58 protein-coding genes (1 of these 58 running past the window's edge) are annotated in these 55,220 nt (G+C 59.9%); 22 read left to right on the top strand and 36 right to left on the bottom strand.

What is annotated here, in order from left to right:
• Positions 1–26: 26 nt before the first annotated feature.
• Positions 27–1,418 carry an L-cystine transporter gene (locus AC06G5_RS28730; protein ID WP_480458644.1) on the bottom strand — a complete coding sequence of 464 codons (1,392 nt, stop codon included), beginning with the start codon at positions 1,416–1,418 and terminating at the stop codon, positions 27–29.
• Between the two features lie 242 nt (positions 1,419–1,660).
• Here AC06G5_RS28730 and AC06G5_RS28725 point away from each other — a divergent pair, with 242 nt between their 5' ends.
• The 4 genes from AC06G5_RS28725 (at position 1,661) to AC06G5_RS28710 (ending at position 5,918) form a co-directional block, all read left to right on the top strand.
• Positions 1,661–2,716, top strand: a complete 1,056-nt coding sequence (locus AC06G5_RS28725) for an HAD family hydrolase (protein WP_413421835.1) — start codon at positions 1,661–1,663, stop codon at positions 2,714–2,716.
• 553 nt (positions 2,717–3,269) lie between these two features.
• Complete coding sequence (locus AC06G5_RS28720) at positions 3,270–3,518, top strand: DUF6124 family protein (RefSeq protein ID WP_102670603.1); 249 nt, start codon at positions 3,270–3,272, stop codon at positions 3,516–3,518.
• A 310-nt stretch (positions 3,519–3,828) separates the two neighbouring features.
• Positions 3,829–5,304, top strand: a complete 1,476-nt coding sequence (locus AC06G5_RS28715; RefSeq protein WP_413421833.1) for a PAAR domain-containing protein — start codon at positions 3,829–3,831, stop codon at positions 5,302–5,304.
• Positions 5,301–5,918: a hypothetical protein gene (locus tag AC06G5_RS28710; protein ID WP_413421831.1), complete on the top strand. Its 618-nt coding sequence runs from the start codon at positions 5,301–5,303 to the stop codon at positions 5,916–5,918. The genes AC06G5_RS28715 and AC06G5_RS28710 overlap by 4 nt, the downstream gene beginning before the upstream one ends.
• Positions 5,919–6,507: 589 nt before the next feature.
• On the opposite strand, the gene ilvD is transcribed toward AC06G5_RS28710, so the two are convergent.
• The 4 genes from ilvD to AC06G5_RS28690 form a co-directional block, all read right to left on the bottom strand.
• Positions 6,508–8,349 (bottom strand): dihydroxy-acid dehydratase, encoded by a 1,842-nt coding sequence (ilvD, locus tag AC06G5_RS28705; protein WP_102670604.1) that lies wholly within the window; start codon positions 8,347–8,349, stop codon positions 6,508–6,510.
• A gap of 339 nt (positions 8,350–8,688) precedes the next feature.
• Positions 8,689–9,147: an REP-associated tyrosine transposase gene (locus AC06G5_RS28700; RefSeq protein WP_413421827.1), complete on the bottom strand. Its 459-nt coding sequence runs from the start codon at positions 9,145–9,147 to the stop codon at positions 8,689–8,691.
• A 205-nt stretch (positions 9,148–9,352) separates the two neighbouring features.
• On the bottom strand, positions 9,353–10,549 hold the full coding sequence (locus tag AC06G5_RS28695; RefSeq protein WP_480458643.1) for an MFS transporter: 1,197 nt from the start codon (positions 10,547–10,549) through the stop codon (positions 9,353–9,355).
• Between the two features lie 252 nt (positions 10,550–10,801).
• Positions 10,802–11,998 carry a class I SAM-dependent rRNA methyltransferase gene (locus tag AC06G5_RS28690; protein WP_480458642.1) on the bottom strand — a complete coding sequence of 399 codons (1,197 nt, stop codon included), beginning with the start codon at positions 11,996–11,998 and terminating at the stop codon, positions 10,802–10,804.
• Between the two features lie 176 nt (positions 11,999–12,174).
• Between AC06G5_RS28690 and AC06G5_RS28685 the strand changes: the two genes are divergently transcribed.
• Both AC06G5_RS28685 and mutM read left to right on the top strand, forming a co-directional pair.
• A complete protein-coding gene (locus tag AC06G5_RS28685) occupies positions 12,175–13,044 on the top strand; it encodes an HDOD domain-containing protein (protein ID WP_413421822.1) in 870 nt (289 codons plus the stop codon).
• Between the two features lie 42 nt (positions 13,045–13,086).
• A complete protein-coding gene (mutM, locus tag AC06G5_RS28680) occupies positions 13,087–13,899 on the top strand; it encodes a bifunctional DNA-formamidopyrimidine glycosylase/DNA-(apurinic or apyrimidinic site) lyase (RefSeq protein ID WP_413703856.1) in 813 nt (270 codons plus the stop codon).
• A gap of 126 nt (positions 13,900–14,025) precedes the next feature.
• Here the strand turns inward: mutM and AC06G5_RS28675 are convergent, their stop codons facing one another.
• From AC06G5_RS28675 to AC06G5_RS28655, 5 genes are all read right to left on the bottom strand, one after another.
• Entirely contained in the window at positions 14,026–14,277 is a 252-nt protein-coding gene (locus AC06G5_RS28675) for a YfhL family 4Fe-4S dicluster ferredoxin (protein ID WP_003195146.1), read from the bottom strand.
• Between the two features lie 180 nt (positions 14,278–14,457).
• Positions 14,458–14,937, bottom strand: a complete 480-nt coding sequence (coaD, locus tag AC06G5_RS28670; RefSeq protein ID WP_223455913.1) for a pantetheine-phosphate adenylyltransferase — start codon at positions 14,935–14,937, stop codon at positions 14,458–14,460.
• A 115-nt stretch (positions 14,938–15,052) separates the two neighbouring features.
• Entirely contained in the window at positions 15,053–16,648 is a 1,596-nt protein-coding gene (locus AC06G5_RS28665; RefSeq protein WP_413421818.1) for a GMC family oxidoreductase, read from the bottom strand.
• Between the two features lie 94 nt (positions 16,649–16,742).
• Positions 16,743–17,288 (bottom strand): twin-arginine translocation pathway signal protein, encoded by a 546-nt coding sequence (locus AC06G5_RS28660; RefSeq protein ID WP_413421816.1) that lies wholly within the window; start codon positions 17,286–17,288, stop codon positions 16,743–16,745.
• A 28-nt stretch (positions 17,289–17,316) separates the two neighbouring features.
• On the bottom strand, positions 17,317–18,747 hold the full coding sequence (locus AC06G5_RS28655; RefSeq protein WP_480458641.1) for a coniferyl aldehyde dehydrogenase: 1,431 nt from the start codon (positions 18,745–18,747) through the stop codon (positions 17,317–17,319).
• A 145-nt stretch (positions 18,748–18,892) separates the two neighbouring features.
• Between AC06G5_RS28655 and AC06G5_RS28650 the strand changes: the two genes are divergently transcribed.
• The gene (locus tag AC06G5_RS28650) at positions 18,893–19,564 is read left to right on the top strand and encodes a TetR/AcrR family transcriptional regulator (protein WP_480458640.1); all 672 of its coding nucleotides are present in this window, start codon (positions 18,893–18,895) and stop codon (positions 19,562–19,564) included.
• A 34-nt stretch (positions 19,565–19,598) separates the two neighbouring features.
• Positions 19,599–20,453 carry a sulfurtransferase gene (locus AC06G5_RS28645; protein ID WP_413421810.1) on the top strand — a complete coding sequence of 285 codons (855 nt, stop codon included), beginning with the start codon at positions 19,599–19,601 and terminating at the stop codon, positions 20,451–20,453.
• A gap of 121 nt (positions 20,454–20,574) precedes the next feature.
• Here AC06G5_RS28645 and AC06G5_RS28640 read toward each other — a convergent pair whose 3' ends face one another.
• Genes AC06G5_RS28640 through AC06G5_RS28620 form a run of 5 tightly spaced genes read right to left on the bottom strand, consistent with a single transcriptional unit; the run spans position 20,575 to position 25,919 of the window.
• On the bottom strand, positions 20,575–21,414 hold the full coding sequence (locus AC06G5_RS28640) for an AraC family transcriptional regulator (protein WP_413421808.1): 840 nt from the start codon (positions 21,412–21,414) through the stop codon (positions 20,575–20,577).
• 3 nt (positions 21,415–21,417) lie between these two features.
• Positions 21,418–22,416 (bottom strand): hydrolase, encoded by a 999-nt coding sequence (locus AC06G5_RS28635; RefSeq protein ID WP_480458639.1) that lies wholly within the window; start codon positions 22,414–22,416, stop codon positions 21,418–21,420.
• Between the two features lie 56 nt (positions 22,417–22,472).
• Positions 22,473–23,081: a 16S rRNA (guanine(966)-N(2))-methyltransferase RsmD gene (gene rsmD, locus AC06G5_RS28630; RefSeq protein WP_008019983.1), complete on the bottom strand. Its 609-nt coding sequence runs from the start codon at positions 23,079–23,081 to the stop codon at positions 22,473–22,475.
• The gene (locus AC06G5_RS28625) at positions 23,081–24,571 is read right to left on the bottom strand and encodes a M16 family metallopeptidase (RefSeq protein WP_480458638.1); all 1,491 of its coding nucleotides are present in this window, start codon (positions 24,569–24,571) and stop codon (positions 23,081–23,083) included. Before AC06G5_RS28625 ends, rsmD begins: the two co-directional genes overlap by 1 nt.
• Complete coding sequence (locus AC06G5_RS28620) at positions 24,564–25,919, bottom strand: M16 family metallopeptidase (RefSeq protein ID WP_480458637.1); 1,356 nt, start codon at positions 25,917–25,919, stop codon at positions 24,564–24,566. Before AC06G5_RS28620 ends, AC06G5_RS28625 begins: the two co-directional genes overlap by 8 nt.
• Positions 25,920–26,262: 343 nt before the next feature.
• Here AC06G5_RS28620 and ftsY point away from each other — a divergent pair, with 343 nt between their 5' ends.
• The 4 genes from ftsY to rpoH all read left to right on the top strand — a co-directional run bounded on the left by ftsY (position 26,263) and on the right by rpoH (position 30,391).
• Positions 26,263–27,729: a signal recognition particle-docking protein FtsY gene (gene ftsY / locus AC06G5_RS28615; protein WP_413421794.1), complete on the top strand. Its 1,467-nt coding sequence runs from the start codon at positions 26,263–26,265 to the stop codon at positions 27,727–27,729.
• A complete protein-coding gene (gene ftsE / locus AC06G5_RS28610; protein WP_007975383.1) occupies positions 27,726–28,397 on the top strand; it encodes a cell division ATP-binding protein FtsE in 672 nt (223 codons plus the stop codon). Before ftsY ends, ftsE begins: the two co-directional genes overlap by 4 nt.
• On the top strand, positions 28,394–29,416 hold the full coding sequence (gene ftsX, locus AC06G5_RS28605; protein ID WP_413421792.1) for a permease-like cell division protein FtsX: 1,023 nt from the start codon (positions 28,394–28,396) through the stop codon (positions 29,414–29,416). Before ftsE ends, ftsX begins: the two co-directional genes overlap by 4 nt.
• 120 nt (positions 29,417–29,536) lie before the next feature.
• Positions 29,537–30,391, top strand: a complete 855-nt coding sequence (gene rpoH, locus AC06G5_RS28600) for an RNA polymerase sigma factor RpoH (RefSeq protein ID WP_007975386.1) — start codon at positions 29,537–29,539, stop codon at positions 30,389–30,391.
• A 199-nt stretch (positions 30,392–30,590) separates the two neighbouring features.
• On the opposite strand, the gene mtgA is transcribed toward rpoH, so the two are convergent.
• Positions 30,591–31,313: a monofunctional biosynthetic peptidoglycan transglycosylase gene (gene mtgA / locus AC06G5_RS28595; RefSeq protein ID WP_413421790.1), complete on the bottom strand. Its 723-nt coding sequence runs from the start codon at positions 31,311–31,313 to the stop codon at positions 30,591–30,593.
• A gap of 74 nt (positions 31,314–31,387) precedes the next feature.
• Here mtgA and AC06G5_RS28590 point away from each other — a divergent pair, with 74 nt between their 5' ends.
• From AC06G5_RS28590 to trmB, 4 genes are all read left to right on the top strand, one after another.
• Positions 31,388–31,759: a DUF423 domain-containing protein gene (locus AC06G5_RS28590; protein ID WP_413421788.1), complete on the top strand. Its 372-nt coding sequence runs from the start codon at positions 31,388–31,390 to the stop codon at positions 31,757–31,759.
• 188 nt (positions 31,760–31,947) lie between these two features.
• Positions 31,948–32,148: a sulfur carrier protein ThiS gene (thiS, locus tag AC06G5_RS28585; RefSeq protein WP_007953386.1), complete on the top strand. Its 201-nt coding sequence runs from the start codon at positions 31,948–31,950 to the stop codon at positions 32,146–32,148.
• A 60-nt stretch (positions 32,149–32,208) separates the two neighbouring features.
• Positions 32,209–33,003 (top strand): thiazole synthase, encoded by a 795-nt coding sequence (locus tag AC06G5_RS28580; protein WP_008019974.1) that lies wholly within the window; start codon positions 32,209–32,211, stop codon positions 33,001–33,003.
• A 9-nt stretch (positions 33,004–33,012) separates the two neighbouring features.
• Positions 33,013–33,738, top strand: a complete 726-nt coding sequence (gene trmB / locus AC06G5_RS28575; RefSeq protein WP_008019972.1) for a tRNA (guanosine(46)-N7)-methyltransferase TrmB — start codon at positions 33,013–33,015, stop codon at positions 33,736–33,738.
• Positions 33,739–33,879: 141 nt separating this feature from the next.
• On the opposite strand, the gene AC06G5_RS28570 is transcribed toward trmB, so the two are convergent.
• The 10 genes from AC06G5_RS28570 to AC06G5_RS28525 form a co-directional block, all read right to left on the bottom strand.
• Positions 33,880–34,203: a DUF3392 domain-containing protein gene (locus AC06G5_RS28570; protein WP_008019970.1), complete on the bottom strand. Its 324-nt coding sequence runs from the start codon at positions 34,201–34,203 to the stop codon at positions 33,880–33,882.
• 9 nt (positions 34,204–34,212) lie between these two features.
• A complete protein-coding gene (hemW, locus tag AC06G5_RS28565) occupies positions 34,213–35,415 on the bottom strand; it encodes a radical SAM family heme chaperone HemW (protein WP_480458636.1) in 1,203 nt (400 codons plus the stop codon).
• Entirely contained in the window at positions 35,412–36,008 is a 597-nt protein-coding gene (gene rdgB, locus AC06G5_RS28560) for an RdgB/HAM1 family non-canonical purine NTP pyrophosphatase (protein ID WP_413421783.1), read from the bottom strand. The genes hemW and rdgB overlap by 4 nt, the downstream gene beginning before the upstream one ends.
• Positions 36,005–36,439 (bottom strand): DUF4426 domain-containing protein, encoded by a 435-nt coding sequence (locus AC06G5_RS28555; RefSeq protein WP_102670626.1) that lies wholly within the window; start codon positions 36,437–36,439, stop codon positions 36,005–36,007. Before AC06G5_RS28555 ends, rdgB begins: the two co-directional genes overlap by 4 nt.
• A gap of 26 nt (positions 36,440–36,465) precedes the next feature.
• Positions 36,466–37,086 carry a methionine biosynthesis protein MetW gene (gene metW, locus AC06G5_RS28550; protein ID WP_057398144.1) on the bottom strand — a complete coding sequence of 207 codons (621 nt, stop codon included), beginning with the start codon at positions 37,084–37,086 and terminating at the stop codon, positions 36,466–36,468.
• 7 nt (positions 37,087–37,093) lie between these two features.
• Complete coding sequence (gene metX, locus AC06G5_RS28545) at positions 37,094–38,233, bottom strand: homoserine O-succinyltransferase MetX (RefSeq protein WP_085716370.1); 1,140 nt, start codon at positions 38,231–38,233, stop codon at positions 37,094–37,096.
• Positions 38,234–38,417: 184 nt separating this feature from the next.
• Positions 38,418–38,711 carry a DUF167 domain-containing protein gene (locus AC06G5_RS28540; RefSeq protein ID WP_413703869.1) on the bottom strand — a complete coding sequence of 98 codons (294 nt, stop codon included), beginning with the start codon at positions 38,709–38,711 and terminating at the stop codon, positions 38,418–38,420.
• Positions 38,712–38,715: 4 nt separating this feature from the next.
• Entirely contained in the window at positions 38,716–39,306 is a 591-nt protein-coding gene (locus AC06G5_RS28535; RefSeq protein WP_413421776.1) for a YggT family protein, read from the bottom strand.
• A 10-nt stretch (positions 39,307–39,316) separates the two neighbouring features.
• A complete protein-coding gene (proC, locus tag AC06G5_RS28530; protein ID WP_413421774.1) occupies positions 39,317–40,135 on the bottom strand; it encodes a pyrroline-5-carboxylate reductase in 819 nt (272 codons plus the stop codon).
• Positions 40,136–40,170: 35 nt separating this feature from the next.
• Positions 40,171–40,869, bottom strand: a complete 699-nt coding sequence (locus AC06G5_RS28525; RefSeq protein WP_413421772.1) for a YggS family pyridoxal phosphate-dependent enzyme — start codon at positions 40,867–40,869, stop codon at positions 40,171–40,173.
• 56 nt (positions 40,870–40,925) lie between these two features.
• Between AC06G5_RS28525 and AC06G5_RS28520 the strand changes: the two genes are divergently transcribed.
• Positions 40,926–41,960, top strand: coding sequence for a type IV pilus twitching motility protein PilT (locus AC06G5_RS28520; RefSeq protein ID WP_413421770.1), 1,035 nt, complete (start codon positions 40,926–40,928; stop codon positions 41,958–41,960).
• Between the two features lie 158 nt (positions 41,961–42,118).
• Here AC06G5_RS28520 and AC06G5_RS28515 read toward each other — a convergent pair whose 3' ends face one another.
• Positions 42,119–42,739, bottom strand: a complete 621-nt coding sequence (locus AC06G5_RS28515; RefSeq protein ID WP_413421768.1) for a C40 family peptidase — start codon at positions 42,737–42,739, stop codon at positions 42,119–42,121.
• A 251-nt stretch (positions 42,740–42,990) separates the two neighbouring features.
• On the opposite strand from AC06G5_RS28515, the gene AC06G5_RS28510 reads away from it, so the two are divergent.
• Positions 42,991–43,410, top strand: a complete 420-nt coding sequence (locus tag AC06G5_RS28510; RefSeq protein ID WP_413421766.1) for an NINE protein — start codon at positions 42,991–42,993, stop codon at positions 43,408–43,410.
• Positions 43,411–43,504: 94 nt separating this feature from the next.
• Here AC06G5_RS28510 and AC06G5_RS28505 read toward each other — a convergent pair whose 3' ends face one another.
• The 9 genes from AC06G5_RS28505 to gshB form a co-directional block, all read right to left on the bottom strand.
• Complete coding sequence (locus AC06G5_RS28505) at positions 43,505–43,909, bottom strand: hypothetical protein (protein WP_480458635.1); 405 nt, start codon at positions 43,907–43,909, stop codon at positions 43,505–43,507.
• Between the two features lie 50 nt (positions 43,910–43,959).
• On the bottom strand, positions 43,960–44,949 hold the full coding sequence (locus tag AC06G5_RS28500; protein WP_480458634.1) for a lipid II-degrading bacteriocin: 990 nt from the start codon (positions 44,947–44,949) through the stop codon (positions 43,960–43,962).
• 445 nt (positions 44,950–45,394) lie between these two features.
• Positions 45,395–46,666, bottom strand: coding sequence for a dihydroorotase (locus tag AC06G5_RS28495; protein ID WP_480458633.1), 1,272 nt, complete (start codon positions 46,664–46,666; stop codon positions 45,395–45,397).
• Positions 46,663–47,667 carry an aspartate carbamoyltransferase catalytic subunit gene (locus AC06G5_RS28490; RefSeq protein ID WP_008019954.1) on the bottom strand — a complete coding sequence of 335 codons (1,005 nt, stop codon included), beginning with the start codon at positions 47,665–47,667 and terminating at the stop codon, positions 46,663–46,665. The genes AC06G5_RS28495 and AC06G5_RS28490 overlap by 4 nt, the downstream gene beginning before the upstream one ends.
• Before the next feature lie 27 nt (positions 47,668–47,694).
• Positions 47,695–48,198: a bifunctional pyr operon transcriptional regulator/uracil phosphoribosyltransferase PyrR gene (gene pyrR, locus AC06G5_RS28485; RefSeq protein WP_480458631.1), complete on the bottom strand. Its 504-nt coding sequence runs from the start codon at positions 48,196–48,198 to the stop codon at positions 47,695–47,697.
• Between the two features lie 78 nt (positions 48,199–48,276).
• On the bottom strand, positions 48,277–48,714 hold the full coding sequence (ruvX, locus tag AC06G5_RS28480) for a Holliday junction resolvase RuvX (RefSeq protein ID WP_057398155.1): 438 nt from the start codon (positions 48,712–48,714) through the stop codon (positions 48,277–48,279).
• The gene (locus AC06G5_RS28475; RefSeq protein WP_413421757.1) at positions 48,714–49,286 is read right to left on the bottom strand and encodes a YqgE/AlgH family protein; all 573 of its coding nucleotides are present in this window, start codon (positions 49,284–49,286) and stop codon (positions 48,714–48,716) included. The genes ruvX and AC06G5_RS28475 overlap by 1 nt, the downstream gene beginning before the upstream one ends.
• Before the next feature lie 181 nt (positions 49,287–49,467).
• Entirely contained in the window at positions 49,468–50,367 is a 900-nt protein-coding gene (locus tag AC06G5_RS28470) for an energy transducer TonB (RefSeq protein WP_413703876.1), read from the bottom strand.
• Positions 50,368–50,431: 64 nt separating this feature from the next.
• A complete protein-coding gene (gshB, locus tag AC06G5_RS28465) occupies positions 50,432–51,385 on the bottom strand; it encodes a glutathione synthase (protein WP_085716383.1) in 954 nt (317 codons plus the stop codon).
• Positions 51,386–51,732: 347 nt separating this feature from the next.
• Here gshB and pilG point away from each other — a divergent pair, with 347 nt between their 5' ends.
• From pilG to AC06G5_RS28445, 4 genes are all read left to right on the top strand, one after another.
• On the top strand, positions 51,733–52,137 hold the full coding sequence (gene pilG, locus AC06G5_RS28460; RefSeq protein WP_413703877.1) for a twitching motility response regulator PilG: 405 nt from the start codon (positions 51,733–51,735) through the stop codon (positions 52,135–52,137).
• Between the two features lie 57 nt (positions 52,138–52,194).
• Positions 52,195–52,560 carry a twitching motility response regulator PilH gene (gene pilH / locus AC06G5_RS28455; protein WP_007897961.1) on the top strand — a complete coding sequence of 122 codons (366 nt, stop codon included), beginning with the start codon at positions 52,195–52,197 and terminating at the stop codon, positions 52,558–52,560.
• A 10-nt stretch (positions 52,561–52,570) separates the two neighbouring features.
• On the top strand, positions 52,571–53,110 hold the full coding sequence (locus AC06G5_RS28450; RefSeq protein WP_413703878.1) for a chemotaxis protein CheW: 540 nt from the start codon (positions 52,571–52,573) through the stop codon (positions 53,108–53,110).
• A 153-nt stretch (positions 53,111–53,263) separates the two neighbouring features.
• Positions 53,264–55,220: the 5' portion of a methyl-accepting chemotaxis protein gene (locus AC06G5_RS28445; protein ID WP_413703879.1), read on the top strand. The gene runs 104 nt beyond the window's last position; the window shows 1,957 of its 2,061 coding nt (coding positions 1–1,957); its start codon is at positions 53,264–53,266; its stop codon lies beyond the right edge, outside the window.

The raw sequence follows: 55,220 nt of genomic DNA, 5'->3' as shown, positions 1-55,220 counted from the left end.
AGAGGCCCGCTCAGTCGCTAAAGTACTTAAGCCTGCGCCAACGCCGAATGCTCATCCGCATCCAGCAGCGCCTTATCGGTCTGCTGCATCACCTGGCTGGTAATCGCACCGGCTGTCATCGACCCACTGACGTTCAACGCCGTACGCCCCATATCAATCAACGGCTCGACCGAAATCAGCAACGCCACCAGTGACACCGGCAAGCCCATCGCCGGCAGCACGATCAATGCGGCAAAGGTCGCGCCGCCACCCACTCCGGCCACACCGGCCGAGCTCAGCGTGACAATCGCCACCAGCGTCGCGATCCACAATGGGTCCAGTGGGTTGATGCCCACGGTTGGCGCTACCATCACCACCAACATCGCCGGGTACAGACCGGCACAGCCGTTCTGGCCGATGGTCGCGCCGAACGAAGCGGCGAAACTGGCGATGGACTGCGGGATGCCCAGGCGACTGGTTTGCGCTTCGATGCTCAATGGAATCGTTGCTGCACTGGAGCGGCTGGTGAACGCGAACGTCAGCACCGGCCAGATCTTGCGGAAGAAGCGCAGCGGATTGATCCCGGCCACCGACACCAACACGCCATGCACCACGAACATCAGGCCCAGGCCGATATAGGACACCACCACGAAACTGCCGAGCTTGATGATGTCTTGCAGGTTGGAACCGGCGACCACCTTGGTCATCAGCGCCAGTACGCCGTACGGGGTCAGCTTCATCACCAGGCGCACCAGGCGCATCACCCAGGCTTGCAGGGTGTCGATGGCGTTGATCACTTTCTGACCTTTCTCGGCATCATCCTTGAGCAGTTGCAGCGCGGCGACACCCAGGAATGCAGCAAAAATCACCACGCTAATGATCGACGTCGGCTTGGCCCGCGCCAGATCGGCGAACGGGTTTTGCGGAATGAACGACAGCAACAGTTGCGGCACATTCAGGTCGGCGACCTTGCCGGCGTAGTCGGTCTGGATGGTTTGCAGGCGCGCCATTTCCTGGGTGCCGGCCACCAGGCCTTCGGCGGTCAGGCCGAACAGGTTGGTCAGGCCGATGCCGATCAGCGCCGCTATGGCCGTGGTGAACAGCAGCGTGCCGATGGTCAGGAAGCTGATCTTGCCCAGCGACGAAGCGTTGTGCAGACGGGCCACGGCGCTGAGGATCGAGGCGAACACCAGCGGGATCACGATCATTTGCAGCAATTGCACATAACCGTTGCCCACCAGATCGAACCAGCCGATCGAGGCTTTCAGTACCGGGTTGCCGGCACCGTAGACCGTGTGCAACGCCACACCGAACGCCACGCCCAGCACCAGCGCGAGCAGGACTTTTTTCGCCAGGCTCCAGGTGGTGTGGCGGGTTTGCGCCAGGCCGAAGAGCAAAGCGAGGAACACCAGCAGATTGAGAATCAGCGGCAGATTCATTGGGACTCCCATGAGACTTGTGCCAGCTACCATCCGGGGCAGCTGCGAACCGGCAAGCCTAACAGCTTGAAAACTAATGAATTAATATCAAAAACGTATGGTATCCGTCGTTTTTGGAATAAGCGGATGTCGCTGTCAGAAATGCAACTGACGCGAAAGGGACGCGGACGGTCGCTGACAGACGAGGACTGTCACACTTATTTGTTAGCGTCGATGTCTTTCACATTCAGGGAGAAACGCCGATGAAGTTCGCACCGAAATTACTGGCTGCAGCACTTTGCCTGGGCCTTGCCGGCCAGGTTTTCGCAACGGATCTGAAACACTGGCCAGCCGATCAGGCCAAGGCACTGGACGCGATGATCGCGGCCAACGCCAACAAGGGTAACTACGCGGTGTTCGACATGGACAACACCAGTTACCGCTATGACCTGGAAGAGTCGTTGCTGCCGTTCATGGAGAACAAAGGCCTGATCACCCGTGACAAGCTCGACCCCTCCCTGAAACTGATGCCGTTCAAGGACACCGCCGACCACAAGGAAAGCCTGTTCAGCTACTACTACCGCCTCTGTGAAGTCGACGACATGGTTTGCTATCCATGGGTCGCCCAGGTGTTCTCCGGCTTTACGCTCAAGGAACTCAAGGGCTACGTCGACGAGATGATGGCGTCCGGCAAACCGGTGCCGGCCACTTATTACGAAGGCGATGTGGTCAAGAAGCTCGACGTCAACCCGCCGAAAATCTTCACCGGCCAGCAAGAGCTGTACAACAAACTGATGGAGAACGGCATCGAGGTCTACGTGATGACCGCCGCCTCCGAAGAGCTGGTGCGCATGGTCGCGGCCGATCCGAAGTATGGCTACAACGTAAAGCCGCAGAACGTGATCGGCGTGTCGTTGCTGCTCAAGGACCCGAAGACGGGTGAACTGACCACCGCGCGCAAGCAGATCACCGCCGGCAAATATGACGAGAAGGCCAACCTTGGCCTTGAAGTGACCCCGTACCTGTGGACCCCGGCGACCTGGATGGCCGGCAAGCACGCGGCAATCCTGACCTACATCGACGAGTGGAAAAAACCGGTGCTGGTCGGCGGCGACACCCCGAGCAGCGACGGTTACATGCTGTTCCACAGTGTTGACGTGGCCAAGGGCGGCATCCACCTGTGGGTCAATCGCAAAGACAAATACATGACCCAGATCCAAGGCATGATGGCCAAGCACGCTGCGGCCCAGGCCAAGGAAGGCTTGACGGTGACTGCCGACAAGAACTGGGTGGTCGTCAAGCCTGAAGAAATCCAGTAAGGATTTTGATCCACTGTAGGAGCGAGCCTGCTCGCGATGGTCGTTAACGATGACGCGTACTGTCTGATTTGACGCGGCGTCCTTGCGACCATCGCGAGCAAGCTCGCTTCTACAGTTTGATTGTTGTTGTTCACACATCCAGTGTTCACATCAAACACCCTGTGGGAGCGGGCTTGCTCGCGAAGAGGCCAGCCAGTGCAATGAAAGCCTCTGTTTGATCGACATCCTCTGACAGTCGCAACCTACGCATTCTTGCGTAAGGGACTACGACTACGCCAGAATCCGCCGGCTTGTGCGCCTTACTCCCGGACTCTACCGTCTCCCTGTCACTGAACATCAGTGATCGGGTTTGGTAGCCCGGCTGTGTAGGGTGCAAAGCATCATGATTTGCAGACGTTCTTGCGTCTCTGCTTTTTATGGTGGTCATGCACAGGGCGCTTTCGGGCGCGCCGGTTTCCTTACACCCCGGTCTACCAACCTGCGCATGGCCGCCACCCTTCGTTTGGTAGCGAGGGTGATGGCTCCTTGTCTTATGGTGTAAGGAGTTTTATCTATGCTCAAAATTACCCCCGATCCTCCGCGCAAACCCAGCCGAACATTCCTGATCGCGCCCGGCCTCGACACCGAAACCCTGTTGGCCCACGCCTGCGAATCCCTCGCCTCGGCCAATGTCATGGCCAGCGATTTCGCCGGCCTGCTGGAAGGCTCCCAACGCAGCACGATGCTGGGGATTGCGCAGGTCATCATGTTGGGCGAGCTGGCGGTGAACCAGGCTCTCGATAATCTCGATCCACAGGAATAGTTCTGCCCTTGTAGGAGCGAGTCTGCTCGCGATGGTCGTCAACGATAACGCTGGAAGCCTGACACCCAGCGGCGTTCTCCAGTCCATCGCGAGCAGGCTCGCTCCTACAGGTGAAAGGTGACCGGCAGAAACAAAAATGCCCCGCACTTGGCGGGGCATTTTTATGTTCGACGGTTAACGCGAGCACTCCGACGTCTATATCCAGTCTCATTTCAGAATTGACCTACATCAATCAAAGAAGCGTCTGATTTTTCCACCACTTCGCCTCTTCTAGCGTGCGTCCTTTCGATCTGACAGGGACACATTTCGCATGAAGCGCTATTACATCACGGTCGGGGCCAAAACCACCGTCGGCGGCACTGTCGTCAGTGGTTTTCCTCATGGCCGCATCAATGGCCAGGCCATGGCCCGTGAGGGCGATGAAGTCAAATGCCCGGAATGCGACAGTACCGGGACCATCATTTGCGTCAGCCCACGTCTTTCGGAGGAGTGGGATGGACGTAAGCCCGCACTGGACGGCGACCTGTGCAAGTGCAAGTGCGATCCACTGCCCAAGTTGATTGCCAATCAGACCAACAGGAGCCAACAGATCGACGTTGGCAACGTCGCGCCGCCTGCCCGAGCCGCCGCTCAACCCGCGACACCGACGGACGCGCGCCAACCGATAGTCGAACCGCGCCCCTCCGGTTTTGCACCTGCCGCGAGCCCCGCGACGCCGTCTTTCAGCGAGTTACCGGGGGTAATCTGCCAGAACCTGTGGCGTGGATACCAGCAGAGAGCCGAGGCCGTCGTGGCGCCGGGCGGCGTTCTGATCGCAGACCCAAAGGCGCGTAATCGAGCGATCAATGCGGCGTACGCTCGATTGTGGTTGGAAGATCAGCGTTTCCAATGGGCAGGCCTCGCGGCGTTCGCCTCCAAGCAGGTGGGTTGTGGGTTGTTGCATGCGGCTGATTCGATCGAAAAGATCGATGCCCAGCAGGAGGCAAAACGGCGTCGGGTCGAGGCACTCAGGAAGCAGCCTGCTGGCTTGTTCGGATGGGCTAGCAAGAGTAAGCAGCAAGCGAGAGCGCGGGAGCTTGAGCAGGCTGAACGGGATTACGAAGAGGCCCGTCGCAACAATCCGACATGGTGGCTCGACGTGCGGAGCCCGAACGAATCGTTATCACTCATACAGGAGCAACTCCAGTACGTGCACGACATGCTGGCGCTGGGCAATACCACGCTGTTTCTGGATGTGTTTCCACTACATGCTTTTTACAAAGAGCGAGGGTTGTCGGCGCTCAAGACTTGCCTCGCTTCACGGAAAGACATATTTGGGCATGTACAACAACCTGTGTTGTGGCCGATCGACCAGGAAAAACTGGAGTTTGGCACTTACCATGAGGAAATACTGCAGGCCTTTGCGGCCATTGAGGCTGGCAACATTGCCGAAAGTGTTGTGCATCTGGCTTGGCACGAACAGCAGAACATCCTGCAATCGGCAATGTACAGCGACGAGCAATTGGTATTTCTGCTACGCAGTAATCACGTCGCCTATGTCACAGGCATCCCTTCCGGCGCTGCTACAGCCGTCGAGCTGACGCTGGCCAGTCAGTGCCGCCCCAGCGAAGACGGTCGCACCGTTGACTTCAGCAGCGATTACTCTGCCAACCTGGCCGATATCCATCAACGCATGACCTTTGTGCTCAAGGCCGCGAAGCAATTTGATGAGCTCCTGCGGCGCTCTGATCGCCATCTCATCGAACAGGCAATTCTCGACATAGCCGCAGGCCGGGGCGTGCGATGAGTCTGCTGCGACGCATGGGGTGGCGGCGCAGGATTTTGTCACTTGCGGTTGCGGCTCTGCTGGTAGTGGCAGCAATCCGAGCGCTTTCGGATGAACCGGAGATTGCACTGGTGATTGGCGAGCCTTGGGAAACCATGCGCGAGCGCTCCAGCGCGGCCATTGACCCTGCCATTCCTGGGCAGTTTTGGGGGCGATTACCCAAGTCGGATGCTCGTCTTCGCTTCCTGGATCCTCAGTTCGGATTCGGGACCCCGCTGGCTCGCTTTTTCACGGTCAGTTTCGATCGTGATGGGTTAGTCAGAAGTCTGCGCATGTCCCCGCAAATCGAGCCGCTGTTACTCGACGATACCCTCAAAGTCGTGCTGGATTTGCAGGCGCAATGGCGCCACGGTGGCTGGATACCCATTCGGGTCGGTGACGACCCACCTTTTGCTGACACTCCCGAATGGCGGGCCCGATTACGAGACGTGAACAAAGGCGGCACGTCTACCTGGCAAGCGGGTAATCAGTATCAAGTGATGTTGGTGGTCAATCGCTTTAGAGACGACAAGCGTCCGACAGAGGAGCGTTATCTCATCAAGCTACAAGTTGCCAGGCCGTGGGTAAATCCTTGACTCGCGCATCGAGGAACTCAGGAAGGCGGAAACCTATCAGGTCGAGACTTTATTCAGCCCGATGATTATTTAATGGAGTAAATATACGTGGTGTTACGTATCCTTTGGCCAGTTATGTATCTAATCGGAGGTGTCTTGCCTGCTTTTGGATTGGCCCTGCTAAGCTCGTACTTAATGATGTTTGGTGAAACCCTCGGTATAATAATAGGCATACTTGCCTGGTCGGGAACTACAGGGCTTGCTCTAGCTGCGCTGAATAGACCTAGTACTACGGTGTATTACCGCAGACGCATTATATCGCTAATGCTAATAATGGGGCTGATAGCTATCTCCATCCCGCTAATAGGTTCACTGACCCATCCCGGCAGTAATATCTGGTTTAACGTGGCATTGATTAGCCCCACATTGCTGGCGCTCCTCTATCTGGGAGAGATGTTGCGGACTTCTAACTCTTGCAATTGACGAATCTGGCTTTTGACTCGGTTCTGAATATGCCTTCGGGAATACACTGGTAAATTAAGCACTAAATAGACGCTGCAAAAAAATGCCCCGCACTTGGCGGGGCATTTTCATGTTCGACGGTTAACGCTTACAGCCCGTCCAACATCGCTTTGTTACGCACAGCACCCTTGTCGGCGCTGGTCGCCAGCAGGGCGTAGGCTTTCAACGCAGTGGTCACTTTACGTGGACGCACTTCCACCGGTTTCCAGCCTTTCTTGTCCTGCTCGACCCGGCGTGCCGCCAGTTCTTCGTCGCTGACCAACAGGTTGATCGAGCGGTTCGGAATGTCGATCAGCACTTTGTCGCCGTCCTGTACCAGGCCGATTGCGCCGCCAGCAGCGGCTTCAGGCGAAGCGTGGCCGATGGACAGGCCCGAGGTACCGCCAGAGAAACGGCCGTCGGTGAGCAGGGCGCAAGCTTTGCCCAGGCCTTTGGATTTCAGGTACGACGTCGGGTAGAGCATTTCCTGCATGCCCGGGCCGCCTTTCGGGCCTTCGTAGCGAATGATGACGATGTCGCCTTCTTTCACTTCGTCCGCGAGGATGCCGCGTACGGCGCTGTCCTGGCTTTCGAAGATCTTGGCGTTGCCTTCGAACACGTGGATCGACTCGTCGACGCCGGCGGTTTTCACCACGCAGCCGTCCAGGGCGATGTTGCCGTACAGCACGGCCAGGCCGCCTTCTTGCGAGTAGGCGTGCTCGACACTGCGGATGCAGCCGTTTTCACGGTCGTCGTCCAGGGTTTCCCAACGGGTCGACTGGCTGAACGCGGTTTGCGTCGGGATGCCCGCTGGGCCGGCCTTGAAGAAGTGATGCACCGCTTCGTCGGTGGTCTGGGTGATGTCCCACTTGGCGATGGCTTCTTCCATGCTGCGGCTGTGCACGGTCGGCAGCTGGGTGTGCAGCAAACCACCACGGGCCAGCGAGCCGAGGATGCTGAAGATGCCGCCAGCGCGGTGCACGTCTTCCATGTGGTACTTCTGGATGTTCGGCGCGACTTTGCACAGTTGCGGTACGTTGCGCGAAAGGCGGTCGATGTCGCGCAGGTCGAAATCGATCTCGGCTTCCTGGGCGGCAGCCAGCAAGTGCAGGATGGTGTTGGTGGAACCGCCCATGGCGATGTCCAGGGTCATGGCGTTTTCGAACGCCTGGAAGTTGGCGATGTTGCGCGGCAACACCGACTGATCGTTCTCGCCGTAGTAACGCTTGCACAGCTCGACGATGGTGCGGCCGGCCTGCAGGAACAGCTGCTCGCGGTCGCTGTGGGTAGCCAGGGTCGAACCGTTGCCCGGCAAGGCCAGGCCCAGGGCTTCAACCAGGCAGTTCATCGAGTTGGCGGTGAACATGCCGGAGCACGATCCGCAAGTCGGGCAAGCGCTGCGCTCGTACTCAGCGACTTTCTCGTCAGAAGCGCTGGAGTCGGCGGCGATCACCATGGCGTCGACCAGGTCGAGGCCGTGGCTGGCCAGTTTGGTCTTGCCGGCCTCCATCGGGCCGCCGGAGACGAAGATCACCGGGATGTTCAGGCGCAGGGACGCCATCAGCATGCCAGGGGTGATCTTGTCGCAGTTGGAGATGCAGACGATGGCGTCGGCGCAGTGGGCGTTGACCATGTACTCGACGGAGTCGGCGATGATCTCGCGGCTCGGCAGCGAATACAGCATGCCGTCGTGGCCCATGGCGATGCCGTCATCGACAGCGATGGTGTTGAATTCTTTAGCCACACCGCCAGCGCGTTCGATTTCACGAGCGACCAGTTGGCCCAGGTCCTTGAGGTGGACGTGGCCCGGTACGAACTGGGTGAAGGAGTTGGCAATGGCGATGATCGGCTTCTTGAAGTCGTCATCTTTCATCCCCGTGGCGCGCCACAGTGCGCGGGCGCCGGCCATGTTGCGGCCGTGGGTGGATGTTTTCGAGCGGTAATCAGGCATGAAGCACTCCGGGCGGCTAATCAGGTATCAAAAGGGAAGTGAGCTTCTATTGACGTCTGGAACACCCGGAAATGGCCGTGTGTCCGGAAGTTGCCGATAACTTTGCGGGATCGCCGCGCGCTTCAGCTTGAGCTCATAAACCCGCCGGGGGATGACTGGCGATGAATGTTCGCGATTCTACACGGCTGGCGGCTGGAGGGAATGGCTCCACGCATTCACAAGACGTTCGGCGACCGCCCCTGTAGGCGCGAGCTCGCTCGCGATGAACCCGAGAACGCCGCGGGGCATCAGGTTCCCCGCGTTATCGTTGACCACCATCGCGAGCTCGCTCCTACAGTATTAAAGCCACATGGCATCCCACAGCGGGTAGTCTCCAACCCGAGTCACTAGTCCGGCCCGCAAAGGGTTGGCGATGATGTATCGGGCGGCTGCTTTCAGGTCTTCCTCGCGGCGCAGGGCTCGGTCGAAGTAGCCCTTTTGCCATAGCGTTTCGTGGCGACCTCTTTGCTGGTTGATGGCGCGAGCACTTCTGGATTTGGCCGCCTGCATCAGTTTCGGCAAATCACCGTTGTGCAATTCAACCAGCCAATGAAAGTGATCCGGCATGAGCACCCAGGCTATCGAGGTGGCATTGCCGGCTTCATGAGCTCTTCTGAATTCGTTCACTACCAAACGTCCAACGTACAAATCATTGAAGATCGGTTGCCGTTCATGGGTGACTGCGGTCAGGAGATAGATGCGCCCGGGTTCCGAGCGGCGGCCAGTACGTAAACGGTTAGCTTGTGGGGTGTTGGACATTCCGTTGTCCTCTTCTGTGGTTAGAAGAGAAACGGTAGGCGCGGAATGGGAGGTTGCCGCTTCGACTGTGGGTCAGGATGTGTCGTGCACTGTAGGCGCGAGCTAGCTCGCGATGAACCCGAGAACGCCGCGGGGCATCAGGTTCCCCGCGTTATCATTGACGACCATCACAAGCAACCAAGCGTCGACAGGCTGCCCCCTGCAGTCAGTGCCCTATCCTGGCATTCGTCAGCAACCCCCAAAGGCTGAATGCGATGAAGCTTCCCGCAATGGTCATCAGCAAATTGTCCCCGGTTTGTGCGAGCGCAGCGCTGCTGACCGCGGCGGTGATGAACATAATGCTATTGCCCGCAGAGGCTGCCGTTCCAGCGCTGCTTGAGAACAGCAACATTGCTGCGGAAATAGCGGCAGGTCGCACCAGGGTGACTGCCAGAGCACTGATCAGCATCGGTATGAGCAGGGTGATGGTTGTCATCGCTTCATAACTGACGATCAATGCTAACAACACACCAGCGACACCCAGCAATCCAAGCCCGATGTTGATTTGCAGCGTGAGGGAGATATGTTTCTGCACGGCGCTGGCAACTACTCCGCCAAGGAAATAGGCCAACCCATACACCATAAGCACCAGCGCGTACTGGTATTCGGATAACTTGAACTCATCCATGAAAATCAACGGCGTCACGCTGATCAATGCGAAATAACAAGCAAACACTAACGCGGCAATCCACCAGTAGCGAATGAAGTCTCGACTTCCAGCAATGGATTTCAGTGTGCGTAGAACGGAAACGGATGTTCTTTGATGGCTGACTGCTTTGGAGGGCAGTATTACTTGGGCATGGATGAACATGCCGAGCGCCATGAGCGCAAAGCCATAAAAACTTCCCTGCCAATCGAACGTGGTTTGCAACCATGATCCCAATAGCGGCGACAGTGCAACAAAGGAGCCGCTCAGTGTCATGTAATAAATTCGCACTCGAGCCCGATCCTGTTCTTCGAACAAGTCTTCTACCAGTGCATGGCCCAGCACAAAGAAACCACACCCGATTGCCTGGATGGCGCGAAATAACAGGAAGCCCGGATAGTCCGTTGCCAACACGCACCCTATCGAGCCGAGCGTAGAAACAACGATGCAACCAAGAAGAACTTCCTTACGCCCCAACTTATCTGAGAGCGGGCCGGTTATTAATTGAGAAATCGCAAAAACCAGCGTGAACAGGCTGGTGGATAGGGCGATTTCTGCGGTTGAAGTGTTGAATTCCTCAGCCAAGGCAGGAAAAGAAGGCAGGAGGATATTCAGCGGGAAAAAGCTGATTAACGAAATATTGGTAATGAGGATAAAGCGGGAGGCTCGTTGGCGTTTCAGGTCGCCACTTAGAGCAGGGTAAGAGGACTCAGACATTGTTTTTGTTTTCCGGAGTGATCAAGCGGTCATGCTTGAAACCAGAAACCGATACTAGTCTGGGACGTAGGGAATACAATCAAAAGCGCTGTAGGGAGTTTCCCGTTTTGATGCGGGATTATCCCGAAGGAAATAACCCTGTAGGAGCGAGCTTGCTCGCGATAAACCCAAAGACTCCGCTGGGTGTCAGGCTTCCAGCGTTATCGTTGACGATCTTCGCGAGCAAGCTCGCTCCTACAGTGGTCTGGGTTGTTAGCTGTTTGGCAACAACCGGCAAGTAATGCTCTTGATGTAGCGGGTTTCCGGGATGGCCGGATGCACCGGATGATCCGGGCCCTGACCACCACGTTCCAGCATCTGGATGTTGCGGTCCAGGTGACGGGCGCTGGTCAGCAGGATGTTCTGCAGGTCGTCTTCCGGCAGGTGCATCGAGCAGGATGCGCTGAACAGGATGCCGTCCTTGGTCAGCAGGCGCATGGCTTGCTCGTTCAGGCGGCGGTAGGCGCCTTCGCCGTTCTTCATGTCTTTCTTGCGTTTGATGAACGCCGGCGGGTCGGCCACGATCACGTCGAAGCGTTCTTCGCTGGCTTTGAGCTCTTTGAGGGCTTCGAACACGTCGCCTTCGATGCAGGTCATTTTTTCGGCGAAGCCGTTCAGCGCGGCGTTGCGCTCGACGCCGTCGAGGGCGAAGGCCGAGGCGTCGACGCAGAACACTTCACTGGCGCCGAACGCGGCAGCCTGCACGCCCCAGCCACCGATGTAGCTGTAGAGGTCCAGTACGCGCTTGCCCTTGGCGTAAGGCGCCAGGCGTGCGCGGTTCATGCGGTGGTCGTAGAACCAGCCGGTTTTCTGGCCCTGGATGACCGGGGCTTCGAACTTCACGCCGTTCTCTTCGAGGGCAACCCACTCCGGCACCAGGCCGAACACGGTTTCGACGTAGCGGTTGAGGCCTTCGGCGTCACGGGCGGCGGAGTCGTTCTTGAACAGAATGCCGCTTGGCTTGAGCACTTGGGTCAGCGCCGCGATCACGTCGTCTTTATGGGCTTCCATGGTCGCCGAAGCGATCTGCACCACCAGGATGTCGTCGAAACGGTCAACCACCAGGCCTGGCAACAGGTCGGAGTCGCCGTAGACCAGGCGATAGAACGGCTTGTCGAACAGACGATCGCGCAGGGACAGCGCCACGTTCAGGCGGTGCACCAGCAGCGATTTGTCCAGCGGCAGCTTGATGTCGCGCGACAGCAAACGGGCGCAGATCAGGTTGTTCGGGCTCATGGCAACGATGCCCAGCGGCTTGCCGCCGGCGGCTTCGAGGATCGCCTGGTCGCCGGCCTTGAAACCGTGCAAAGGCGTAGCGGCTACATCGATTTCGTTGCTGTAGACCCACAAGTGGCCGTTGCGCAGACGGCGGTCGGCGTTGGCTTTGAGGCGCAGGCTAGGCAGGGACATGACGTCGCTCCGGAAAAAAGAGCGGGAGTATAGCGTGTTGCGCAAGGCCACGGCATGGTGGATGGACATGCGGTGGGCAGGGCCGGCCAGGATGAAACTTCAGGCGATGGGCCGTACAAGGTTTCGGATCCAACTGTTAGAAGCTAGAATCTGCGCCTGACCCAGAGTGTGTACTTATGTCCCAAGAGCTGACTTCCGAACAGATCCAACACGCCCTGCAGGGCATCAGCGTACCGGCCCAGCCGCAAATCATGGTGGATTTGCAGATGGAGCAGTACATGCCCGACCCGGATCTGGAAGTCATCGCCAAACTGATCTCCCAGGACCCGGGCCTTTCCGGTTCCCTGCTGAAGATCGTCAATTCGCCGTATTACGGGCTGAGCAACAAGATCGCCTCGATCCAGCGCGCGGTGAATCTGCTGGGCAGCCGCTCGGTCATCAACCTGATCAACGCGCAGTCGATCAAGGGCGAGATGAACGACGACACCATTGTCACCCTCAACCGTTTCTGGGACACCGCCCAGGACGTGGCAATGACCTGCCTGACCCTGGCCAAGCGCATCGGCGTTGAAAACGGCGATGAAGCTTATGCGCTCGGTTTGTTCCACGATTGTGGCGTACCCTTGATGCTCCAGCGTTTTCCCGAGTACATGGGCGTTCTGGAACAGGCCTATGCCAACGCCAGTGCCGAATGCCGGGTGGTGGACACGGAGAATCAGGTGTTCAATACCAATCATTCGGTGGTCGGGTATTACACGGCCAAGTCCTGGCGCCTGCCGGAGCACGTGAGTGCGGCGATCGCCAATCACCACAATGCCCTGGCGATCTTCAGCGATGAATCTTCGCGCAACAGTTCCTTGAAGAACCTGCTGGCGATCCTGAAGATGGCCGAGCACATTTGCGCGTCGTACCGGGTGCTGGGCAATCAGACCGAAGATCACGAGTGGAACAGCATCGCGCCGCTGGTGCTCGATTATGTCGGCCTCTCGGACTACGACTTCGAGACCCTCAAGCAGACGATCCGCGACCTCGGCACTCATCGCTGAGTGTCGGAACTTTAAGGGCCCTGAGCCTGATCCGAGAGCACCATGCCTGAATTGCCAGAAGTCGAAACCACCCGTCGCGGCATCGCGCCGTACCTGGAAGGCCAGCGTGTCAGCCGGGTGATCGTGCGTGACCGTCGCTTGCGTTGGCCAATCCCCGAAGACCTCGATGTGCGGTTGTCCGGGCAGCGCATCGTACTTGTGGAGCGGCGCGCCAAATACCTGCTGATCAATGCCGAAGTCGGCACCTTGATCAGCCATTTGGGCATGTCAGGCAATTTGCGTCTGGTAGAGGCCGGGTTGCCGGCGGCCAAGCATGAGCATGTGGACATCGAACTGGAGTCGGGCCTGGCCCTGCGTTACACCGACCCGAGGCGCTTCGGTGCAATGCTCTGGAGCCTCGATCCGCTCAATCATGAATTGCTGATCCGCCTGGGGCCGGAACCACTGACCGACCTGTTCGACGGCGAGCGCCTGTTCCAGCTGTCCCGTGGACGCTCGATGGCGGTCAAGCCGTTCATCATGGATAACGCGGTGGTGGTGGGCGTCGGCAATATCTATGCGACCGAAGCGTTGTTCGCCGCTGGAATCGACCCGCGCCGCGAAGCCAAGAGTATTTCCCGTGCGCGCTATTTGAAACTGGCAATCGAGATCAAGCGCATCCTGGCGGCCGCCATCGAGCGCGGCGGTACCACGCTGCGGGACTTTATCGGTGGTGACGGTCAGCCTGGTTATTTCCAGCAGGAACTGTTCGTGTACGGTCGCGGCGGCGAGCACTGCAAAGTCTGTGGCACGGGCCTGCGGGAAGTGAAGCTCGGGCAACGCGCCAGCGTTTTTTGCCCGCGCTGTCAGAGCTGACAGTCAGTTACAGCTTCAGTGAGGCTGATGACGCCTTCGCGAGCAAGCCCGCTCCCACAGGGGGAACGCATTCCAGATGTGGGAGCGGGCTTGCTCGCGAAGGCGGCCTGACAGGCGCCGAATGACTTAAGCCTTACCGGTAATCTTGCGGTACTTCTCCATCAACTGTTCTTCAGTCTCCGGATGGGCTTCGTCCAGTGGAATGCAATCCACCGGGCAGACCTGCTGGCACTGCGGTTCGTCGTAGTGGCCGACACACTGGGTGCACAGGTTCGGGTCGATCACGTAGATCTCTTCGCCTTGGGAAATGGCGGCGTTCGGGCACTCGGGTTCGCAGACGTCGCAGTTGATGCAATCGTCGGTGATGATCAGGGACATGCTAACTCCAGCCGGGGCGGCAGGCCCGGGCGCAATAAACCAATGCGCTTAATTGTGCCGCATTGGCGCTGTAGGAGCGAGCCTGCTCGCGAAAAACCTGAGAACGCGGAGGGGTGTCAGGTTTCCCGCGTTATCGTTGACGTCCATCGCGAGCAGGCTCGCTCCTACAGTTTGCGGGGATTATTTCTTGAAACGTTCGGTCAGGGCGTCCGCCACCACGGGGTGCACGAACTTGGTGATATCGCCGCCCAGGGCAGCAATTTCACGGACCAGCGTCGAAGAGATGAACGAGTAACGTTCGGACGGGGTCAGGAACAGGCTTTCCACATCCGGCGCCAGCTGGCGGTTCATGTTGGCCAGCTGGAACTCGTATTCGAAGTCCGACACCGCGCGCAAACCACGCAGGAACACGTTGGCATTCTGCTCTTTGGCGAAGTGCGCCAGCAGCGTCGAGAAGCCGACGACTTCAACGTTCGGCAAATGTTTAGTGACCTCGCGCGCCAGTTCTACCCGTTGTTCCATAGGAAACAGCGGGTTTTTCTTCGGGCTCGCGGCGACGGCGATGATCACGTGATCGAACAGGCGCGAGGCGCGTTCGACCAGATCGCCATGGCCCTTGGTAATAGGGTCGAAGGTACCTGGGTACAACACTCGGTTCATCGCGTCGTCCTGGCGGGAATCCGTTGGGGAGTCGGATGGTATCGCAGCCTTCCCGGTCGGCCAAGTCGCCTGTTGGGTAAGAAAGCACTATAGACGATGGGAATTATCGTCATTTTCATGGGTTTTTTAAACGATCGGCCAAGGATGTCGCCAGTTGCGCCGTCAGTCCGTAGACTGACAGCTGCGGGTTGGCGCCAATGCTGGTGGGGAACAGCGAGCCGTCGTGGATCGACAGGTTGCCCAGTTGATGATGCCGGCCAAGGCTGTCAGTCACCGCAGTTTCCGGGCTTTCGCCCATGGCACAACCGCCCATTACATGGGCGCTGCCCAGGCGCGTGCGATACAACTCCAGGCTCAGGCCGTCGATCAGCGAGCGGGCTTCGGCGAGGGTCTTCACGTAACGGGCATCGGCGTGCATCGGCATGACGGCCTTGGCACCACCGGCAAACTGGATCTCGGCCATGGTATGGAACGCCCGGCGCAATCCATCCCAGGCGTAAGGCGAGAGCTGATAATCCAGCACCGGCGTGTCGTCGCTGCGCAATTCGACGCTGCCTCCGGGGCTGTCCGGGTGAAAACCGTCCCGCAGCAGCGCCAGCATGGCGTGGGTATGGGGCAGGTTGGCCATGTGCTGCGAGTTTTCCTGGCCGAAACCACCGAGCAGTGTCGTGGCCAGCGCCGGGTGCAGGGGCGGGACTTCCAGTTTGTAGGACATCTTGCCGGTGGTGCCGTCCTGCCATTGGAAATGGTCGGAATAGATCGACTGCGGCGCGCCGTAGAACGGGTTGACCACTTCGTCGAACAGCGCGGCAGACATGTTCACCGGGTGCAGGAACGTACGTTTGCCAAGGCGCTTGTGCGGGTCGGGTGCCCCGGAGCGCATCAGCAAGGCCGGGCTGTTGATGCCGCCACCGGCCAGCACGAAATGCCGCGCCTTGACCGTGATGGTGCGTCCGGTCGGTGCGACGCAGCGCTCATCCATCGCCGAACATTGCAGGCCGGTAACCTTGTCGCCGCTGATCATGAGTTTTTCGGCGCGGGCCAGGTAAAGCAGCTCGCCGCCCTTTTCCAGGGTGGCTGGAATGGTGGTGACCATCATCGATTGCTTGGCGTTGGTCGGGCAGCCCATGCCGCAGTATCCGAGGTTCCAGCAGCCGCGAACGTTGCGCGGGATGACGTGCCAGCTGTAGCCCAGCGCCTGGCAGCCCTTGCGGATCACATCATTGTTGGCGTTGGGTGGCACCATCCACGGCGCGACGCCCAGGCGTTGTTCCATTTGTTCGAACCACGGCGCCATTTCCGCCGGGCTGTGGCCCTTGACGTTGTGCTCTTTGGCCCAGTGCTCCAGGGTTGGCTCCGGGGTGCGGAAACTGGAGGTCCAGTTGATCAACGTGGTGCCGCCCACCGCCCGGCCCTGGAGGATGGTGATCGCCCCGTCCTTGCTCATGCGACCAATGCCTTCCTGATAAAGGCTGGTGTAGGCCTGGTCTTCGAGCAGCTTGAAGTCGCTGCTGGTCTTGAGCGGGCCTTCCTCGATCAACAACACCTTGTAGCCGGCCGCGCTGAGGATTTCAGCCGTGGTACCGCCGCCGGCACCGCTGCCGATGATCGCCACGTCCGCTTCGAGTGTCAGGTCCTGGGTCAGTTGCGAGCCGTCGTAGGTTTTCCAGCCTCGGGCCATGCCTTCGCGGAACGGGTCGGGTACGGGCATCTTCGGGTTCTCTTGTTGTTATGGGTTGGATGCAGTGGAAGGGGGACGCGGTCAATGTGGGAGCGGGCTTGCTCGCGAAGGGGTCGACTCAGTTTCAAACAGTTGGCGGCCCGGGATACCCACAATGCGCCCACGATTCCTTGCGCCCGTACCAGGCCATCATCACCAGTTGCAGCAAGGAACTGTGACCCATGCGCAGCAGGCTCAGCGAGCTGTTTTCCCAGCGCTCGAGAAAATGCCGGATATCGTCGGCGCTGGCGTTTTCCCAGCTGCCCCAGATTCCGGTCAGCGGCCCGCGGGTCACGGCCATGCCCAGCACATCGAACAGTTGTTGGGTCAGCTTGAGCATTTCCGGCGACAGGTGGGCGAGGCTGTAATCCAGGCTTTTCAGTGTGCCTTCGACAGACTCTGGCATCCTTTCGGAGGCCACGGCGCCCTCGAGCATGACCGGAATCAACGCCCGCAAAAACAGCAGGTCGCCGCTGCGTAACGTGGTGAAACCACTGGCCGGGACGCTCGAGGAACAGCCGCTGAGGCTGGCTCCGAGCCCGGCGGTGGCAAGGAAAGCTGTAGCGCCGAGGCTGAATTTAAGCAACCCGCGCCGTGACAGCGCGGGTGAATCGGACAGGCTTGGGTTCATTGTTGTTATTACCCGACGGTGACGATCGTTAGCGGATGAACAGCTTCTGGATCAGCTTCTGGATGGATTTGCCGTATGGCGGGTAGATCAGCTTCGCCGCGTTGAACCGCTGTTTGATCAACACTCCCTTGGCCTTACTGAACGTCAGGAAGCCTTCATGGCCGTGGTAATGGCCCATGCCCGAGGCGCCGATGCCGCCGAACGGCATGTCGTCCTGGGCGACGTGCAGCAGCGTGTCGTTCAGGCACACGCCGCCGGAATGGGTTTCGTGCAGCACGCGCTGTTGTTCGCGCTTGTCGTAGCCGAAGTAATACAGCGCCAGTGGGCGAGGGCGCTGGTTGATGTAGGCAAATGCCTGGTCCAGATCCTTGTACGGCACGATCGGCAGCAGCGGCCCGAAGATTTCGTCCTGCATCACCGTCATGTCGTCAGTGACATTGAGTAGCAGGCTATGGCTCATGCGGCGGCCCTGGCCCTGGTCGAACAGCGGCATCAGCAGCGCACCCTTGCTGGTGGCGTCGCTGACGTAACCGTTGAGGCGCGTCAGTTGTCGTTCATTGATGATCGCGGTGTAGTCCGGGTTGTCCGCCAGCGTCGGATAAAACCCGCGGACGGCGCAGCGATAGGCTTCGACGAAACCTCCGACGCGGTCCTCCGGCACCAGCACATAGTCCGGGGCTACGCAGGTCTGGCCGGCGTTCAGGGTCTTGCCGAAGGCGATGCGTTCGGCGGCGTCCTTGAGCGGTACGTCGCGAGAAACGATGGCCGGGGATTTGCCGCCCAGTTCCAGGGTCACCGGGGTCAGGTTTTCCGCGGCGGCGCGCATCACGTGCTTGCCGATGCTGGTAGCACCGGTGAACAGCAGGTGATCGAACGGCAGGCGTGAAAACGCCACGCCCATATCAGCCTCGCCCAGGACCACGCAAACCAGGTCTTCGGGGAAAAATCGCGCCAGCAACTGCTTCATCAGCAGGCCGGTCGCGGGCGTTGATTCACTGAGCTTGAGCATCACCCGATTGCCTGCCGACAGTGCGCCGACCAACGGACCGATGGCCAGGTACAGCGGGTAGTTCCACGGCACGATGATCCCGACCACGCCCAGCGGCTGGTAAACCACTTTCGCCGAAGCCGGCTGGAAGGCAACACCGACCTTGCGTCGTGAAGCGCGCATCCAGCCCTTGAGGTGACGGCTGGCGTAATGGATGCCGTGCAGGCTGGGCATCAGTTCGGCGAGCAGGGTTTCATCGGCGCTGCGATGGCTGAAGTCCTGGCTGATCGCATCGATCAGGGCCTGGCGTTCATTGCTCAATAAATCCTTAAGCGCCTTGAGCCATTGCTGACGCTGCGCAGCGGGCGGCATCGGATTGGCGGCGTACGCGGCACGCTGGGCGACAAACAGGGCCTGAAGCTCTTCCAGCGGCTGCTGAAGGTTCTGCATGTAGGAAATGTCAGCAGTCATGGTCGGCTCCGGATTTATTGTAATGAAGCACTTTTTAGAGTCTATGCTCTAAAAAGTCAAATGACATCCTGGAACAGCTTTGTTTTATCCGCTCGCGGATAGCTCTAAGATGCCCGTCAACGCACTCTGAATTAAAGCTCAAGCCATGGCCCCACGGATCAAAACCAGCGAGCGCATCGTGCAGAACAGCCTGGAGCTGTTCAATCAACAGGGCGAGCGCAGCATCAGCACCAACCACATTGCTGCCCACATGGAAATTTCCCCGGGCAACCTGTACTACCACTTCCCGAACAAGCAGGCGATCATCGCCGTGCTGTTCAGCGAGTACGAAAACCTGGTGGACAGCTTCCTGCGCCCGCCCCAGGGCCGTGCCGCCACGGTGGAAGACAAGCGCTTCTACCTCAAGGAGCTGCTGTCGGCGATGTGGCGCTACCGGTTTCTGCATCGCGATCTCGAACATTTGCTCGACAGCGATCCGGACCTGGCCGACCGCTATCGACGCTTCTCCCAACGCTGCCTGATCCAGGGTGCGGCGATCTACGAAGGTTTTGTCGCTGCCGGCATCCTGAAGATGGACAAGGTGCAGATCGAATCCCTGACGCTCAATGCCTGGATCATCCTCACGTCCTGGGTACGGTTTCTGTGCACCACGCGGGAGAATTCCAGCCATTTGAGCGAACAAGCCATTAAACGCGGTGTGTATCAGGTGCTGGTGCTGGAAGCCGGGTTTGTCACGGATCTGGCCCGCGATGCGGTCAACGCCTTGTTCGAAGAGTTTTACGTCCCCCTGGCCCAGGCGCTTGAGGAAGTGTCGTAGGATCGAAAGCCGATAAACATCACAGGAGCCCGCTATGCCCATTGCGCAACTGATCACCCCGCAAGCACTGGACTTGAAAAAGGACCAGCCGGGGCTGGTGATTCTGGATTGTCGTTTTGCTCTCGAAGACCCGGTTTATGGCCAGCGTAGCTATGCCGAAGGGCACATCGCCGGTTCGAGTTATGCCGACCTTGAGCGTGATCTGAGTGGTGCTGTGGTCAAGGGCGTGACCGGGCGTCATCCGTTGCCCGAGCCAGCGCAATTGATCGAGCGCCTGCAAGCCTGGGGCATCAATGCCGATAGCGAAGTGGTTCTGTATGACGACGGTCCGGGTGCCTATGCGGCGCGGGCCTGGTGGTTGCTGGCATGGTTGGGCAAGCGCGACGGTGTATTCATCCTCGATGGCGGTCTCAAGGCCTGGCATGCGGCCGGTTTGCCACTGAGCCTGGATGCGCCGGCGATCGCCCGTGGCGCCTTCACCGGCAGTCCTGACATGGCGTTGCTGATCAGTGCCGGGCAGTTGCAAAAGCGCCTCGCCCGGCCGGAACTGACCTTGCTCGATGCCCGTGCACTGCCGCGTTTCAAGGGCGAAGTGGAGCCGATCGACCCGGTAGCCGGGCACATTCCCGGTGCCCAGTGCGCGGCATTTACCGACAACCTGGGCAGTGACGGGCGTTTCCTGCCGGCCGATCAGCTCAAGCAGCGCTTCGCCGCCAAACTGGGTGATCGCTCGCCGAATGATCTGGTGGCGTACTGCGGTTCCGGCGTGACGGCGTGCCACAACCTGTTTGCCTTGTGTCTGGCCGGTTATCCGTTGGCTTCGTTGTATGCCGGGTCGTGGAGCGAGTGGATCAACGAGCCTGCGCGGGGCATCGCCACAGGCGAATAAACACCACATAACCCTGTGGGAGCGGGCTTGCTCGCGAAAGCGGTGTAACAGTCAAAGAAGATGTCGACTGATCCATCGCTTTCGCGAGCAAGCCCGCTCCCACATTGGTTTTCCGTCGCTATCAAGATCCGGGTAATTGCCGGGCTGTGCGATACGCCCCCGGTCCAACCCCATATACCTGCTTGAACTGCCGACTCAGATGGCTCTGGTCGGCAAACCCCAGTTGCGTTGCGACTTCCAGCGGTAAACAACCACTTTGCAATAACCCGCGCGCCCGGGCGATGCGCTGCTGCATCAGCCAGGTGTGCGGCGGCATGCCGGTGGCCCGGCGGAACACCCGGGCGAAATGGAAGGGCGAAAGGTTGACCGCCGCCGCCAGTGTCTCCAATGAGGGCGGTGCTGCCAGTTGCGCGTGCAGCAATTCCTTGGCCAGGCTCACGGCCCGATGTTCCTTGCCAGGCTTAGCGGCATCGGGGACCGCCGCATGGCGTTGTAACAGCGACAGCATCAGCTCGCGCCAGGCGGTTTGCTGTTGCAGCGCGGTGGCGGGGCTTTCCAGCAAGCGGTGCAATTGACAGAAACCGCTCACCAGATCCTGGTCGCGATACAGCGTGGCGCCGAAGGCTGGCGGGTTGTGGGTTGGCAGTTCGAGTTCGGCCAACAGCGAGAGTATCTGTTCGCTGTCCGGATAAAACGCCCGGTATAGCCAGCCATCCTCCGTACCCTTGTGGCCGGTGTGCAATTCATCGGGGTTGATCAGCACCAGCGTGCCGCTGCCCGCCAGGTGTTCGGCGCCGCGATAGCGATAACGCTGGGCGCCGGCCATGATCATGCCGATCACATAGCCGTCATGCACATGGGGAGCGAAGCGATGATCGATGTAGCGGGCGGACAACAACTCGACCCCGGCCAGTGGCGGGGTTTGCCAGAAATGGATCGACTCGCCTTGGTCCGCTTCCATGATTCAAGCGCGCCCTACGGCGGCCAGCCACTCGGGGATGCGCCGTTCCAGGTAGTAACCCGGCTGCCTGAGCGTGCCGTCGACGAAACCGACATGCCCACCCTTGGCTTGCAGTTCGAATTGCGTGCAAGCGGACAGCTCATCGACGTGCGGCAGGCTGTGGGGAAACACGAAGGGGTCGTCGGCAGCCTGGATCATCAAGGTCGGCGTACGGATTTCGCCGAGGAAATAGCGGCTGGAGGCCCGGCGATAGTAATCCTCGGCATCGGCGAAACCGTTCAGCGGCGCGGTAACCCGGCCATCGAAATCCCAGAACGTGCGCATGTTTTCCAGTGATCCGAGGGCCGCCAGGGCTGCCAGGCCCTCCTCGCGTCCGTCGTGCTGGAACTGCCGCTGCTTGTTCTTGATGTAGGCGACCATCTCGCGCATGAAGTGCGCCTGGTAAACCTTGGAGAAGCCTTGGCCGATACGGTCGGCGCACTGGTCCAGGCGAAACGGTACCGACACCGCCACGGCCCCCGTCACGCCGCTGTCGCTGCCGGTTTCGCCCAAGTGCTTGAGCAGGACATTGCCGCCCAGCGAGTAACCCACCGCATACAGTGGCGCGAGAGGCCGTTTGGCCCGCAAGTGCCTGATGGTTTCGGCCAGGTCTTCACTGGCGCCGGAATGGTAGCTGCGCGGCAGCAGATTGGGTTCGCCGGAGCAACCGCGCCAATTCAGCGCGACGCTGGCCCAGCCCCGGTCGCCCAGGGCTTTCTGCATCCCGGCCACGTAAGGCGAGTTCGACGAACCGGTGAGCCCGTGCAACACCAGCACCAAAGGCGCGTCTGCGCTGTGTGGGCCGTGCCAGTCCAGATCGAGAAAGTCGCCATCTTCAAGCCACAGGCGTTCGCGTTCGCGGCCGATGTGCACGGTTTTACGCCACAGCGGTCCCCACAAGGTTTGCAAGTGCGGGTTGCCGAGGCCGAAGGCGGGGGTGAAGCGTTCTGGCGGATGAGACACGATCATTCTCGATGCAGCGGTGCGTAGCGCCTACGCACCTTTTTCAGGCCGGTCGGTTAACCGGCGATCTCTGCCATACGTTGCCACAACGAGTAGTAGACGCGCCCGGATTTTTGCTCCCGGTGCAGGCGCCAGTTCTGCGGCAGGCCCAGGGTCGACGGCGCGGACTCGCTTTCGGTGTACACCCATGCATCTTCGGCCAGCCATTGGCGCTCTTCGAGCAACTTGCAAACGGCGGGCAACAGATTCTGGTTGAACGGCGGGTCGAGGAACACCAGGTCGTAGGCTGTTGCGGTCTGGGTTTCCAGATAGCGCAGGGCATCGGCGGTCTGGACCTGGCCGTTGGTGCAACGCAGTGTGCCCAGGTGTTCCTTCAGGCTCGATACCGCAAGGCTGCTGGCGTCCAGCGCCTGACCCATGGCCGCACCACGGGACAAGGCTTCGAGGAACAGCGCGCCACTACCGGTGAACGGGTCGAGCACCTTGGCGCCCGGCACGTACGGTGCGAGCCAGTTGAACAGGGTTTCACGCACGCGGTCCGGCGTCGGGCGCAGGCCCGGGGCGTCGGGGAAGCTCAGCTTCCGGCTGCGCCATTCGCCGCCGATGATGCGCAGCTGGTTTACGCCGTTGTGGACGTTTTTGGCGGGTTTTTTTGGATGGGCCATTAGTGCTCCGGAACCCCGAGCGGCTGCTCGGAAGGTTTATCAGTAGGGGCCGGTAACGGCTGTTGCGACACGGTCGGGCCAGCGCTGACGATGACCATTTTGTCCGTGCTCAGGTGTTTGTTCATGGCGGCTTTGACCTGCTCGACGGTCAAGGCCTGGGACTGTTGCATGAAGTCTTCCAGGTGACTCAACGGCAGGTTGTAGAAACCGATGGCGCCCAGCTGGCCGACGATGTCGGCGTTGCTGGCGGTAGACAGCGGGAAGCTGCCGGCCAGTTCGCGCTTGGCGTCGTCGAGCTCTTTTTCGGTCGGGCCGGTTTTAAGGTAATCGGCCAGCACATCTTGTACCAGCTTCAGGGTGCCTTCGCTCATCTCGGCGCGGGTTTGCAGATTGATCATGAACGGGCCACGCGCCTGCATCGGCGTGAAGCCCGAATACACGCCGTAAGTCAGGCCACGCTTCTCGCGCACTTCGCTCATCAGCCGGGTGCCGAAGCCGCCGCCACCGAGAATCTGGTTACCCATGGACAATGCCGCGTAGTCCGGGTCGTCACGGTCGATACCCAATTGCGCGAGCAACAGGTTGGTCTGCTTGGACGGGAACTCGATATGGTTGACGCCAGCCTTGGGCTCGACTGGTTGCGCGATTTTCGGCAAGGCCGGACCTTTGGGCAGCGCGCTGGAAACCTGTGCGGCAATCGTCTCGGCTTCCGCGCGGGACAGGTCACCGACCAGCGCGATCACCACGTTACCCGCTGCGTAGGCTTTCTCGTGGAACGTACGCAGTTGTGCCGCGGTAATCGCCGGTACGGTTTTCGCCGTGCCGTCGCTGGAATGCGCGTACGGGTGATCACCGTACAAGCGGTTCATCAGTTCCAGGCTGGCCAGTTTGCCGGGGTTCTGTTTCTGGTATTCGAAACCGGCGAGCATCTGGTTCTTGATGCGGGCCAGCGAATCGGCAGGGAAAGTCGGCTTGCCGATGACTTCGGCAAAAAGTTTCAGGGCCGGCTCGCGCTTGTCCTTGGCGCTCAGGCTGCGCAGTGAAGCGATTGCCATGTCCTTATAGGCACCGTTGCCAAAGTCGGCACCCAAGCCTTCGAAGCCCTGGGCAATGGCACCGACGTCTTTGCCGGCCACGCCTTCGTTGAGCATGGCGTTGGTCAACACCGCCAGGCCCGGTGTATTGCCGTCCTGGCTACTGCCGGCAGCGAAGATCAGGCGCATGTCGAACATCGGCAGCTCATGGGCTTCGACGAACAGTACCTTGGTGCCTTCAGCGGTGTTCCAGGTCTGCACGTCGAGCTTGCGGTGGTCCGGTGCCTTGCCGTTGAGTTCGGTCAGCGATTGCAGTTTCTGGCTGGCCTTGGCCTTGTCCAGGGCTTCGCTGGCACTGGTTTCGCCAGGGCGTGACAAATAGAACGCAGCGGAACCGATAACGGCAACGGCGACCAGGCCGATCAGGGCCAGGCGGGAGGGTTTACGCTCACTCATGAGTCGTCTCCAGAGGCAGTACATGGGCGACGCTGAGACGTTCGCGGGTGAAATACAGCTTGGCGGCTTTCTGGATATCTTGCGGTGTCACGCTTTCCAGGTCGGCCAGTTCGGTGTCCATCAGCTTCCATGACAGGCCGACGGTTTCCAGTTGGCCGATGGCAGTAGCCTGGCTGGTGATCGAGTCGCGCTCGTAAACCAGGCCGGCAATGACTTGTGCGCGTACGCGCTCCAGTTCTTCGGCGGTCGGCGCGGTGGTTTTCAGTTGTTCGAGCAGCTTCCACAAACCGGCTTGCGCCTGGGCGATGGTTTTGTGCTTCTGTGAGTTTGGCGATGCCGACAGGGTGAAGAGACTGTCGCCACGGGTATAGGCGTCGTAACTCGACGAGCCGCCGGACACCAGTTCTTCACCGCGCTCCAGTTGCGTCGGGATGCGCCCGCTGTAGCCGCCATCGAGCAGCGCCGAGATCAGGCGCAGGGCGTTGACCAGGCGCTTGTCGTCGGCGGTGGCTATGCCCGGCACGTTGAAGGCCAGCATCAGGCTTGGCAGTTGAGTCTGTACGTGCAGGGTGATCTGGCGCTCGCCGGGTTCGGCCAGTTCCAGCGGTTTTTTCGCGACCGGTACATCACGCTTGGCGATCGGGCCGAAATAGCGCTGGGCCAGAGCCTTGACTTCGTCAGGCGTCACGTCGCCGACCACCACCAGCGTGGCGTTGTTCGGCACATACCAGGTCTGGTACCAGTGGCGCAGCTCTTCGACATTCATTCGCTCAAGGTCGGCCATCCAGCCGATGGTCGGCGTGTGATAGCCGCTGGCCGGGTAGGCCATGGCCTTGAAACGTTCGTAGGCCTTGGACATCGGCTTGTCGTCGGTGCGCAGGCGACGTTCTTCCTTGATGACCTCGATTTCCTTGGCGAACTCGTCGGCCGGCAGGCGCAGGCTGGCCATGCGGTCGGCCTCCAGCTCGAAGGCTACGCCCAAGCGGTCGCGGGCCAGCACCTGGTAGTACGCGGTGAAGTCGTCGCTGGTGAATGCATTCTCTTCGGCGCCGAGGTCGCGCAGGATCAGCGAGGCTTCGCCGGGGCCAACTTTCTCGCTGCCCTTGAACATCATGTGTTCCAGGGCGTGGGACAGGCCGGTATTGCCCGGTGTCTCATAGCTGGAGCCGACCTTGTACCAGACCTGGGAAACCACCACGGGTGCACGGTGGTCTTCACGCACGACTACCTTCAGGCCATTGTCGAGGGTGAATTCGTGGGTGGGTTGCGGGTCGGCAGCCAAGGCCGAAAGGGGCAGGCAAACTGTGCTGAGCAGCAGGCCTGCGGCGCGGCGGGCAAGAGCATTCATTCGTTTTCAAACCTTTGGGGCTGCCCGCTTGTTCTTAGCGTCAGCGGGCGAGAGGGTGCTAGGATACTGATCCGTTTTAGCGGCGGCCACGCCTATCAGGCCTTTATGCTTGATCAGGTTGTATGGGTTTGCGACGGAAGGTGGATATTTATCAACTAAATTCTGCTTTTTCGCCGATTTTGCTGCTTTAGTCCTATGAGAAATCGATTTCTTGAGGCGCCGATGAGCACCTCGACAAAATGTTGCGCGTGAACAAGCTGAGTCAATCGCAGTCTGTTCTGCATCGAATATTTAATTGCCGGGGCGCCATTGGCGCGTCGCTACCGTGAGATAGCCGTCCTCCATGTTTGGTTCCAACGACGACAAGAAGACCCCAGCTGCGGCTGGCGAGAAGAAAAGCCTGTTCGGATGGCTGCGCAAAAAGCCGCAGGAACCCGCCGTCGAACAGCCACAACCCGCTCCTGAGCCAGCGCCTGCCGCGGCTCCGGTAATAGAACAAGCGTCCGCGCCGGTGGTCCTGCCGACTGCAGAGCCAGTACTGCAACAGCAGGTCGAACCTGTCCGCGAAATCATCGGGCAGCCGCTGACTACCGCTGCCGAGCCATGGCTGACCTTACCTGTGGCGGAAGAGGCCGTGGCACTGGTCGAGAATGACCTGGCACCCCATGTGACCCCGCCGATTCCGGCCTCGGCGGCGTTCACGCCGGCACCGGTCCATGCGCCTGTGGTCGAGCCGGTGGTGGCACCCGTCGTTGTGGCTGCACCTGCACCGGTTGCTCCGCCCGTCGTAGCCCCGGTAGTCCCGGTTGTTGCAGCAGCTGCTCCCGTCCCGGCTCCGGTCGAAACCCCGGCCGCGCCGGCACGCACCGAAGAAACCAAGGCCGGTTTCTTTGCCCGTCTCAAGCAAGGCCTGTCCAAGACCAGCGCCAGTATTGGCGAAGGCATGGCCAGCCTGTTTCTGGGCAAGAAGGTCATCGATGACGAGCTGCTTGAAGATCTCGAGACGCGTTTGCTGACCGCCGATGTCGGCGTAGAAGCCACGTCGGTGATCATTCAGCGTTTGACGCAAAAGGTCGCGCGCAAAGAGCTGGCCGACGCCGATGCCCTGTACAAATCCCTGCAAGCCGAGCTGGCCGCCATGCTCAAGCCTGTCGAGCAGCCGCTGAAAGTCACCTCGCAGAACAAGCCGTTCGTGATTCTGGTCGTCGGCGTCAACGGTGCCGGCAAGACCACCACCATCGGCAAGCTGGCGAAGAAACTGCAGCTGGAGGGCAAGAAAGTCATGCTGGCAGCCGGCGATACCTTCCGTGCGGCGGCGGTGGAGCAGTTGCAGGTCTGGGGCGAGCGCAACAAGATCCCGGTGATCGCGCAGCACACTGGCGCTGACTCGGCTTCGGTGATCTTCGACGCCGTGCAGGCCGCCAAGGCTCGTGGCATCGATGTGCTGATCGCCGACACCGCCGGTCGCCTACACACCAAAGACAACCTGATGGAAGAGCTGAAAAAAGTTCGCCGGGTGATCGGCAAGCTCGACGCCGACGCACCTCACGAAGTGCTGTTGGTGCTTGACGCCGGCACCGGCCAGAACGCCATCAACCAGGCCAAGCAATTCAACCAGACCGTCGAACTGACTGGCCTGGCGCTGACCAAGCTCGACGGCACCGCAAAAGGCGGGGTAATTTTCGCCCTGGCCAAGCAATTCGGCCTGCCGATCCGCTACATCGGCGTCGGCGAAGGCATCGACGATTTGCGTACCTTTGAAGCAGAACCCTTTGTCCAGGCATTGTTTGCCGAGCGGGAGCGTTCATGATTCGTTTCGAACAGGTCGGTAAACGCTACCCGAACGGTCACGTCGGCTTGCATGAGCTGAGCTTTCGAGTCCGTCGTGGCGAGTTTCTGTTTGTCACCGGCCATTCCGGTGCCGGTAAATCCACCCTGTTGCGCCTGTTGCTGGCGATGGAGCGCCCGACCAGCGGCAAGTTGCTGCTCGCCGGGCAAGACCTGAGCACCATCAGCAACGCGCAGATACCTTTCCTGCGTCGGCAGATCGGCGTGGTGTTCCAGAATCACCAGTTGCTGTTCGATCGCACGGTGTTCAATAACGTCGCGTTGCCATTGCAGATCCTGGGCCTGTCCAAGGCCGAGATCGCCAAGCGCGTGGACTCGGCACTGGAGCGCGTGGCGCTGTCGGATAAAACCGATCTGTACCCGGGTGACCTGTCCACCGGTCAGCAACAGCGCGTCGGTATCGCCCGCGCCATCGTCCACCGTCCGGCCTTGCTGCTGGCGGACGAACCGACCGGTAACCTCGACCCGCGTCTGGCCGCCGAAATCATGGGTGTGTTCGAAGACATCAACCGTCTGGGTACCAGCGTGCTGATCGCCAGTCACGACCTGGCCCTGATCGCCCGCATGCGTCACCGCATGCTGACCCTGCAACGCGGCCGATTGATCGGCGACGGGGAGGCTGCCGTATGAGTGCTACCCGCAGCCCGAAGGTTTCCGAGCGCGTGGCCCCGAAAGCCGCCGATCCGCAACCGCAAAAGAAAAAACACGACGATGACGACGGGCCGGACTTCGCCACGTTGTTCCGTGCCTGGATCGAAAGCCATCGTGCCAGCCTGGTGGACAGCCTGCGCCGTCTGGGCAAACAACCCATCGGCAGTTTTTTCACCTGCATGGTGATGGCGGTGGCCTTGAGTTTGCCCATGGGCCTGTCACTTTTGCTAAGTAACGTCGAACGTCTGGGCGGTTCCTGGCAGCGCGCGGCACAGATTTCCCTGTATCTGGAAATCGAGGCGAGCCCAGCGCAAGGCGAAGCGTTGCGCGATCAGATCAAGGGTATGCCCGGCGTCGCCGAGGCCGAATATGTTGGCCGGGAGCAGGCGCTGGAAGAGTTCCAGCAACAGTCCGGTCTGGGTGAGGCGCTCAAGGAACTGCCGGAAAACCCGTTGCCGGGCGTGGTGTTGGTAACGCCGACCGAAGTCGACAAGCCAGCCCTTGAAGCATTAAGACAAAAACTTTCCGAGTTGCCGAAGGTACAGCAGGCGCAACTTGATTTAGTCTGGGTCGAGCGTCTGGCCGCCATCCTCAAGCTGGGTGACCGTTTTGTCTTCGGTCTGACCGTGCTCCTGGTTTCTGCATTACTTTTGGTGATAGGCAATACCATTCGTCTTCATATTGAAAACCGCCGCACAGAGATAGAAGTGATTAAACTGGTCGGCGGCACTGACAGCTATGTACGCAGGCCCTTTCTATATATGGGCGCGCTGTACGGCTTCGGTGCGGGGATTCTGTCTTGGGGCGTACTGGCGTTCGGCCTTGACTGGCTGAACGATGCAGTGGTGGGGCTGGCCGGCTTGTACGGCAGTGACTTTGCGCTGGCTGGAGTGCCAGTTGCCGACGGTCTGTCTCTCTTGCTTGGCGCGGTGCTGTTGGGGTATATCGGTGCATGGATTGCAGTCGCACGCCACCTGAGGGAGCTTGCGCCTAAGTAGTATCATTTTGCTCGTATTGACCTTTCAGCGTTTATGGGTTTTAGGGAACTTGTCTTTCGGTTTCCGGTCAATTTTCGCAGTGCTGAACTGCACGAGTTTGTAAGTCGGAGGTTTTTTCGTATGACCAATTCTTTGCAACCTGCATATGCTCTGGTCCCGGGTGCGAACCTGGAGGCCTATGTGCACACCGTCAACAGCATTCCATTGCTGTCGCCGGAGCAGGAGCGTGAACTGGCCGAGAGTCTCTATTATGAGCAGGATTTGGGGGCGGCTCGGCAGATGGTGCTCGCCCACCTGCGTTTTGTCGTACATATCGCCCGTAGCTATTCCGGCTACGGCCTGGCTCAGGCTGACCTGATCCAGGAAGGCAACGTCGGCCTGATGAAGGCCGTGAAACGCTTCAACCCGGAAATGGGCGTGCGCCTGGTGTCCTTTGCCGTGCACTGGATCAAGGCGGAAATCCACGAGTTCATCCTGCGCAACTGGCGCATCGTGAAAGTCGCGACCACCAAGGCCCAGCGCAAGCTGTTCTTCAATCTGCGCAGCCAGAAGAAACGTCTGGCCTGGTTGAATAACGAGGAAGTCCATCGCGTAGCGGAAAGCCTGGGTGTAGAGCCTCGGGAAGTCCGCGAGATGGAAAGTCGCCTGACCGGCCATGACATGGCCTTCGACCCGGCTGCCGAAGCGGACGACGACAGTGCATTCCAGTCGCCGGCCAACTATCTGGAAGACCACCGGTACGACCCGGCGCGTCAACTGGAAGACGCCGACTGGAGCGACAACTCCAACCACAACCTGCACGAAGCGCTGGAAGTGCTGGACGACCGCAGCCGTGACATCCTCTACCAGCGCTGGCTGGCGGAAGAAAAAGCCACGCTGCACGACCTGGCGCAGAAGTACAACGTGTCGGCCGAGCGTATTCGCCAACTCGAGAAGAGCGCGATGAACAAGCTCAAGTTGTCGATCGCCGCGTAACTGGCGAGCAGGCAATAAAAAACGCCCCGATCATTGATCGGGGCGTTTTTGTTTGTGCCCATTTTTCAAGTCCACCCAGGCCCCTGTGGGAGCGGGCTTGCCCGCGATGGTCGTGAACGATAACGCGTAAAGCCAGATGCCCAGCGGCGCACTTGGGTTTTTCGCGAGCAGGCTCGCTCCTACAGGGGAAGGCGTCGTGTTATTGAGACCACGGCGCCCGGCGCGAATCGTTGAGACCTGCCAGATAGCTTCCACCACCCAGCTGACTCATCTGCCGTCGTATCCAGCCGGCACGACGCGCGACGTAGGAAGTAGGGTGACTAGCGCTCCAGACTCGCGGGTTGGGCAATACGGCGGCCAGTAAGCTCGATTGCTGGCGGCTGAGAGTTTTAGCGCTTACACCGAAGTGATACCGGGCTGCTGCCTCTGCACCAAACACCCCTTCATCCCATTCGACGCTATTGAGATAAACCTCAAGAATCCGCTGCTTGGGCCAGAGCACTTCAATCAACGCGGTAAACCAGGCCTCCAGGCCTTTGCGCAGCCAGCTGCGGCCGGACCACAGGAACAGGTTTTTCGAGACTTGCTGGCTCAGGGTGCTGGCGCCGCGGATCGAACCGCCGCGCTCGTTATGGGCAAACGCGGCCTGAATCGCGCCGATATCGAAGCCCCAGTGCTCGGAGAACTTCTGGTCTTCCCCGGCAATCACGGCGACTTTCAGGTCATCGGAGATCTCGTCCCAGGGTTTCCAGGTCCGTTGCAGGTCAATGGGTTCGCCATCGAACCAGGATTCGATCTTGCGCTCGACCATCAGCGCCGTCCCCGGTGGCGGTACCACGCGAAAGATCAGCACCAGCAATACGCTGCCACCCATGAACCAGAGCACGGCCTTGGTGAAAAGACGAAAATAGATACGCAGCATATAGATGGCTTGGCCGAACCCGTTGAGCGGGCCATTATACAGACCCTGTTGATCGAGTCTGACTGGAGTTCTGCATGCTGCGTGGCTTTCTGATGCTGGCCGCTTTTTTCGGCTTCACCGGTGTCGGCCTTGGGGCTTTTGCCGCCCACGGCCTGAAAAGCCGTCTGACCCCTGAATATCTGACGATTTTTCATACCGGCGTCACCTATCAACTGGTGCATACCCTGGCGCTGCTGGGCGTGGCGCTGTTGGCCACGCAGGTTCCCGGCCGTTTGCTCACCTGGGCCGGCGCATCCTTTGCCATCGGCATCCTGCTGTTCTCCGGCAGCCTGTACGTGCTCACGCTGACCGGTGTCAGCAAGCTTGGCATCGTCACCCCGTTCGGCGGCCTGGCCTTCCTCGCGGGCTGGCTCTGCCTGGGCCTCGCCGCCTGGCGACTGACGTGATCCTGTGGGAGCGAGCTCGCTCGCGATGGACGTCAACGGTAACGCTGGAAACCTGACACCCCGAGGTGTTTTCGGGTCCATCGCGAGCAAGCTCGCTCCTACAGGGCCCCATTACAGACGAATGGCTTGGGTCGACCTGACTGATCGGGCTAGAATGCCTGCCCCTAAAAATGATGGCGGCATCCGGCATGCGCATTCAGTTGAACGGCGAATCCTTTGAACTGCCCGACGGTGAAACCGTTGCGGCCCTGCTGACCCGTCTGGACCTGACCGGGCGTCGGGTGGCGGTCGAACTCAATCTGGATATCGTCCCGCGCAGCCAGCACGCAGACACCACGTTGAACGACGGCGACAACGTCGAAGTGGTGCACGCCATCGGCGGCGGCTAGTGGTCTCGGCCGAGTGGCCGCAGAATTCTGCAAGAACCTCACCCCTACAGAGGATTTCCCATGAGCATCGTTCGTAGCGACAAGCCTTTCGTCCTGGCCGGTCGTACTTACCAGTCGCGTTTGCTGGTCGGTACCGGCAAGTACCGTGACATGGAAGAAACCCGCCAGGCCATCGAAGCCTCGGGTGCCGAAATCGTCACTTTCGCCGTGCGCCGCACCAACCTCGGACAGATCGAGGGCGAGCCGAATCTGCTTGAAGTGCTGTCGCCGGATCGCTACACCTTCCTGCCGAACACCGCCGGTTGCTACGACGCTATCGAGGCCGTGCGCACCTGCCGCCTGGCCCGTGAGCTGCTCGATGGCCACAACCTGGTGAAGCTGGAAGTGCTGGCGGATCAGAAAACCCTGTTCCCCAACGTGATCGAAACCCTCAAGGCCGCCGAAACGCTGGTCAAGGAAGGCTTCGACGTGATGGTCTACACCAGTGACGATCCGATCATTGCCCGGCAACTGGCGGAAATCGGCTGCATCGCGGTCATGCCGCTGGCCGGTCTGATCGGTTCGGGTCTGGGGATCTGCAACCCGTACAACCTGCAGATCATTCTCGAAGAAGCGAAAATCCCGGTGCTGGTGGATGCCGGTGTCGGTACCGCTTCCGACGCCACCATCGCCATGGAACTGGGTTGTGATGCAGTGCTGATGAACTCGGCCATCGCCCATGCCCAGCAGCCGGTCATGATGGCTGAAGCCATGAAACATGCGATCGTCGCAGGCCGCCTGGCCTACCTCGCCGGCCGTATGCCGAAAAAACTCTATGCCAGCGCCTCTTCGCCGCTGGATGGTCTGATCAAGTAAGAGCCATTGATGACTGAATCGAACGACACGCCTATCCAGACGGAAGAAGGCGACGAGCGCCAACACCGCCGCATCAAGAGTTTCGTGATGCGTGCCGGGCGCATGACCGAAGGCCAGCAACGCGGCCTGGAGCAGGGCGCGCCGCTGTTCGTGCTGCCGCTGGCCGACGCGCCGGTGGACTTCGACCAGGTGTTCGGTCGCTCGGCACCGCGCTCGCTGGAAATCGGTTTCGGCATGGGCCATTCGCTGCTGGAAATGGCGGCGGCGGCTCCGGATCAGGATTTCATCGGCGTGGAGGTTCACCGGCCGGGTGTCGGGGCGCTGCTCAATGGCGTGCTGACCCAGGGTTTGACCAACCTGCGAGTCTACGATTGCGACGCCATCGAAGTGCTCAACCGCTGCGTGGCCGATAACAGCCTCGATCGCCTGATGCTGTTTTTCCCGGACCCGTGGCACAAGAGCCGTCATCACAAGCGCCGTATCGTTCAGGCGTCCTTCGCTGAGCTGGTGCGCAGCAAGTTGAAGGTCGGCGGCATTCTGCACATGGCCACCGACTGGGAACCGTACGCCGAATACATGCTGGAAGTGATGAGCGTTGCACCGGGTTACCGCAACCTTGCCGAAGACGGCAAGTGCGTACCGCGCCCGGCCGAGCGCCCGATCACCAAGTTCGAACGCCGTGGCGAACGTCTTGGGCATGGCGTGTGGGATCTGAAGTTCGAAAAACAGTCCTAAACTTCACACAATCCAAACTGTAGGAGCGAGCCTGCTCGCGATGAATCCGAGAGCGGCGCGGGCATTCAGAATCCCCGCGTCATCGTTGACGACCATCGCGAGCAGGCTCGCTCCTACAGTGGCTTTGTGTTGGTCAAAAATTCAGCGGCGGTCGGCTACGACGCCAATGAGCACCAGCACCACCAGCAACACCGGCGCGAGGCTGTAGTTGTTGAACTGGCTCAAGCCGCGCACGACCCATGGCGTGGCGTAGATCAGCGCCGCGCCGCTGCCGATCATGCACAGCAGGGACATCAGTGGCACGCGCAAGGCGCCGGCGATGCTGCCCAGACGCTGCTCGACCCAGCCTTTGAAATCCGCACCAAACAGCACCAGCAGGCAGCCCACCAGGGCCAGGGCGATTTCCGAGAGGTTGCTGCGGCTCCAGCGGGATACTGTGGCCAGCAGGTCGAGTATCAGATCCATTCGATTTCCTTATGTCAGAAATTTCTGCAGCAAGTCGTTGAGGAAGAGCTGTCCGCGCTCGGTGGCCGCCAGACGTGACGGTTCGACCCGTAACAGGCCGCTTTGTTCTGCGTCGCGGCGACCTTCGGCGAGGCTGTCCAGCGACATACCCGTGCGTTCCGGGTACAGCCGTGATTCGACACCCTCGGTCAGGCGCAGCGCGTTCATCAGGAACTCGAACGGCATCTCTTCATTGCTCAGCGCTTTCTCGCCGGCCTTGAAGCTTTTCGCCGGATTCAGGTAATCCTTCGGCAGGCGGGTCTTCCAGGTGCGGATGATGCGCCCGTCCGGGTGACTGAGCTTGCCATGGGCGCCGGCGCCGATGCCAATGAAGTCACCAAAACTCCAGTAATTGAGGTTATGTCGCGCCGGGCGACCGGGCAGGGCATAGGCCGAGACTTCGTATTGCGCGTAACCGTGTTCGGCCAGCAGCGCTTGCCCGGCTTCCTGAATGTCCCACAGCGTGTCGTCTTCCGGCAGCGTCGGCGGCTGGTTCCAGAACACCGTGTTCGGTTCCAGGGTCAGTTGATACCACGACAGGTGTGTCGGTTTCAGGGCGATGGCTGTGCGCAGGTCGGCCAAGGCATCGTCCAGGGACTGATTCGGCAAGCCATGCATCAAGTCCAGGTTGAAGTTGTCGAACCCGGCCTGCCGCGCCATGCCGGCGGCGCGTACCGCTTCGTCGCCGTTGTGAATCCGTCCCAGGGCCTCGAGCTTTTCTTGCTGAAAGCTCTGGATGCCGATCGACAGACGATTGATCCCCAGTTTCCGGTACGCCACGAACTTGTCCTGCTCGAACGTCCCCGGATTGGCTTCCAGAGTGATTTCGATATCGCTGGCAAACGGGATGCGTTGCTCGACGCCCTTGAGCAAACGGCCCAGCGCCTTGGCGCTGAACAGGCTTGGCGTGCCGCCACCAAAGAAGATCGAGCTCAGCTCACGACCATGGACGGCGTGCAGGTCCTGATCGAGATCGGCGAGCAAGGCGTCGACATACTCTTCTTCCGGTAGCACAGGGCTGGCGGTGTGGGAGTTGAAGTCGCAATAAGGGCATTTGCGCACACACCACGGGATGTGGATGTACAACGCCAGGGGCGGCAGCACAGGCAAGGCCGCCCGAGGAGATTGCGCGCCACCGAAGATCAGCGGTGACGCGGATGATTCAGAAGTCATTTCAATCCCAGACGCTGGCGCAGCAGATCCATTGCACGGGCGCGGTGGCTGATCTGGTTCTTGTCGCCGGGATTGAGTTCGGCGCTGGAGCAATCGCGCTCCGGCACCCAGAACAGCGGATCGTAGCCGAAACCGTGTTCGCCGCTGGCCTGGGTCAGGATGCGTCCGTGCCACAAACCTTCGCAGAGGATCGGCAACGGATCATCGGCGTGGCGCACCAGCGCCAGTACGCAGACGAACTGCGCGCTACGTTCGGCTTCAGGCACGTCTTTCAACACGTCGAGCAGCTTGGCGTTGTTCGCCGCATCGCCCCGGCCGTCGGCATAACGCGCCGAGTAGATGCCTGGCGCTCCGCCGAGGAAATCCACCGCCAGCCCGGAATCGTCGGCCAGCGCCGGCAGGCCGGAAATGCGCGCGGCATTGCGGGCCTTGAGAATGGCGTTCTCGACGAACGACAGACCGGTTTCTTCAGGCTCGACGCTGCTGAACTCGCCGATCGAGCGCAAATGCACCGATTCGCCGAGCATGGCCTGGAGTTCCTTGAGTTTGCCGGCGTTATGGCTGGCCAGTACGAGTTGGGTGAAATTCATCATTGGCCGGGGAAAAGCTCTTGTTGGAAACTGATGGTGTTGGTTTTATCGCCGGTCTGCACCTTGATATCGAAGGTGCGGACTTCCTGCTGATCCACCGGGTATTGCGCAATGTAGTAGATCGCGCCTTGCTCGGTGATCTGTTTGAATTTCAGTGGCACGGTCTGGCTGGTCAGGTCTTTGACCGAGCCGCTCACCTGGGCCATCAGTGGCTTGCCTTCCTTGAGTACCGAAATGTTGATCACGCCCTGGTTCTTGCTGCGGATCAGTTCGGCGGACTTGGCAATGTCCGGGGTCAGGTAGGTGGAGTTGAAGGTGTTGTAATGCACCGTCACGTCACCGAAGGTTTCCTTGCGCTCGCCCTTGATGACGTCGGCGGCCATGGCGGTAACGCTCAGGCAGGCAGTGAGTAGAAATAACGCTAGACGACCCATGATCGTTCTCCTTGCAATAGGGTGAATCAGACCGCGACCTTGTGGTCGGAAAGTCCCGGACTGCTGACGCGGTAGATTCCGATCTCACCTAACAGATTAGGCCATAGCTTACTGGCCCACCCGTGCCGATGCTGTTGATCCACGGCAAGTCGATCAATGACCTTCGCTTCACGTTCGCGACACAAGGCTTCAAAGTCCGCGAAGGTGCAGAAGTGAATGTTCGGCGTGTTGTACCAGGTGTACGGCAGGAACTCGGAAACCGGCATCCGGCCCTTGCTCGCCAGGTACCAGCGGCAGCGCCAGTGACCGAAGTTGGGGAAGGTGATGATGCACTGGCGACCGACGCGCAGCATTTCGTCGAGGATCCTGTCCGGGTAGTGCACCGCTTGCAGCGCCTGGGTCATGACCACGATGTCGAAACTGTTGCTGGCAAAGTTGCCCAGGCCCTTGTCCAGGTCCTGTTCGATGACGTTGATGCCCTTGGCCACGCACTCGGCGATGTTGTCGGCGTCGTTTTCCAGGCCATAACCGGTGACTTGCTTGTTATCGCGCAGCCAGGTCAGCAGTTCGCCATCGCCGCACCCGAGGTCGAGCACGCGGCTGCCGGCGGGGATCCATTCCTGGATGATTTCCAGATCAGCTCTCATGGCTTTCTCACAACGTAATGCGGTTCATGTAATTGCCGAATGCCTGCAGATAGCGCGGGATCGGAATCAGGAAGGCGTCGTGGCCTTGCGGTGCGTCGATCTCGAGGTAGCAGACGTCCTTGCGCGCGGCCATCAGCGCATCCACCAGTTCCCGCGAGCGGGCAGGGGAGAAGCGCCAGTCGGTGGTGAACGACATCACGCAGAACTTGGCCTTGGCACCTTCAAAGGTTTTTGCCAGGTTATCGTCGAAGTTCGCCGCCGGATCGAAGTAATCGAGCGCTTTGGTCATCAACAGATAGGTGTTGGCATCGAAGCGTCCGGAGAACTCTTCGCCCTGATAGCGCAGGTAGCTTTCAACCTGGAACTCGACGCTGTGGAAGTCGTAGTTGAGCTTCTCGCTCTTGAGCCCGCGGCCGAATTTCTCGCCCATGGAGTCATCGGACAGGTAGGTGATGTGCCCGACCATCCGCGCCAGCATCAGGCCGCGCTTGGGGATCACGTTGTGTTCCTGGAACGAACCGCCGTGGAATTCAGGGTCGGTGAGGATTGCCTGGCGCGCCACTTCGTTGAACGCGATGTTCTGTGCCGACAGCTTGGGTGCCGAGGCGATGGCCAGGCAGTGACGGATGCGGTCAGGGTAGGTGATGCTCCATTGCATCGCCTGCATGCCGCCGAGGCTGCCGCCGATCACGGCCGCGAACTGGGCGATGCCGAGACGATCTGCCAGGCGCGCCTGGCTGTGTACCCAATCCTCGACGGTCAAGACCGGGAAGTCGGCGCCGAACGGCTTGCCGGTCTCGGGGTTGATGCTGCTCGGCCCGGTGGAGCCGTTGCAGCCGCCGAGGTTGTTCAGGCTGACCACGAAGAACTTGTTGGTGTCGATTGGCTTGCCGGGGCCGATGCAGCTGTCCCACCAACCGGGCTTGCGGTCGTCGGGGCTGTGATAGCCGGCGGCGTGGTGGTGCCCGGACAAGGCGTGGCAGATCAGCACGGCGTTGCTCGCCGTGGCGTTCAGCGTGCCGTAGGTTTCGTAAATCAGGTCATAGGCCGGGAGCGAACGTCCACAGGCCAAGGCCAGCGGCTCGCTGAAGTGCGCCACTTGCGGCGTCACCAGACCAACAGAATCGGGGGGAAAGGCAGCTGGCATCGACCCTGCTCTCATTGAAATGAGGCGTAAGTCTAAAGACCGCTGGGGTTAGCGGCAAGCAAAGGCCGGGCCTGATTTCATTCAACAAGACCGAGGTGTGCCATTCGCGAGCAAGCCCGCTCCCACAGGGGGAACGCATTCGATGTGGGAGCGGGCTTGCTCGCGAAGGCAGCACCTCGGTATATCAGTTCTGTCGCACCAGTCCAGGCAAATCCGGCAACTTCTTCGGTGAGCAGATTCGCACCCGTTTCTGCCGGTTCAGCTCGCCACTGATCAGGCTGACCTGGCTCCTGGACACGCCAAAGGCCTTGGCCAGAAAGGCCATCAGGTACGCGTTGGCCTTGCCCTCGACTGGCGGCGCGGTCAGGCGGATCTTCAGGCGATCGCCGTGCAGCCCGCAGAAATCATCGCTACGGGCTGCCGGTTGCAGGTGACACTCCAGAATCAGGTCGTCACCGTCCCAGCGAAACCAGCTCACCGGGTCAGATCAGCACGCGGAGGATTTCCGGCATCATGGTCATCGCGGCGAGGTTGTTGATCACCAGCATGTCGATCAGTTTGATCGCCAGGAATGCAAAGATTGGCGACAGATCAAGCCCGCCAAGGTTTGGCAGGAACTTGCGGAACGGCGCCAGGGCCGGTTCGCAGATGTCGTTCACCAGTTCAGCGCCCGGGTTATGGCTGCCCGGGGCGACCCAGGACAGGATCACGCTGATGATCAGGGCAAAGAAGAAAATCTTCAGGAACAGCGCGGTCACCCCAATGATCGACCAGATCAGCAGTTGCAGCGGGTTGCCGGTGGTGCCGTAGGTCAGCAACAGGGTCAGGGCCATCAGCGCCAGTTGCACCAGGATCGCCAGCACCAGCGAGGACATGTCCAGGCCGAACATGCTCGGGATGATCCGGCGCAGCGGCTTGAGCAGCGGCTGGGTAGCCTTCACGGCGAACTGGCAGAGCGGGTTGTAGAAGTTCGCCCGCACCAGTTGCAGCACGAAACGCATCAGCACGATCAGCAGGTACAGGCTGCCGAGGGTTTGCAGCACGTAGACCGCTGCGGTGTTCAATCCAATCATGAAAAGCTCCTTATTGACCCAGTTGTTCGGCCATCTCGGCCGAGCGATGCGCGGCAGCGCCGAGTGCTTTTTCAACCAGGGCTTCAAAGCCATTGGCCTGGAACGACTTGATTGCAGCTTCCGTGGTGCCCGCAGGCGAGGTGACACGGCGGCGCAACTCGGCAGCGTCGACGTCGCTGGAGACCGCCATGTGTGCGGCGCCCAGTGCGGTTTGCAGCGTCAGTTGCGCGGCGATGTCCGCTGGCAGGCCGAGTTTCACGCCGGCGGCGGTCATGGCCTCGATCAGCAGGAAGAAATACGCCGGACCCGAGCCGGAAACGGCGGTGACGGCGTCCAGTTGCTGCTCTTCATTCAGCCATAGGGCGATACCGACCGCGGACAGCAGCTCCTGGGCCTGCTGACGCTGTTCAACTGACACTTCGGCTGTTGCGAACAGGCCGCTCGCGCCCTGACGTACCAGCGCCGGGGTGTTGGGCATGCAGCGCACGATCGGCTGGGCACCGAGCCAGTTATTCATGCTGGCGCAGGTGATGCCTGCGGCAATCGAAACCACCAGTTGATCGGGCTTGAGGCTTGGGCGCAGGGCTTCGCACACGGCTTTCATCGCCTGGGGCTTGACCGCGAGGACGACGACGTCGGCGCCATCGATGGCCTGGGCGTTGTCGGCGAAGGTTTCGATGCCGTGTTCAGCACTCACGCGGGCGCGGGTTTCTTCGCCCGGATCGCTGGCGCGGATCTGTGTGGCTTCCAGACCCTTGGCCCGCAGGCCGCCGATCAGGCTGGCGGCCATGTTGCCGGCACCGATAAAGGCAATACGTGTCTTGCTCATGTCAGGTCCTTATTCAGAAGTGTGTCAGCCATCGTTCATGGTTGGCTGTAGTCGCGAGCACCAAACAGGGCCGTACCGATGCGGACCCAGGTGGCGCCCTGGGCGATGGCCGACTCAAGGTCGTGGCTCATGCCCATGGAAAGTGTGTCGAGCGGCAGGTTCAGGCTGGCTTGCAGGCTTTTGATCAGGTCGCGCACGGCAGCAAACGCGGCATCCTGGGCGGCGCGGTCTTCGGTCGGCTCGGGGATGGCCATCAACCCGCGCAGATTCAAGCGCGGCAAGGCGCTGATGGCGCTGGCCAGGGCCGGCAGGTCGGCCGGGGTGCAACCGGATTTGCTGGCTTCACCGCTTACGTTGACCTGAATGCAGATGTTCAGCGGCGGCAAGTCGGCGGGACGTTGTTCGGACAGGCGTTGTGCGATTTTCAGGCGATCCACGGAATGCACCCAGTCGAAATGTTCGGCGATAGCGCGAGTCTTGTTCGATTGAATGGGGCCGATGAAGTGCCAGATCAAGGGCAGGTCGGCCAGTTCGAGCTGCTTGCCCAGCGCTTCCTGCAGGTAGTTCTCGCCAAAGTCACGCTGGCCGGCGGCGTAGGCTTCACGCAGGTCTTGTGCAGGCTTGGTCTTGCTCACGGCCAACAGCTGGACGCAGTTTTCGGCGCGGTTGGCGGCGAGTGTCGCGGCATGGATGCGCGAACTAACTTCGAGAATGTTGTCTGCTATGGTGGACATCAAGAGGCGCCAGCGGTCTGAAGGTTCGCGGCATTCTACTGGAATTGAGGGGCGCAATGGATATCACCGAGCTGCTGGCGTTCAGCGCTAAACAGGGCGCATCCGACCTGCACTTGTCCGCCGGCCTGCCGCCGATGATTCGGGTGGATGGCGATGTGCGACGCATCAACCTGCCGGCCATGGACCACCAGCAGGTGCAGGCGCTGGTCTTCTCCATCATGAATGACGCCCAGCGGGTTGACTTCGAGAAGCATCTGGAAATCGATTTTTCCTTTGAAGTGGCCGGTGTGGCGCGTTTTCGGGTCAATGCGTTCAATCAGAACCGTGGCGCGGGCGCCGTGTTTCGTACCATCCCGTCAAAAGTGCAGAGCATGGACGAACTGGGCATGGGAGAAGTGTTTCGCAAGATGACTGACGCTCCCCGTGGCCTGGTGCTGGTGACCGGCCCGACCGGTTCCGGCAAATCCACCACGCTGGCGGCGATGATCGATTACCTCAATACCCATCGCCATCACCACATCCTCACCATCGAGGACCCTATCGAGTTCGTTCACGAGTCGCGCAAGTGCCTGATCAATCAGCGTGAAGTTCATCGCGATACCCGTAGTTTCGCCACCGCGTTGCGTTCGGCGCTGCGGGAAGACCCGGACGTGATTCTGGTGGGGGAGATGCGCGATCTGGAAACCATTCGCCTGGCGCTGACCGCCGCTGAAACCGGCCATCTGGTGTTCGGCACTCTGCACACCACGTCGGCGGCGAAGACCATCGACCGGGTGGTCGACGTGTTTCCGGGGGACGAGAAGTCGATGGTGCGCTCGATGCTCTCCGAGTCGCTGCTGGCGGTGGTATCCCAGGTGCTGGTGAAGAAGGTCGGTGGCGGGCGCATCGCGGCCCACGAGATCATGCTGGGGACGTCGGCGATCCGGAGCCTGATCCGCGAGGACAAGGTGGCGCAGATGTACTCGGCGATTCAGTCGGGAGGGGCATTGGGAATGCAGACGCTGGATATGAGTTTGAAAGGCTTGGTGACCAGGGGTTTGATCAGTCGTGATCATGCGCAGGAGAAGGCGCGGTCGCCGGATGGTTTTTGAGGAGGATTTGCGGTGCTTTCAAGGGCCTCTTCGCGAGCAAGTCGGATCGCCGCACCGCCGCTCCCACAGGGGAATGCATTCCAAAGTGGGAGCGGGCTTACTCGCGAAGGGGCCATCATGTTCAAGCGCTTTCCAAGGGCATTCCCCGGAAGCTCAAATCAACGCTGAACCACACGCAACTGATTCGGCTCTTTCGGCAGAACCCGCTTGGCAACCACGTAGTGGTTTTCCCAGTACGGTTTCTTCAAAGTGTCGATGCTCACCGACTTGCCGCGACGTGGGGCGTGGATGAAACGGTCGTTGCCCAGGTAGATGGCAACGTGATTGACCCGACGGCTCTTGATGTTGAAGAAAATCAGGTCGCCCGGCTTCAGGTCGTCGCGATCGACTTTCTCCCCATGACCGCTGGCCATGGCGTTGGAGGTGCGTGGCAGGTCGAACGTGGCGTCGTTGAACGCGTATTTCACCAGGCCGCTGCAATCGAAACCTTTGCTTGGGCTGCTGCCGCCCCAACGATAGGGAGTGCCAAGGACGTTCACAGCGCGACTCAGCACGTTGCTGCTTTCCTTGGTGCCCATCGGTGGAACCAGGCCGCTGTTTTCGCTGGCCAGTGTCGGAGCATGTTTAGCGAATTTCTTGTCTTTGCTCGAAGGAGCAGAAACATGGGATTTGGGGGTGTAACCATTAACGTTAGGAAGACGTTGCTCACGATTGGTGGCGTGCGCGGCCAGTGGCATCAAAAGGCAAATGGTTAGCCATGTCTTGAAAAATGAACGCATTAGGCAAGGCTCTTAATAAGTTGGCGCGCAACTTTATAACAGCTTTTTTGCCGCCTCCGAGGCCGTTGGTCGATTCAACCTGGGCGGCAATGGCGGCAAAATAGCGGCAAATTGGCGCAATTGTCCGACACAAGTCAGGTGTTACAAGGCTTTGACGGGAGTGAAGGTAGCACCTGCCATACGTCGGGTGCCTGTAAAAAAGTCACAAAGAAATGAAGAATATTTATCTATCGCGCGAATCGAGGTCATTCATGAACCCCTATCAACAGACAGTCCAGCAGCAAGACACCCACAGCAAAGTGATCGGTTACCTGCTATGGATTTTCGGCTTTACCGGCGCTCATCGCTTCTATTACGGCAAGCCGGTGACCGGGACGATCTGGTTCTTCACCTTCGGCTTGCTGGGCATCGGTTGGCTGATCGACATCTTCCTGATCCCGTCCATGGACCGTGAAGCGGACCTGAGGTTCACCGCCGGGCCGATCGAATACAACGTGGCGTGGATTCTGCTGACGTTTCTCGGGGTGTTTGGCGTGCACCGGATGTATCAGGGGAAATGGATCAGTGGGCTGCTTTACCTGCTGACGGGTGGGTTGTTCTTTATTGGCGTGCTGTATGACTTCTGGACGCTGAATGACCAGGTTTCCGTGCGTAACGCACAGAGTCGCTGATTTCTGCGGCGAGGGGCGGGTCCTCTCGCCGCAGGGTTTTACGTCTGGTGACTGATCCAGCTATTCGCCTGCTTGAGTTGCAGCCTATGAGTGGTTACTGAAATGCTTTCAGTAATTGAAGTTGAAGTGTTAGAAATGCCATTGTGCTGAAGCTGTAGAAGATTGAAATGATGAAGTGGTTTGGGGTGGCCCAGTAATTTATGCTGTCGGCGAGAACCACAAGCGATGCAACTGCAATTATCAACGCTGATACTTTTATCAGGATTGCATTGGTGTGGTATTTACAGGCTTTTCTGTATAAAAATATTTGCATTACGTGAAATATGAATAGCATTAGGCCCGCAATCAGAATTGCACTTATTGGTATTCCGATTGAGTCTCGATCTATGTCGTAAATGCCAATGCTCAAATTTTTTACTATGGCAAATATTGCTACGCTGGAAGTGATCGCTAAAAGCATTGGGTAGATGTAGTTCAGGTGTTTGTAGAGAGTCTTCATGTGGGCTCTTCCTGAATGCAGTCGATAGCTGGAATTTTTTACAGATTAATCTAGTGCGGGTCCGGCTGAAAGCCAGTTCCGGTTAGCCTTATTTTTTGTTCTCCTGTTATATCGATTTCATATTTCGTTCCTGAAAATACTCTGCCTGCTGTGGTTAAAGCTTCGAGTAGTGTTGATCTGTTACTTTTGTCGAAGTCGTATGTGTCTGTATAAGCTCTTGCGGTGCCATCAAAAACCCATGATCCGTTTTCTTCTCTTGTAAAGTCTCCTTCGATTTTCAATGTTATTCGACCTAGGTAATATCCTGTGACTTTGCTGTCGTTAATAGTGGCGTAAGGTACTTTTGGATCGGATAAATGATACCTTCCGGATTCTCTGGTGCTGGCTATGATGTTGGCTAACAGCGGAATTTCGTTCGCCTTTACGTTAAGGTTTATATTGTTTATGTCGACCCGCAGTTTCTCTCCATTTCCCCATAGGTAGTGAGCAAATGCTTTGACAGGGCTAAATGTTCCCCCTGATAGCTCGGTTGTTTGTGTTTCATACTTGATATTGTACAGACTTGTCGATGCTACTTTGATCAGGGCGTCCAGGTCGCTTAGTTTTTGTTGTGTTGCGAAGGTGTCGGCAAGGCTGAAGTTTACGAGTTTGTTTTTGAAGTAGGCATGAGTAATGATCGAAGAATTATTTAGTAGGTAGTTGTCGCTCTCCGTGATTTTCCAAAGGTCTTGAATGGCGCCGGAGGCGTCGTTGTTAATTGCTCTGCCCACCATTTGCAGTTCATAGGTAAAGGCTTTTATGCCACTTTTCATTTCGAGCCAAGCATGGAACATATCCATTTCGGCTGAGGTAATGATGGGGCCATCGCATAGTGGTAGTGAGTAAGTTTGTCCGTCGTTGGTGATGATGGCTTCACCGGCTCCCTGCCAATCTGCAGTCGCATAGGCTCCCCAGTTGAACCCGGGATTAACTGTAAAGCCGCCTGAGTTGCCTGTTGTTCCTTTCACTACGATAGGAGGTAGAGTAAGTCCGTTTTTCATGTATTGCTCCTTGTTTGTGCCGACTTTGTATTCAGAGGGTAATAATTTTTCCTTGTGCTGTTTTTATACTAAATGATGGGTATTGAATCTGCATTCAATAACTCTGTAGGCTATTTCTGTATGTTGCGAAGTTCTTTTCGCACAGATGGTGAGAAGTCAGGAATTTCTGTTCGCTGGATAGTTTTATTCGCCATCGCTTGTAGAAATGTTCTTGATGCGGATGTGCTGTTTGGGGAAAGGTAGTGGAGGAGGGGCTGGAGGGCTATATGACTTCTGGACGTTGAGTGATCAGGTTTCACTGCGTAACGCACAGAGTCGCGGCGCCGTTTAGTAAGTCTTCGCGAGCAGGCTCGCTCCCACAGAATTGGCGTACAGCCGCAGATTTGTGAGTCAGTACAAATCCACTGTGGGAGCGAGCCTGCTCGCGAATGCAGGCGACGCGGAGTTACGCCTGGTGGCTAATGCGGCCATCCACCAGGGTGTAACGCACTACACCTGGCAAGCTGTGGCCAATGAACGGGCAGTTTTCGCCTTTGGACAGCCAGCTTTCACCCGCCACGGTCGAGGCCGCCGGGTCGAACAGCACGATGTCCGCCGCGCCACCCACCGCCAGTTTGCCTGCCGGCAGGCGCAAGGCCTCGGCAGGGCCGACGCTCAGGCGTTTCAGTAGCGTCGGCAGGTCCAGCAAGCCGTCTTCGACCAGGGTCATTGCCAGTGGCAGCAGCAGTTCGACGCTGCTGATGCCCGGCTCGGTCGCGCCGAACGGTGCCAGTTTGGCGTCACGCTCGTGGGGTTGATGATGACTGGAGATGGCCGAGACCACGCCCGATTTCAGCGCTGCACGCAGGCCCTCGCGGTCGGCGCGGGTACGTAGCGGTGGCTGGACGTGATACAGGCTGCTGAAATCGATCAGCGCTTCGTCGGTCAGGATCAACTGGTACAGGGCGACATCCGCGGTCACCTTCAGGCCCCGGGCCTGGGCCTGGGCGATCAGGGCTACGCCGCGAGCACTGGTGAGCTGGCTGAAGTGTGCGCGCACGCCGGTCTGTTCGACCAGCAGCAGGTCCCGGGCCAGGGCCACGGTTTCCGCGGTTTCCGGAATGCCCGGCAAGCCGAGGAAACTGGCGGTCGGGCCTTCGTGAGCCAGGCCGCCCTCGGCCAGGTCGTGATCCTGGGAGTTGAAGATCACTGTCAGGTCGAAAGTCGCCGCGTAGTCCAGCGCCCGGCACAGGGTGCGGGTATTGCGGAAACTCTCCAGGCCATTGCCGAAGGCCACGCAACCGGCATCTCGCAGTGCAACCAGCTCTGCCAGCTGTTCACCGTCCAGGCCTTTGCTCAGGGCGCCAATCGGGAAGACTTTGGTGTTGCCGGCCTCACGGGCGCGGTCGAGGATCAGTTCGGCCACCGCGGAGGTGTCCAGCACCGGTTTGGTCTTCGGCGGGCAGCACAGGCTGGTTACGCCGCCAGCCGCCGCTGCGCGGGTTTCGCTGACAATCGAGCCTTTGCGGCTGTAACCCGGCTCGCGCAGGGCAACGTTGAGGTCGACCAGGCCGGGAGCGGCCACCAGGCCTTTGGCGTCGATGGTGTCGACTGCGACAAAACCGGCTGGCGCAGCGCCAAGGGCGACGATCTTGCAGGCTTCAATGTGGATATCGGTAACTTGATCCAGGCCGCTGGCCGGATCGATCACGCGGGCGCCGAGAATGCTGAGCTTCACTGGGCTTTCTCCTGCTCGAATTGGCGTTGCGCAGTCTGCCCGCTCATGGCCATGGACAGTACCGCCATACGAATGGCGATCCCGTAGGTCACCTGGTTGAGGATCACCGAGTGCGGGCCGTCGGCCACCGCCGACTCGATTTCCACGCCACGGTTGATCGGCCCCGGGTGCATCACGATGGCATCGGGCTTGGCGCCGGCCAGGCGCGCGGTAGTCAGGCCGAACAGGCGGTAGAACTCGCCTTCGCTCGGCAGCAGGCCGCCGGTCATGCGTTCACGCTGCAGGCGCAACATGATCACCACGTCGACGTCTTTCAGGCCTTCGGCCATGTCGGTGTAGACCTTCACGCCGTATTGCTCGATGCCGATCGGCAGCAGGGTTTTCGGCGCGATCACGCGGATGTCCGGGCAACCGAGGGTTTTCAGGGCCAGCATGTTCGAGCGCGCGACCCGCGAATGCAGGATGTCGCCGACGATGGCCACCGAAAGGTTTTCGAAACCGCCCTTGTGCCGGCGGATGGTCAGCATGTCGAGCATGCCCTGGGTCGGGTGCGCGTGCCGGCCGTCACCGCCATTGATGATCGCCACCTGTGGGCAAACATGTTCGGCGATGAAGTGCGCGGCACCGGAATCGCCGTGGCGCACGACGAACATGTCGGCGGCCATGGCTTCCAGGTTGCGCAGGGTGTCGAGCAGGGTTTCACCCTTGCTCGCCGACGACGTGGACACGTTGAGGGTGATCACGTCCGCCGAGAGCCGCTGGGCCGCCAGTTCGAAGGTGGTGCGGGTGCGGGTCGAGTTCTCGAAGAACACGTTGCACACGGTCTTGCCGCGCAGCAACGGGACTTTCTTGACAGCCCGGGCGCCGACTTCGAGGAAGGAGTCGGCGGTGTCGAGGATTTCCGTCAGCAGCTCGCGGCGCAAACCGTCGAGCGAGAGGAAGTGGCGCAGCTGGCCCTGATCATTGAGCTGCAGCGGGCGCTTGGTTTCTAGAGGCGTCATCGCAAGGGGGACTCTCAATAGGGCGAATTAAAGGGCGAGGTCTTGCAGTTCGAGCGCGAGCTCCGGGCCGGACAGCTTCACCCGTTCGTGGGCCGCCAGCGACAGGGTGGCGCCAACCACGTTCGGGCGGATCGGCAGCTCGCCGGCGTCCAGGTCCAGCAGGCACACCAACGTCACGCTGGCCGGGCGGCCGTAGTCGAACAGTTCGTTCATGGCGGCGCGGATGGTCCGACCGCTCATCAGCACGTCGTCGATCAGCACCAGGTGCTGGCCTTCGATCTCGAACGGCAAGGCCGAAGGGCGAACCTGCGGGTGCAGGCCGCTCTGGCTGAAATCGTCGCGGTAGAAGGACACGTCCAGGGTGCCGAGGGGCTCCGCGCTGCCCAGTTCCTTGAGCAGGGCCTGGGCCACCCAGACGCCACCGGTACGGATGCCGATGAAACGCGGGTCGCTAATGCCTCGTTTGGCCAGATAAGAGTCAAGTCGGGTCGCCATCTGGCTGATCAGTTCGGCGGGATTGGGCAGGCTCATGGTTGCTCCTTCTTGGGCCCGGGCCGGTTGTGCTGCTGGTGGCTCGGGTTGTAGCTAATAGAGACGCGCAGCGGCTCTTCAGGATTCGAACAGTGCGCCATTCTCGTCGAGCCAGCCTTGCAGCAGCAGGGCTGCGGCGATGGCATCGACCGGGTTATCGCGGTAACTGCCTTTCTGACCGCCACGGGCCAGGCGTTCGCCCTTGGCCTCGAAGGTGGTCAGGCGCTCATCGTGGGTATAAAAGGGCAGGTTGAAGCGTCCATTAAGGCGCCGGGCGAATTTTTCCGCGCGGGCGCACATGTCACTGGGCGTGCCGTCCATGTTCAACGGCAGGCCGACTACCACGGCATCGGGTTTCCACTCTTTGATGAGGGCTTCGACCTGGTTCCAGTCAGGAATGCCGTTCTGCGCTTTTAGGGTGCACAGCTCGCGGGCCTGGCCGGTAACCACCTGGCCGACCGCAACGCCGATCTGTTTGGTGCCATAGTCGAATCCGAGAATCAGCCGCAGGGCCATCAGGCGTGCCCCGCCTGGCTGGTGAGCAGGCTGAGGTTGATACCAAGGTGTTTGGCCGCCGCTTCCAGGCGCAGCTCGCTGCTGGTGTTGAACAGGATGTCGGCGTCAAACGGGCAGGTCAGCCAGGCGTTCTGCGCCAGTTCGGCCTCCAGTTGCCCGGCTTCCCAACCGGCATAGCCGAGGGCAATCAGGCTTTTTTCCGGGCCAACACCGTCAGCGATGGCGAAAAGAATGTCCTGGGTGGTCGACAAGGATAAGTCGTCTTCCAGATCAACGGTTGCCTGGAAAGTCTTGCCCGAAGGGTGCAGGACAAAACCGCGATCGGTCTGCACCGGGCCGCCGATAAAGATTGGCACATGCTGGCAAAGCGCTGGCGGTTCGATATTCGGGCGTAATTGCTCGAGGATATCGGCCAGGTTCAGCTCTTGCGGACGGTTGACCACCAGCCCCATGGCACCATTGGCCGTGTGCTCGACGATGTAGGTCAAGGTGTGCGCAAAGTTCGGGTCGGCCATGTGTGGCATGGCGATCAGGAATTGATGCTTGAGGTAGCTGGGGATAACGTTTTTCATGTGCGCTAGTGTGGCGTTCAGGGGGCAAACTGACAAGCTGGGGATGCATGGGAAATAGCGCAATTCTGTAGGAGCGAGCTTGCTCGCGATGGTCGTCAAGGATAACGCTGCCAGATTGACACCCCGCGGTGCTCTCAGGTTTATCGCGAGCAAGCTCGCTCCTACAGGTGGGGGTGTGTGGTCAGTTGCTGGAGAGACGATCGCCGCGGGCAAATTTCCAGGTGCGGATGATCTCCAGCCGGTCAACATCCGACAAATCCCCGGTAAACGGTGCGAATGGCGCTGCCAGCCGGACAATCCGCTGCGCGGCCTGGTCCAGCAGCGGCTGGCCTGAAGACTCCAGCACCAGCACTTCATACAGCGAACCGTCGCGATTGATCGAGACCATCAAGCGCAAATTGCCGTAAATCTGTTTGCGCCGCGCTTCGTCGGGGTAGTTGAGGTTGCCGATGCGCTCGACTTTCTTGCGCCATTCGTCCTTGTACCAGGCGCCCTTGTCGCGCATGGTCGAGGCCGCGCTCAGGCGGTGAATGCGCGGGCGCTTGGCGTACAGCTGTTGTTCGGCCGCCAGTTCCGCTTCGAGGCTGGCGATGTCGCTGGACAGCTGCTCGCTGTCGAACGTCGGTGCCTGGACCTGGGGTTTGACCTCGGTCTTGGGCTCCTCGGTCTTGGCGGGGGCTTTTTTCGGCTTCGGCGCCACGGTGGTCACGGCCGCCTTCGGTGGCGCTTCCTGCACGTCAGGCTTGGCGGCCGGCGGTGGCGTGACTTTCTGTACCTTGTTGTCCTGGAAGGGCGCGACCTCGGTGGTCTTGGGAATCGCCTTTTTATCCAGGGTGCCGCTGCCTTGCTGATTCTCCTGGGCCAGGAAATCGGCTTTCTCAGGCTTTTTTTTGCTTTTGAAGGTGGCGAGGGTGATTTCCAGGGTTTTGCTGATCTGCTTGGGCTCGACCACTGCAAACCCGACACCCAACAGCAAGGCCAGGTGGATCAGCGCTGCCAGAAACAGGGTAAAACCGAGGCGATCGGCCGGGCGCACGCCGCGGTGGGCGAGTTCGGCAGGCAGATCGGACGGGAGTGTCATGACAAGGAAACCAACATCGCGTTTTCACAGGCCGCGCATGATAACGCAATGTTGGTTTGGCTAATCAACGTGCCTTGAGCTTCTGATCGATGGCATCCATCAACAGGCCGCCGATGTCGGTGCCAAACGCATTGTCGATCTCGCGAATGCAGGTCGGGCTGGTGACGTTGATCTCGGTCAGGTGCTCGCCGATCACGTCCAGGCCAACGAACAACAGGCCTTTCTCACGCAGGGTCGGGCCGACTTGTGCGGCGATCCAGCGGTCCTTGTCGGTCAGCGGTCGGGCTTCGCCACGGCCACCGGCGGCCAGGTTGCCGCGGGTTTCACCCTGGGCCGGAATCCGTGCCAGGCAATAATCCACTGGCTCGCCGTCGATCATCAGGATGCGCTTGTCGCCGTCCTTGATCGCTGGCAGGTAGGCCTGGCCCATGATCTGCTGGGCGCCGAGGGCGGTGAGGGTTTCGAGGATAACCGACAGGTTCGGATCGCCCGCGCGGTGACGGAAAATCGAAGTGCCGCCCATGCCGTCCAGCGGCTTGAGGATGACATCGCCGTGTTTGGCGGCGAACTCACGCAGTACGTCGGCGCGGCGGCTGACCACGGTCGGCGGCGTGCACTGCGGAAACAGTGTGGCGAACAGCTTTTCGTTGCAGTCGCGCAGGCTTTGCGGCTTGTTGACCACCAGCACGCCGGCGCGCTCGGCCTGTTCCAGCAAATAAGTGGAGTAGACGAACTCCAGGTCGAACGGTGGATCCTTGCGCATCAGGATCACGTCCAGGTCGCTCAGCAACGCATCGCTTTCAGCGCCCAGTTCGAACCATTTTTCCGGGTTGGCGAACACCTGCAGCGGACGCATCCGCGCCCGCGCCTGGCCTTCGCCCTGATACAGGTCGCGCTGTTCCATGTAGAACAGCTCCCAGCCACGCTTCTGCGCGGCCAGCAGCATGGCCAGCGAGCTATCCTTTTTATAGGAAATGCTGGCGATAGGGTCCATGACAATCCCGACGCGAACGCTCATGGGTGTTTCCTCGAAATTTGGGGGCTATGGCGACCTTTGCAGGAGCGAGCTCGCTCGCGATGGACTTCAGAGCACCGCGCTCATCCAGCGAATGCGCGTCATCGTTGACGACCATCGCGAGCTAGCTCGCTCCTACAAAAGATCAGCGTATAAAAGTGGCGTCAGAGTGGCGCCGAGTGTGTTCCCGGTCAAGGAAAAACCACCTTGCAAGCCGGCCGATAGATTGGTTTTGGAGACTGTGCTAAAAAGGCTGCCATGTCGTGCTAGCCCTTGAACATCAAGGGTTTCGAGCCGGGTTAACCGGCAAACGGACAATTTGTTTCGCAAAGGCGACGGTAGAGCATTTTATGGAACAGCATCCCAGCGCCTTGAAGGTCATGGTGATCGACGATTCGAAGACGATCCGTCGCACCGCCGAAACGCTGCTCAGGAACGTGGGTTGTGAGGTCATCACGGCCATCGACGGTTTTGATGCCCTGGCCAAGATTGCCGACAACCACCCCGGCATCATCTTTGTCGACATCATGATGCCGCGCCTGGATGGCTACCAGACCTGCGCCCTGATCAAGAACAACAGCGCGTTCAAGTCCACTCCGGTGATCATGCTGTCGTCCAAGGACGGGCTGTTCGACAAGGCCAAGGGTCGCATCGTCGGCTCCGACCAGTTTTTGACCAAGCCATTCAGCAAGGAAGAATTGCTTGATGCGATCCAGGCCCATGTTCCTGGTTTCGCCGCCGTTTTGCCGCAGTAGGACACGCACAGTGACGCTCGGCCATCGGGCCCGGCGTCGACAAGAATGGGGAAGACCATGGCACGTATTCTGATCGTCGATGACTCGCCGACCGAAATGTACAAACTGACCGGCATGCTGGAAAAGCACGGTCATGAAGTGTTGAAAGCCGAAAACGGCGCCGACGGTGTCGCCCTGGCCCGCCAGGAAAAGCCCGATGCGGTCCTGATGGACATTGTCATGCCCGGCCTCAACGGCTTCCAGGCGACCCGCCAGCTGACCAAGGACCCGGAAACCGGGCACATCCCGGTGATCATCATCACCACCAAGGATCAGGAAACCGACAAGGTCTGGGGCACGCGCCAGGGCGCCAAGGACTACCTGACCAAACCGGTCGATGAAGACACCCTGATCAAGACCCTGAACAACGTGCTGGCCGGTTGATCGACAGGCCATGAACGAGTCGCTGACGGCTTTCGAACTGCTGCTGCAAATCGACCAGCGCTGTCGGTTGCTGGCGGCGGACTTGCCGTCCCAGCCAGCCCGGCGGGACAGCTGGAGCGGCATCGGTTTTCGCCTGGGCGAGCACTGGTATGTCGCCCCTATGAGCGAAGTCAGCGAAGTCTTGCACGAGCCGCGCCTCACTCAGCTACCGGGGGTCAAACCCTGGATCAAGGGTGTCGCCAACCTGCGCGGGCGTTTGCTGCCGGTCATGGACTTGTGCGGCTTCTTCGGGCACGAGCTTTCGGCTGTGCGCCGACAGCGGCGGGTGTTGGTGGTGGAACATGAAGAGGTGTTCGCCGGGTTGCTGGTCGATGAAGTCTTCGGCCTCCAGCACTTTGCCCAGGACAGCCTGGAGCCGGTGCCGACAGATGAGTTGAAGGGGACGATGGCGGCGTTTGTCAAAGGCCGGTTTCAGCGTGAGCAGTGCTGGCAGGTGTTCAGCCCGTTTGCATTGACGCAGTCTCAGGGGTTCATGAACGTCGCGGTGTGACAGGAACAACACAGATCCAATGTGGGAGCGGGCTTGCTCGCGAAGGCGGCAGTCCATTCAGCATTGATATTGGCTGATCTACCGCTTTCGCGAGCAAGCCCGCTCCCACAGGGTCCCGGGCAGGCTCGGAAATGGGTTAACAGGCGAGGACCGATGATAAAAGCAAAAGCAGGCAAGCCAATGGAAGGGTCGCGCAGCCGGTCGCAGATTATCGTGCTGTTCATCGCGCTGATCGTCTTCATCATGCTGCTGTTCGCCAACTTCGCGTACCTCAACACCCAGGCTACCTACGACAAACAGTACATCGGCCACGCCGGCGAACTGCGCGTGCTGTCCCAGCGTATCGCCAAGAACGCCACCGAAGCCGCCGCCGGCAAGGCTGCCGCGTTCAAGTTGCTCAGTGATGCGCGCAACGATTTTGCCCAGCGCTGGGGTTATCTGAAGAAGGGCGACCCGGCCACCGGCCTGCCGCCTGCCCCCGCCACCGTGCGTCCAGAGATGCGCGCGGTGCAACAGGACTGGGAACGCCTGCTGAAAAACACCGACGCGATCCTCTCCAGCGAGCAAACCGTACTGTCGCTGCATCAGGTTGCCGCGACTCTGGCCGAAACCGTGCCGCAGTTGCAGGTCGAGTACGAAAAGGTCGTCGAGATTCTCCTGCAGCGGGGCGCCCCGGCGGCCCAGGTGGCGATGGCCCAGCGCCAATCGCTGCTGGCCGAGCGGATCCTCGGCGCAGTCAACACGGTGTTGGCCGGCGACGAAAATTCACAGCAGGCCGCCGATGCGTTCGGACGTGACGCGACGCAGTTCGGCAAGGTGCTCAACGGCATGCTTCAGGGCGACCCGGCGCTCAAGGTCAGCCAGGTCGAAGACCGCGATGCCCGTGCGCGACTCGCGGAAATCTCCGAGCTGTTCGAGTTCGTATCGGGCTCGGTGGACGAGATCCTCGAAACCTCGCCGGAATTGTTGAAGGTCCGTGAATCGGCCTCGAACATTTTCAGCCTGTCGCAAACCCTGCTCGACGAAGCCTCGCACCTGGCCAGCGGTTTTGAAAACATGGTCGGCGGGCGCACCACCGACACCATAGGCGGTTACGTGCTGGGCCTGTTGGCGCTGGCTTCGATCATCCTGATTGGCATGGTGATGGTGCGCGAAACCAATCGTCAGTTGCGCGAAACCGCTGAGAAGAACGAGCGCAACCAGAACGCGATCATGCGCTTGCTCGACGAGATCGAAGACCTGGCCGACGGCGACCTCACAGTGACGGCCTCGGTGACCGAAGACTTTACCGGCACCATCGCCGACTCGATCAATTACTCCGTCGACCAGCTGCGCGATCTGGTCGCGACCATCAACCTCACCGCCGGCCAGGTTGCCGCCGCCGTGCAGGAAACCCAGGCCACCGCCATGCACCTGGCCCAGGCTTCGGAACATCAGGCCCAGCAGATTTCCGAGGCCTCCATGGCGATCAACGACATGGCCGAATCCATCGACCAGGTGTCGGCCAACGCGGCTGAATCTTCGGCGGTTGCCGAACGCTCGGTGGAAATCGCCAACAAGGGCAACGAGGTGGTGCACAACACCATCCACGGCATGGACAACATTCGCGAGCAGATCCAGGACACGGCCAAGCGCATCAAGCGCCTGGGCGAGTCATCCCAGGAAATCGGCGACATTGTCAGCCTGATCGATGACATTGCCGACCAGACCAACATCCTTGCCCTCAACGCGGCTATCCAGGCGTCCATGGCCGGTGACGCCGGTCGTGGTTTCGCCGTGGTCGCCGATGAAGTGCAGCGCCTGGCCGAGCGCTCATCCGCCGCCACCCGGCAGATCGAAACCCTGGTGCGGGCGATCCAGACCGACACCAACGAAGCGGTCATCTCCATGGAACAGACCACGACCGAGGTGGTACGCGGCGCCCGGCTGGCGCAGGATGCCGGTGTGGCCCTGGAAGAAATCGAAGGCGTCTCCAAGACGCTCGCGGCATTGATCCAGAGTATTTCCAATGCGGCGCAACAGCAGACGTCGTCAGCCGGTCAAATCTCCCTGACGATGAACGTGATCCAGCAGATCACCTCGCAGACGTCGTCGGGCTCCACCGCCACTG

Source organism: Pseudomonas sp. WT-JTC, from assembly GCF_056711565.1.
The sequence above is the reverse complement of the archived record's forward strand: the minus strand, read 5'-3'. Positions and strand labels throughout refer to the sequence as shown.

Excerpts from the sequence above, each read along its gene's own strand:
- AC06G5_RS28520 (WP_413421770.1), top strand. The coding sequence starts at position 40,926 with ATGGATATCACCGAGCTGCTGGCGTTCAGCGCTAAACAGGGCGCATCC.
- rdgB (WP_413421783.1), bottom strand. The coding sequence starts at position 36,008 with ATGATGAATTTCACCCAACTCGTACTGGCCAGCCATAACGCCGGCAAA.
- AC06G5_RS28710 (WP_413421831.1), top strand. The coding sequence starts at position 5,301 with ATGAGTCTGCTGCGACGCATGGGGTGGCGGCGCAGGATTTTGTCACTT.
- AC06G5_RS28500 (WP_480458634.1), bottom strand. The coding sequence starts at position 44,949 with ATGAAAAACGGACTTACTCTACCTCCTATCGTAGTGAAAGGAACAACA.
- proC (WP_413421774.1), bottom strand. The coding sequence starts at position 40,135 with ATGAGCAAGACACGTATTGCCTTTATCGGTGCCGGCAACATGGCCGCC.
- ruvX (WP_057398155.1), bottom strand. The coding sequence starts at position 48,714 with ATGGCCCTGCGGCTGATTCTCGGATTCGACTATGGCACCAAACAGATC.
- AC06G5_RS28695 (WP_480458643.1), bottom strand. The coding sequence starts at position 10,549 with ATGTCTGAGTCCTCTTACCCTGCTCTAAGTGGCGACCTGAAACGCCAA.
- AC06G5_RS28650 (WP_480458640.1), top strand. The coding sequence starts at position 18,893 with ATGGCCCCACGGATCAAAACCAGCGAGCGCATCGTGCAGAACAGCCTG.
- ftsX (WP_413421792.1), top strand. The coding sequence starts at position 28,394 with ATGAGTGCTACCCGCAGCCCGAAGGTTTCCGAGCGCGTGGCCCCGAAA.
- AC06G5_RS28570 (WP_008019970.1), bottom strand. The coding sequence starts at position 34,203 with ATGGATCTGATACTCGACCTGCTGGCCACAGTATCCCGCTGGAGCCGC.
- AC06G5_RS28590 (WP_413421788.1), top strand. The coding sequence starts at position 31,388 with ATGCTGCGTGGCTTTCTGATGCTGGCCGCTTTTTTCGGCTTCACCGGT.
- AC06G5_RS28690 (WP_480458642.1), bottom strand. The coding sequence starts at position 11,998 with ATGTCCCTGCCTAGCCTGCGCCTCAAAGCCAACGCCGACCGCCGTCTG.
- pilG (WP_413703877.1), top strand. The coding sequence starts at position 51,733 with ATGGAACAGCATCCCAGCGCCTTGAAGGTCATGGTGATCGACGATTCG.
- AC06G5_RS28730 (WP_480458644.1), bottom strand. The coding sequence starts at position 1,418 with ATGAATCTGCCGCTGATTCTCAATCTGCTGGTGTTCCTCGCTTTGCTC.
- rpoH (WP_007975386.1), top strand. The coding sequence starts at position 29,537 with ATGACCAATTCTTTGCAACCTGCATATGCTCTGGTCCCGGGTGCGAAC.
- AC06G5_RS28655 (WP_480458641.1), bottom strand. The coding sequence starts at position 18,747 with ATGACTGCTGACATTTCCTACATGCAGAACCTTCAGCAGCCGCTGGAA.
- AC06G5_RS28640 (WP_413421808.1), bottom strand. The coding sequence starts at position 21,414 with ATGGAAGCGGACCAAGGCGAGTCGATCCATTTCTGGCAAACCCCGCCA.
- AC06G5_RS28700 (WP_413421827.1), bottom strand. The coding sequence starts at position 9,147 with ATGTCCAACACCCCACAAGCTAACCGTTTACGTACTGGCCGCCGCTCG.
- pyrR (WP_480458631.1), bottom strand. The coding sequence starts at position 48,198 with ATGAGCCTGCCCAATCCCGCCGAACTGATCAGCCAGATGGCGACCCGA.
- AC06G5_RS28725 (WP_413421835.1), top strand. The coding sequence starts at position 1,661 with ATGAAGTTCGCACCGAAATTACTGGCTGCAGCACTTTGCCTGGGCCTT.
- pilH (WP_007897961.1), top strand. The coding sequence starts at position 52,195 with ATGGCACGTATTCTGATCGTCGATGACTCGCCGACCGAAATGTACAAA.
- AC06G5_RS28675 (WP_003195146.1), bottom strand. The coding sequence starts at position 14,277 with ATGTCCCTGATCATCACCGACGATTGCATCAACTGCGACGTCTGCGAA.
- mtgA (WP_413421790.1), bottom strand. The coding sequence starts at position 31,313 with ATGCTGCGTATCTATTTTCGTCTTTTCACCAAGGCCGTGCTCTGGTTC.
- AC06G5_RS28505 (WP_480458635.1), bottom strand. The coding sequence starts at position 43,909 with ATGAAGACTCTCTACAAACACCTGAACTACATCTACCCAATGCTTTTA.
- AC06G5_RS28715 (WP_413421833.1), top strand. The coding sequence starts at position 3,829 with ATGAAGCGCTATTACATCACGGTCGGGGCCAAAACCACCGTCGGCGGC.
- ftsE (WP_007975383.1), top strand. The coding sequence starts at position 27,726 with ATGATTCGTTTCGAACAGGTCGGTAAACGCTACCCGAACGGTCACGTC.
- metW (WP_057398144.1), bottom strand. The coding sequence starts at position 37,086 with ATGAGAGCTGATCTGGAAATCATCCAGGAATGGATCCCCGCCGGCAGC.
- AC06G5_RS28555 (WP_102670626.1), bottom strand. The coding sequence starts at position 36,439 with ATGGGTCGTCTAGCGTTATTTCTACTCACTGCCTGCCTGAGCGTTACC.
- mutM (WP_413703856.1), top strand. The coding sequence starts at position 13,087 with ATGCCTGAATTGCCAGAAGTCGAAACCACCCGTCGCGGCATCGCGCCG.
- AC06G5_RS28490 (WP_008019954.1), bottom strand. The coding sequence starts at position 47,667 with ATGACGCCTCTAGAAACCAAGCGCCCGCTGCAGCTCAATGATCAGGGC.
- ftsY (WP_413421794.1), top strand. The coding sequence starts at position 26,263 with ATGTTTGGTTCCAACGACGACAAGAAGACCCCAGCTGCGGCTGGCGAG.
- ilvD (WP_102670604.1), bottom strand. The coding sequence starts at position 8,349 with ATGCCTGATTACCGCTCGAAAACATCCACCCACGGCCGCAACATGGCC.
- AC06G5_RS28470 (WP_413703876.1), bottom strand. The coding sequence starts at position 50,367 with ATGACACTCCCGTCCGATCTGCCTGCCGAACTCGCCCACCGCGGCGTG.
- AC06G5_RS28510 (WP_413421766.1), top strand. The coding sequence starts at position 42,991 with ATGAACCCCTATCAACAGACAGTCCAGCAGCAAGACACCCACAGCAAA.
- AC06G5_RS28720 (WP_102670603.1), top strand. The coding sequence starts at position 3,270 with ATGCTCAAAATTACCCCCGATCCTCCGCGCAAACCCAGCCGAACATTC.
- AC06G5_RS28660 (WP_413421816.1), bottom strand. The coding sequence starts at position 17,288 with ATGAACCCAAGCCTGTCCGATTCACCCGCGCTGTCACGGCGCGGGTTG.
- AC06G5_RS28515 (WP_413421768.1), bottom strand. The coding sequence starts at position 42,739 with ATGCGTTCATTTTTCAAGACATGGCTAACCATTTGCCTTTTGATGCCA.
- thiS (WP_007953386.1), top strand. The coding sequence starts at position 31,948 with ATGCGCATTCAGTTGAACGGCGAATCCTTTGAACTGCCCGACGGTGAA.
- AC06G5_RS28620 (WP_480458637.1), bottom strand. The coding sequence starts at position 25,919 with ATGAATGCTCTTGCCCGCCGCGCCGCAGGCCTGCTGCTCAGCACAGTT.
- AC06G5_RS28450 (WP_413703878.1), top strand. The coding sequence starts at position 52,571 with ATGAACGAGTCGCTGACGGCTTTCGAACTGCTGCTGCAAATCGACCAG.
- trmB (WP_008019972.1), top strand. The coding sequence starts at position 33,013 with ATGACTGAATCGAACGACACGCCTATCCAGACGGAAGAAGGCGACGAG.
- hemW (WP_480458636.1), bottom strand. The coding sequence starts at position 35,415 with ATGACTTCTGAATCATCCGCGTCACCGCTGATCTTCGGTGGCGCGCAA.
- AC06G5_RS28525 (WP_413421772.1), bottom strand. The coding sequence starts at position 40,869 with ATGTCCACCATAGCAGACAACATTCTCGAAGTTAGTTCGCGCATCCAT.
- AC06G5_RS28535 (WP_413421776.1), bottom strand. The coding sequence starts at position 39,306 with ATGATTGGATTGAACACCGCAGCGGTCTACGTGCTGCAAACCCTCGGC.
- AC06G5_RS28665 (WP_413421818.1), bottom strand. The coding sequence starts at position 16,648 with ATGCCCGTACCCGACCCGTTCCGCGAAGGCATGGCCCGAGGCTGGAAA.
- AC06G5_RS28625 (WP_480458638.1), bottom strand. The coding sequence starts at position 24,571 with ATGAGTGAGCGTAAACCCTCCCGCCTGGCCCTGATCGGCCTGGTCGCC.
- metX (WP_085716370.1), bottom strand. The coding sequence starts at position 38,233 with ATGCCAGCTGCCTTTCCCCCCGATTCTGTTGGTCTGGTGACGCCGCAA.
- gshB (WP_085716383.1), bottom strand. The coding sequence starts at position 51,385 with ATGAGCGTTCGCGTCGGGATTGTCATGGACCCTATCGCCAGCATTTCC.
- rsmD (WP_008019983.1), bottom strand. The coding sequence starts at position 23,081 with ATGGCCCATCCAAAAAAACCCGCCAAAAACGTCCACAACGGCGTAAAC.
- AC06G5_RS28645 (WP_413421810.1), top strand. The coding sequence starts at position 19,599 with ATGCCCATTGCGCAACTGATCACCCCGCAAGCACTGGACTTGAAAAAG.
- AC06G5_RS28685 (WP_413421822.1), top strand. The coding sequence starts at position 12,175 with ATGTCCCAAGAGCTGACTTCCGAACAGATCCAACACGCCCTGCAGGGC.
- coaD (WP_223455913.1), bottom strand. The coding sequence starts at position 14,937 with ATGAACCGAGTGTTGTACCCAGGTACCTTCGACCCTATTACCAAGGGC.
- AC06G5_RS28580 (WP_008019974.1), top strand. The coding sequence starts at position 32,209 with ATGAGCATCGTTCGTAGCGACAAGCCTTTCGTCCTGGCCGGTCGTACT.
- AC06G5_RS28475 (WP_413421757.1), bottom strand. The coding sequence starts at position 49,286 with ATGAAAAACGTTATCCCCAGCTACCTCAAGCATCAATTCCTGATCGCC.